Annotated in this window: 56 protein-coding genes and 2 tRNA genes (1 of these 58 only partly in view); 33 read left to right on the top strand and 25 right to left on the bottom strand. The window is 67.7% G+C overall.

The genetic code is table 11. The annotated features are described in order from the left end of the window. A protein-coding gene (orn, locus tag MMB92_RS13900) for an oligoribonuclease (RefSeq protein ID WP_006486828.1) crosses the window boundary here: on the top strand, window positions 1–470 show its 3' portion. The gene continues 151 nt to the left of window position 1, outside the view; 470 of the gene's 621 nt are visible here — the last part of the coding sequence; its start codon lies beyond the left edge, outside the window; it ends in the stop codon at window positions 468–470. Between the two features lie 34 nt (window positions 471–504). On the opposite strand, the gene mog is transcribed toward orn, so the two are convergent. Continuing rightward, entirely contained in the window at window positions 505–1113 is a 609-nt protein-coding gene (gene mog, locus MMB92_RS13895; protein ID WP_077020014.1) for a molybdopterin adenylyltransferase, read from the bottom strand. Further along, the gene (gene yjgA / locus MMB92_RS13890) at window positions 1097–1699 is read right to left on the bottom strand and encodes a ribosome biogenesis factor YjgA (protein WP_276208963.1); all 603 of its coding nucleotides are present in this window, start codon (window positions 1697–1699) and stop codon (window positions 1097–1099) included. Before yjgA ends, mog begins: the two co-directional genes overlap by 17 nt. Before the next feature lie 127 nt (window positions 1700–1826). Between yjgA and pmbA the strand changes: the two genes are divergently transcribed. Beyond that, window positions 1827–3197: a metalloprotease PmbA gene (pmbA, locus tag MMB92_RS13885; protein WP_006493546.1), complete on the top strand. Its 1371-nt coding sequence runs from the start codon at window positions 1827–1829 to the stop codon at window positions 3195–3197. 86 nt (window positions 3198–3283) lie between these two features. On the opposite strand, the gene MMB92_RS13880 is transcribed toward pmbA, so the two are convergent. Next, window positions 3284–3784 carry a dihydrofolate reductase gene (locus MMB92_RS13880; protein WP_006493548.1) on the bottom strand — a complete coding sequence of 167 codons (501 nt, stop codon included), beginning with the start codon at window positions 3782–3784 and terminating at the stop codon, window positions 3284–3286. Between the two features lie 290 nt (window positions 3785–4074). After that, window positions 4075–4401 carry a hypothetical protein gene (locus tag MMB92_RS13875; RefSeq protein WP_006486864.1) on the bottom strand — a complete coding sequence of 109 codons (327 nt, stop codon included), beginning with the start codon at window positions 4399–4401 and terminating at the stop codon, window positions 4075–4077. A 503-nt stretch (window positions 4402–4904) separates the two neighbouring features. On the opposite strand from MMB92_RS13875, the gene MMB92_RS13870 reads away from it, so the two are divergent. Further along, window positions 4905–6302: a sigma-54 dependent transcriptional regulator gene (locus MMB92_RS13870; RefSeq protein ID WP_006486860.1), complete on the top strand. Its 1398-nt coding sequence runs from the start codon at window positions 4905–4907 to the stop codon at window positions 6300–6302. Between the two features lie 41 nt (window positions 6303–6343). Further along, window positions 6344–7315: a thymidylate synthase gene (locus MMB92_RS13865; RefSeq protein ID WP_006486933.1), complete on the top strand. Its 972-nt coding sequence runs from the start codon at window positions 6344–6346 to the stop codon at window positions 7313–7315. A gap of 99 nt (window positions 7316–7414) precedes the next feature. Here MMB92_RS13865 and MMB92_RS13860 read toward each other — a convergent pair whose 3' ends face one another. Next, on the bottom strand, window positions 7415–9970 hold the full coding sequence (locus MMB92_RS13860; protein ID WP_277562731.1) for a DUF6600 domain-containing protein: 2556 nt from the start codon (window positions 9968–9970) through the stop codon (window positions 7415–7417). Between the two features lie 150 nt (window positions 9971–10120). Further along, window positions 10121–10828, bottom strand: coding sequence for a helix-turn-helix transcriptional regulator (locus MMB92_RS13855; protein WP_048985197.1), 708 nt, complete (start codon window positions 10826–10828; stop codon window positions 10121–10123). A gap of 186 nt (window positions 10829–11014) precedes the next feature. Between MMB92_RS13855 and MMB92_RS13850 the strand changes: the two genes are divergently transcribed. Both MMB92_RS13850 and MMB92_RS13845 read left to right on the top strand, forming a co-directional pair. After that, complete coding sequence (locus MMB92_RS13850) at window positions 11015–11155, top strand: hypothetical protein (RefSeq protein WP_006486199.1); 141 nt, start codon at window positions 11015–11017, stop codon at window positions 11153–11155. Window positions 11156–11285: 130 nt separating this feature from the next. Further along, on the top strand, window positions 11286–11798 hold the full coding sequence (locus tag MMB92_RS13845; RefSeq protein WP_006493265.1) for an acyl-CoA thioesterase: 513 nt from the start codon (window positions 11286–11288) through the stop codon (window positions 11796–11798). A gap of 46 nt (window positions 11799–11844) precedes the next feature. Here MMB92_RS13845 and fumC read toward each other — a convergent pair whose 3' ends face one another. The 3 genes from fumC to MMB92_RS13830 all read right to left on the bottom strand — a co-directional run bounded on the left by fumC (window position 11845) and on the right by MMB92_RS13830 (window position 15177). Further along, window positions 11845–13239: a class II fumarate hydratase gene (fumC, locus tag MMB92_RS13840; protein ID WP_006486188.1), complete on the bottom strand. Its 1395-nt coding sequence runs from the start codon at window positions 13237–13239 to the stop codon at window positions 11845–11847. 194 nt (window positions 13240–13433) lie between these two features. Then, a complete protein-coding gene (gene norM, locus MMB92_RS13835; RefSeq protein WP_006496523.1) occupies window positions 13434–14822 on the bottom strand; it encodes a multidrug efflux MATE transporter NorM in 1389 nt (462 codons plus the stop codon). Between the two features lie 136 nt (window positions 14823–14958). Next, the gene (locus tag MMB92_RS13830; protein ID WP_006486208.1) at window positions 14959–15177 is read right to left on the bottom strand and encodes an RNA-binding S4 domain-containing protein; all 219 of its coding nucleotides are present in this window, start codon (window positions 15175–15177) and stop codon (window positions 14959–14961) included. 264 nt (window positions 15178–15441) lie between these two features. On the opposite strand from MMB92_RS13830, the gene MMB92_RS13825 reads away from it, so the two are divergent. Further along, complete coding sequence (locus tag MMB92_RS13825; protein WP_006486212.1) at window positions 15442–15843, top strand: hypothetical protein; 402 nt, start codon at window positions 15442–15444, stop codon at window positions 15841–15843. Between the two features lie 135 nt (window positions 15844–15978). Here MMB92_RS13825 and MMB92_RS13820 read toward each other — a convergent pair whose 3' ends face one another. From MMB92_RS13820 to fdxA, 8 genes are all read right to left on the bottom strand, one after another. Then, window positions 15979–16761 carry a DUF4088 family protein gene (locus MMB92_RS13820; protein WP_006493266.1) on the bottom strand — a complete coding sequence of 261 codons (783 nt, stop codon included), beginning with the start codon at window positions 16759–16761 and terminating at the stop codon, window positions 15979–15981. 160 nt (window positions 16762–16921) lie between these two features. Continuing rightward, window positions 16922–17260 carry an AzlD domain-containing protein gene (locus MMB92_RS13815; protein WP_006486204.1) on the bottom strand — a complete coding sequence of 113 codons (339 nt, stop codon included), beginning with the start codon at window positions 17258–17260 and terminating at the stop codon, window positions 16922–16924. After that, window positions 17257–18024, bottom strand: coding sequence for an AzlC family ABC transporter permease (locus tag MMB92_RS13810; protein ID WP_277562730.1), 768 nt, complete (start codon window positions 18022–18024; stop codon window positions 17257–17259). The genes MMB92_RS13815 and MMB92_RS13810 overlap by 4 nt, the downstream gene beginning before the upstream one ends. 127 nt (window positions 18025–18151) lie before the next feature. Next, window positions 18152–19057: an AraC family transcriptional regulator gene (locus MMB92_RS13805; protein ID WP_006486200.1), complete on the bottom strand. Its 906-nt coding sequence runs from the start codon at window positions 19055–19057 to the stop codon at window positions 18152–18154. Between the two features lie 20 nt (window positions 19058–19077). Beyond that, window positions 19078–19563, bottom strand: a complete 486-nt coding sequence (locus tag MMB92_RS13800; protein WP_058902106.1) for a CreA family protein — start codon at window positions 19561–19563, stop codon at window positions 19078–19080. A 127-nt stretch (window positions 19564–19690) separates the two neighbouring features. Next, window positions 19691–19766: transfer RNA gene (locus tag MMB92_RS13795), tRNA-Asn, on the bottom strand. A gap of 72 nt (window positions 19767–19838) precedes the next feature. Further along, window positions 19839–19914 (bottom strand) — tRNA-Asn (locus MMB92_RS13790). A gap of 102 nt (window positions 19915–20016) precedes the next feature. Beyond that, window positions 20017–20340, bottom strand: a complete 324-nt coding sequence (gene fdxA, locus MMB92_RS13785; protein ID WP_006496521.1) for a ferredoxin FdxA — start codon at window positions 20338–20340, stop codon at window positions 20017–20019. Between the two features lie 290 nt (window positions 20341–20630). Between fdxA and pncB the strand changes: the two genes are divergently transcribed. From pncB to rmuC, 5 genes are all read left to right on the top strand, one after another. Next, window positions 20631–21830, top strand: a complete 1200-nt coding sequence (gene pncB, locus MMB92_RS13780) for a nicotinate phosphoribosyltransferase (RefSeq protein WP_006486197.1) — start codon at window positions 20631–20633, stop codon at window positions 21828–21830. Window positions 21831–21917: 87 nt separating this feature from the next. Then, on the top strand, window positions 21918–22580 hold the full coding sequence (locus MMB92_RS13775; protein ID WP_006486205.1) for a lactate utilization protein C: 663 nt from the start codon (window positions 21918–21920) through the stop codon (window positions 22578–22580). A 43-nt stretch (window positions 22581–22623) separates the two neighbouring features. Beyond that, a complete protein-coding gene (locus tag MMB92_RS13770) occupies window positions 22624–24054 on the top strand; it encodes a sodium:proton antiporter (RefSeq protein ID WP_058902108.1) in 1431 nt (476 codons plus the stop codon). 75 nt (window positions 24055–24129) lie between these two features. Next, window positions 24130–25125 (top strand): D-glycerate dehydrogenase, encoded by a 996-nt coding sequence (locus MMB92_RS13765; RefSeq protein WP_306172193.1) that lies wholly within the window; start codon window positions 24130–24132, stop codon window positions 25123–25125. Further along, complete coding sequence (rmuC, locus tag MMB92_RS13760) at window positions 25122–26597, top strand: DNA recombination protein RmuC (protein WP_006486198.1); 1476 nt, start codon at window positions 25122–25124, stop codon at window positions 26595–26597. The genes MMB92_RS13765 and rmuC overlap by 4 nt, the downstream gene beginning before the upstream one ends. Before the next feature lie 90 nt (window positions 26598–26687). On the opposite strand, the gene MMB92_RS13755 is transcribed toward rmuC, so the two are convergent. From MMB92_RS13755 to MMB92_RS13730, 6 genes are all read right to left on the bottom strand, one after another. Further along, window positions 26688–27173, bottom strand: coding sequence for a GNAT family N-acetyltransferase (locus tag MMB92_RS13755; protein ID WP_048987069.1), 486 nt, complete (start codon window positions 27171–27173; stop codon window positions 26688–26690). Beyond that, a complete protein-coding gene (locus MMB92_RS13750; RefSeq protein WP_006476519.1) occupies window positions 27170–27445 on the bottom strand; it encodes a hypothetical protein in 276 nt (91 codons plus the stop codon). Before MMB92_RS13750 ends, MMB92_RS13755 begins: the two co-directional genes overlap by 4 nt. Window positions 27446–27484: 39 nt before the next feature. Beyond that, complete coding sequence (glp, locus tag MMB92_RS13745) at window positions 27485–28783, bottom strand: gephyrin-like molybdotransferase Glp (RefSeq protein ID WP_080331969.1); 1299 nt, start codon at window positions 28781–28783, stop codon at window positions 27485–27487. A gap of 111 nt (window positions 28784–28894) precedes the next feature. Continuing rightward, window positions 28895–29512, bottom strand: coding sequence for a molybdenum cofactor guanylyltransferase MobA (gene mobA / locus MMB92_RS13740; RefSeq protein ID WP_059721528.1), 618 nt, complete (start codon window positions 29510–29512; stop codon window positions 28895–28897). 22 nt (window positions 29513–29534) lie between these two features. Further along, window positions 29535–30647 carry a GTP 3',8-cyclase MoaA gene (gene moaA / locus MMB92_RS13735; protein WP_080331970.1) on the bottom strand — a complete coding sequence of 371 codons (1113 nt, stop codon included), beginning with the start codon at window positions 30645–30647 and terminating at the stop codon, window positions 29535–29537. Between the two features lie 131 nt (window positions 30648–30778). Further along, window positions 30779–33916, bottom strand: coding sequence for an Rne/Rng family ribonuclease (locus MMB92_RS13730; protein WP_080331971.1), 3138 nt, complete (start codon window positions 33914–33916; stop codon window positions 30779–30781). A 719-nt stretch (window positions 33917–34635) separates the two neighbouring features. On the opposite strand from MMB92_RS13730, the gene MMB92_RS13725 reads away from it, so the two are divergent. Genes MMB92_RS13725 through MMB92_RS13710 form a run of 4 tightly spaced genes read left to right on the top strand, consistent with a single transcriptional unit; the run spans window position 34636 to window position 37708 of the window. Next, window positions 34636–35640, top strand: a complete 1005-nt coding sequence (locus MMB92_RS13725) for an RluA family pseudouridine synthase (RefSeq protein WP_043205423.1) — start codon at window positions 34636–34638, stop codon at window positions 35638–35640. A gap of 5 nt (window positions 35641–35645) precedes the next feature. Continuing rightward, window positions 35646–36305, top strand: coding sequence for an HAD-IA family hydrolase (locus MMB92_RS13720; protein WP_006493743.1), 660 nt, complete (start codon window positions 35646–35648; stop codon window positions 36303–36305). Beyond that, on the top strand, window positions 36302–36703 hold the full coding sequence (locus MMB92_RS13715; protein ID WP_006493745.1) for a Rieske 2Fe-2S domain-containing protein: 402 nt from the start codon (window positions 36302–36304) through the stop codon (window positions 36701–36703). Before MMB92_RS13720 ends, MMB92_RS13715 begins: the two co-directional genes overlap by 4 nt. A 12-nt stretch (window positions 36704–36715) precedes the next feature. Continuing rightward, a complete protein-coding gene (locus tag MMB92_RS13710; RefSeq protein ID WP_006489694.1) occupies window positions 36716–37708 on the top strand; it encodes a S49 family peptidase in 993 nt (330 codons plus the stop codon). A 74-nt stretch (window positions 37709–37782) separates the two neighbouring features. On the opposite strand, the gene MMB92_RS13705 is transcribed toward MMB92_RS13710, so the two are convergent. Together MMB92_RS13705 and MMB92_RS13700 are read right to left on the bottom strand one after the other, a co-directional pair. Continuing rightward, window positions 37783–38505 (bottom strand): SAM-dependent methyltransferase, encoded by a 723-nt coding sequence (locus tag MMB92_RS13705; protein ID WP_006489699.1) that lies wholly within the window; start codon window positions 38503–38505, stop codon window positions 37783–37785. Continuing rightward, the gene (locus MMB92_RS13700; protein WP_080331972.1) at window positions 38502–39134 is read right to left on the bottom strand and encodes a Maf-like protein; all 633 of its coding nucleotides are present in this window, start codon (window positions 39132–39134) and stop codon (window positions 38502–38504) included. The genes MMB92_RS13705 and MMB92_RS13700 overlap by 4 nt, the downstream gene beginning before the upstream one ends. Before the next feature lie 229 nt (window positions 39135–39363). Between MMB92_RS13700 and MMB92_RS13695 the strand changes: the two genes are divergently transcribed. The 17 genes from MMB92_RS13695 to rnc all read left to right on the top strand — a co-directional run. Next, window positions 39364–39999 carry a DUF177 domain-containing protein gene (locus MMB92_RS13695; RefSeq protein ID WP_006489698.1) on the top strand — a complete coding sequence of 212 codons (636 nt, stop codon included), beginning with the start codon at window positions 39364–39366 and terminating at the stop codon, window positions 39997–39999. A gap of 98 nt (window positions 40000–40097) precedes the next feature. Then, window positions 40098–40277 carry a 50S ribosomal protein L32 gene (rpmF, locus tag MMB92_RS13690; protein ID WP_006051932.1) on the top strand — a complete coding sequence of 60 codons (180 nt, stop codon included), beginning with the start codon at window positions 40098–40100 and terminating at the stop codon, window positions 40275–40277. Between the two features lie 129 nt (window positions 40278–40406). Beyond that, on the top strand, window positions 40407–41513 hold the full coding sequence (gene plsX, locus MMB92_RS13685; RefSeq protein WP_006489700.1) for a phosphate acyltransferase PlsX: 1107 nt from the start codon (window positions 40407–40409) through the stop codon (window positions 41511–41513). Continuing rightward, on the top strand, window positions 41514–42503 hold the full coding sequence (locus MMB92_RS13680; protein WP_080331973.1) for a beta-ketoacyl-ACP synthase III: 990 nt from the start codon (window positions 41514–41516) through the stop codon (window positions 42501–42503). An 84-nt stretch (window positions 42504–42587) separates the two neighbouring features. After that, window positions 42588–43520: an ACP S-malonyltransferase gene (gene fabD, locus MMB92_RS13675; protein ID WP_058902116.1), complete on the top strand. Its 933-nt coding sequence runs from the start codon at window positions 42588–42590 to the stop codon at window positions 43518–43520. Window positions 43521–43556: 36 nt separating this feature from the next. Continuing rightward, window positions 43557–44306 (top strand): 3-oxoacyl-ACP reductase FabG, encoded by a 750-nt coding sequence (fabG, locus tag MMB92_RS13670; protein WP_006476504.1) that lies wholly within the window; start codon window positions 43557–43559, stop codon window positions 44304–44306. Between the two features lie 144 nt (window positions 44307–44450). Further along, entirely contained in the window at window positions 44451–44690 is a 240-nt protein-coding gene (gene acpP, locus MMB92_RS13665; RefSeq protein WP_004197638.1) for an acyl carrier protein, read from the top strand. A gap of 164 nt (window positions 44691–44854) precedes the next feature. Next, the gene (fabF, locus tag MMB92_RS13660) at window positions 44855–46087 is read left to right on the top strand and encodes a beta-ketoacyl-ACP synthase II (protein ID WP_006489692.1); all 1233 of its coding nucleotides are present in this window, start codon (window positions 44855–44857) and stop codon (window positions 46085–46087) included. A gap of 11 nt (window positions 46088–46098) precedes the next feature. After that, entirely contained in the window at window positions 46099–46563 is a 465-nt protein-coding gene (locus tag MMB92_RS13655) for a hypothetical protein (RefSeq protein ID WP_006496509.1), read from the top strand. Window positions 46564–46654: 91 nt separating this feature from the next. Next, window positions 46655–47254 (top strand): RNA polymerase sigma factor RpoE, encoded by a 600-nt coding sequence (rpoE, locus tag MMB92_RS13650; protein ID WP_006490873.1) that lies wholly within the window; start codon window positions 46655–46657, stop codon window positions 47252–47254. An 86-nt stretch (window positions 47255–47340) separates the two neighbouring features. Continuing rightward, complete coding sequence (locus MMB92_RS13645; RefSeq protein ID WP_006490874.1) at window positions 47341–47958, top strand: sigma-E factor negative regulatory protein; 618 nt, start codon at window positions 47341–47343, stop codon at window positions 47956–47958. Between the two features lie 5 nt (window positions 47959–47963). Next, complete coding sequence (locus MMB92_RS13640; RefSeq protein ID WP_012492434.1) at window positions 47964–49016, top strand: MucB/RseB C-terminal domain-containing protein; 1053 nt, start codon at window positions 47964–47966, stop codon at window positions 49014–49016. Window positions 49017–49032: 16 nt separating this feature from the next. Next, window positions 49033–50529 carry a DegQ family serine endoprotease gene (locus MMB92_RS13635; RefSeq protein WP_059721521.1) on the top strand — a complete coding sequence of 499 codons (1497 nt, stop codon included), beginning with the start codon at window positions 49033–49035 and terminating at the stop codon, window positions 50527–50529. Between the two features lie 7 nt (window positions 50530–50536). Beyond that, entirely contained in the window at window positions 50537–50773 is a 237-nt protein-coding gene (locus MMB92_RS13630; RefSeq protein ID WP_006476497.1) for a glutaredoxin family protein, read from the top strand. A 189-nt stretch (window positions 50774–50962) separates the two neighbouring features. Continuing rightward, entirely contained in the window at window positions 50963–52756 is a 1794-nt protein-coding gene (lepA, locus tag MMB92_RS13625; protein ID WP_006490871.1) for a translation elongation factor 4, read from the top strand. A 16-nt stretch (window positions 52757–52772) separates the two neighbouring features. Beyond that, complete coding sequence (gene lepB, locus MMB92_RS13620; RefSeq protein WP_196445951.1) at window positions 52773–53666, top strand: signal peptidase I; 894 nt, start codon at window positions 52773–52775, stop codon at window positions 53664–53666. A gap of 153 nt (window positions 53667–53819) precedes the next feature. Next, the coding region (rnc, locus tag MMB92_RS13615) for a ribonuclease III (protein WP_212066289.1) at window positions 53820–54696 on the top strand (877 nt) is incomplete at its 3' end.

Genomic DNA, 54696 nt, shown 5'->3' with positions numbered 1-54696 from the left:
TTGCCGTCGAGGGCCCGGTGTTCGCGATCCACCAGAGCGACGAGACGCTCGCGAAGATGGACGACTGGAACAAGTCGACGCACGGCCGTTCCGGCCTGATCGACCGCGTGCGCGCATCGACCGTGACCGAGGCGGACGCCGCCGCGCAACTGCAGGCGTTCCTCGCGCAGTACGTGTCGCCCGGCAAGTCGCCGATGTGCGGCAACTCGATTTGCCAGGACCGCCGCTTCATGGCGCGCTGGATGCCGGAATTCGAGCGATTCTTCCACTACCGCAACCTCGACGTCAGCACGCTCAAGGAGCTGTGCCGCCGCTGGCAGCCGGCCATCTACAAGGGTTTCCAGAAGCGGGCGATGCACACTGCGCTCGCGGACATCCACGAATCGATCGACGAGCTGAAGTATTACCGCGAGCATTTCCTGATTCCGGCCGCGTCGGTGTCGGCAGGGGAATCCGCGCCGGCCGCGTGAGCGGGCCGGCACGCGCGCAGCGCCCGGCAAACGCTCAGCGCCGCGCGCTTTTCGGCCGGAACGCCGCGACCACCGCGGCGTCGGTCTCGACATACGGGCCGCCGATCAGGTCGATGCAGTAGGGCACCGCGGCGAAGATGCCGGGCACGGTCGGCTTGCCGTCGGCGTCGCGCAGCCCTTCCAGCGTTTCCCGGATCGACTTGGGCTGGCCGGGCAGGTTGATGATCAGCGCCGCATGGTCGGCCGTTTCTCGGATCACCGCGACCTGCCGCGACAGGATCGCGGTCGGCACGAAATTCAGGCTGATCTGCCGCATCTGCTCGCCGAATCCCGGCATTTCCTTCGTCGCCACGGCCAGCGTGGCTTCCGGCGTCACGTCGCGGCGCGCGGGGCCGGTGCCGCCCGTCGTCAGCACGAGGTCGCAGCCGGCGACGTCGACGAGCTCGGTCAGCGTGGCCGAGATCGTCGGCGCATCGTCCTGGATCAGGCGCGTTTCGGCGCGCCACGGCGAAACCAGCGCGCCGGCGAGCCATTCCTGCAGCGCCGGAATGCCCTTGTCTTCGTAGACGCCCGTACTCGCGCGGTCGCTGATCGACACGAGGCCGACCACGAGTTCGTCCGGGTGGTTATGCTTCGTCGTCATGGTCGTCTCCGGCGTCGTCGGCCGCTTCGTCGTCGCTGTCGGATGCGCCGCCCGCGGCCTTGATCCACTGGAACAGCTCGCGGAAATAGCGCGGCGGCTTGCCTTGCTGCGCTTCCTTGCGCGCGTTGCGGATCAGCGTGCGGCCTTCCTGGATGTCGGCGTCGGGGTGCTGGCGCAGGAATTCGGTCAGTGCGTCGTCGCTCGCGAGCAGCTGCTCGCGCGTGCGCTCGATCCAGTGCAGGCGGGCTGTCGCGGCCTTGTTCACGCCGCGTTGCGCGTCGAGCGCGGTACGCAGCGCGGCCGTTTCGTCGTCGGTCAGCGAGCGCATCACGCGGCCGACGTACTGGAGCTGGCGGCGCTTGCCCTCGTGATCGGTGATCCGGCGCGCCTCGCGCACGGCGTCGGCGAGATCTTCGGGCATCGGCATGCGCTTGAGCGCGTCCTTCGGCAGGTCGACGAGCGCCTGGCCGAGTTCCTGCAGCGCGTGCATTTCGCGCTTCAACTGGGATTTGCTGGGGCGATCGTAGCCATTGTCGTCGTCATCGACGGCATGTTCGATCGGCTGGATTCGGGTTTTGCGTGTCATGGGCCGCATTGTATCGCGGCGCGGACACCCCAAGCTTGTCTGTGTCCGGCCCCGGACCTTGCTATGATCGCGGGATACGCAACATTTTGACCATGCGGGCGCCCGCCCGCCACCGGATACCAAGACGATGGCAGCCAATCTCGACGTACAAGCGCGCTATTTCCCGCACACGCAGGACCAGCTCAAGGAAATCGCATCGGACATCCTTCGCCATGCGAAGGCGCTCGGCGCGACGGACGCCGCGACCGAAATCTCCGAGGGCGACGGCCTGTCGGTGTCGGTGCGCCGCGGCGAAGTCGAAACGATCGAGCACAACCGCGACAAGATGGTCGGCGTGACCGTGTTCATCGGCAAGAAGCGCGGCAACGCGAGCACGTCGGACTTCTCGCCGGCCGCGATCAAGGACACCGTCGCTGCCGCGTACAACATCGCGCGCTTCACGGCCGAGGACGAAGCGGCCGGTCTCGCCGAAACCGAGCTGCTCGAAACCGACCCGCGCGACCTCGATCTGTACCACCCGTGGGCGCTGAGCGCCGACGAAGCCGTCGAGCTCGCTCGCCGCGCGGAAGACGCCGCGTTCGCGGTCAGCCCGCAGATCCGCAATTCGGAAGGCGCGAGCGTGTCGGCGCAGCATTCGCAATTCGTGCTCGCGACGTCGCGCGGCTTCCTCGCCGGCTATCCGTACTCGCGCCACTACATCGCGTGCGCGCCGATCGCGGGCAGCGGCCGCCACATGCAGCGCGACGACTGGTATTCGTCGAAGCGCAGCGCGATCGATCTCGCCGCGCCCGAAGCGGTGGGCCGTTACGCGGCCGAACGCGCGCTCGCGCGGATGGGCGCGCGCCGTCTCGACACGCGCAAGGTGCCCGTGCTGTTCGAGGCGCCGCTCGCGGCCGGCCTGCTCGGCGCCTTCGTGCAGGCAGTGAGCGGCGGCGCGCTGTATCGCAAGACGTCGTTCCTCGTCGACAGCCTCGGCAAGCCGGTGTTCGCGCCGCACGTCCAGGTCGTCGAGGATCCGCACGTGCCGCGCGCGATGGGCAGCGCACCGTTCGACGAGGAAGGCGTGCGCACGCGTGCGCGCAGCGTCGTGAAGGACGGCGTCGTCGAAGGCTATTTCCTGTCGACCTATTCGGCACGCAAGCTCGGCACGCAAACCACCGGCAACGCGGGCGGCTCGCACAACCTCGCGCTGCGCAGCTCGAACACGCAGGCGGGCGACGACTTCGACGCGATGCTGAAGAAACTCGGCACGGGCCTGCTGCTGACCGAACTGATGGGGCAGGGCGTGAACTACGTGACGGGCGACTATTCGCGCGGCGCGGCGGGCTTCTGGGTGGAGAACGGCGTGATCCAGTATCCGGTCGAGGAAATCACCGTCGCCAGCACGCTGCAGGAGATGTTCCGCCATATCGTCGCGATCGGTGCGGATTCGATCGTGCGCGGGACGAAGGAAACCGGCTCGGTGCTGATCGAGCAGATGACGATCGCGGGGCAGTAAGCCGCACGCGGCACCGGCCGCCTGGAAACGAAAAAGCCCGACCGGCGCAAACCGGTCGGGCTTTTTTCATCGTGCGGAAGCAGGCGTCAGCCGCGCTTGCGTGCGTAGACGACGAACGCATAGCCGAACGTGTTCGGCGCGGCTGCCTGATGTGCGTCGCGCGAGATTTCCTGCCAGTGCGCGGCGTCGGGCGCCGGGAACGATGCGTCGCCGTCGAAGTCCGCATCGATCTCGGTGACGACCAGCTTGTCGGCGAGCGTGAGACCTTCCGCATAGAGTTGCGCGCCGCCGATCAGGAATGCCTCGGGTGCGCCGTCGCGCGCGGCGAGCGCCAGCGCATCGGCCAGCGACGTGACCGTGTCGCAGCCTTCGAAACGGCGCGTCGCGTCGCGCGTGACGACGATATTGCGGCGGCCCGGCAGCGGCCGCCCGATTGACTCGTGGGTCTTGCGGCCCATCACGATCGGCGCACCCATCGTCGTGCGCTTGAAGAACGCGAGGTCCTCGGGAAGTTTCCAGGGCAACTGGTTGTCGCGGCCGATGATGCCGTTGCGGGCACGCGCGACGATCAGGGTCAACGTCGTCATGAAGGTCGGGGAAGAGGGAAAACGGAATGGGCCGATTTTACCGGAACGGCGGCACGCTCCGGATTCCGCACGCCGGTAGGGACGTCGGCGTTTCCCGTGCCGTGCGCCGCGACGCGTGATGCTCCGCGTCGCGGCGACCGTCCGAATAAAAAGAGTGCCCGCCGGGGGACGGAGCACAAAAAACGTTTTGTGCCGCGAGATCGGCGATACCGGTTCCGATCGAGGGCAGCGCGTTCGACCGGATCGTCAGTTCAATACGGAATCCTGATCGAATCGAAGCGACGCGAGCATCAAGGATGCGTACTGCCTCGCGCGTTGCCGCCCATCGCGTGCCGCATGTCCGACGGTTGCGGCGCCGGCAGCGGCATCGGCAACTGGGGCGGCGGCGGGATCTCGTCCCAAAGCGTCACGGAGGCCTGGGCGGCCGGCAGCGGTTGCGGCGCCGACACGGTCACGATACTGAAGCCGTCGCCGAGCTGCATGCTCGGCACAGGCTCGGCAACCAGCATGGCGCGATCCGGCCGCATGCCTTCGTCCGCGCATGCCGGTGCGGGCGGGCCGGCTGCCGAGAGCACGAGCGTCATCGGCACGAAAGAAAGTAAAAGATGTTTTCGCATGGCGACTGTCTCCGGTCGTTCCCGTATTCAGCGAAATACATGCCACGGTACCGGGACCATTGCCGCCATTGCGATTCCTGCTCAAGCGTTGCGAATTGTGGCCAAAAACGCCTGAAAATGTTTCAGGCCTGAAACGAGGGGGCTCGGGAATACTGCTGATTCAATCGATACGCTTCAAGGATGAAAATCGGCGCGTGTGTTGATGACGAAACCCTTCCCTGCGCATGGGCTATGTGCAGATGATTGATCTGCATCGACCTCCTGAGCGATTCGGCCGCATCGCCATCGGCACTGAAACGGCTTTGTCGTATTCGGTGCCTATAACCAAGCAGTCTTGATCAAAAATAACTGGACGCGAGATAAGCGCCATCATGCGAGGCTGTGTCGTTGCCGCGCATCGGCATGGCGAATCGAGCCACCTTGGGCTGACCCGATTCGATCCTTTTGCACGTGACCTTGACGTGTGCGGCAATCGTTAGACGGTTGATGAACGGGGTGAGCATATGGGAGCCGATCAGCGGCACGTGATCTACTATTCGCGCGAACCGAACGACGCGTTGCGCGGCCATTTCGACGAATGCGGCTGGCGCGTCGATCTGGCCGAGACCGTGCGCGATGTGCGGCGCGTCGTGCAGCATGGCGTCGCAACCGCCGGCCTGCTCGATTTCTCGCCGGGCTTCAAGCCGTCGGATCTGCGTGAACTCGAATCCTGCCTGAGCATCCAGCACATCGGCTGGATCGCGGCGACGCGGCGCGGCCAGTTGCAGGACGCGACGCTGCGCCACCTCATTCGCGACTATTGCTTCGACTACGTGACGATGCCGTACGAAACGGCGCGGATCGTCGAGACGGTCGGTCATGCGCACGGCATGGTCGCCCTGACCGATCCCGTTGCGCCGCCCGTCGGCGCCGGACGCAGCGAAGGCGAGATGGTCGGCACCTGCGATGCGATGCTCGGGCTCTTCAGGACGATCCGCCGCGTCGCGGCGACCGACGCACCGGTATTCATCTCCGGCGAATCGGGTACGGGCAAGGAGCTGACGGCGGTCGCGATTCACGAGCGCTCGTCGCGTGCGCAGGCGCCGTTCATTGCGATCAATTGCGGCGCGATACCGTCGACGCTGCTGCAGGCCGAACTGTTCGGCTATGAACGCGGCGCGTTCACCGGTGCGAACCAGCGCAAGATCGGTCGCGTCGAGGCCGCCAACGGCGGCACGCTGTTTCTCGACGAGATTGGCGATCTGCCGCTCGAAAGCCAGGCGAGCCTGTTGCGCTTCCTGCAGGAAGGCAAGATCGAGCGGCTCGGCGCGCACGTGTCGGTGCCGGTCGATGTGCGCGTGATCTGCGCGACGCACGTGGACATGGAAGCGGCGCTGCGCGAAGGGCGCTTCCGCGAGGACCTGTTTCATCGGTTGTGCGTGCTGAAGATCGAGGAGCCGCCGCTGCGCGCGCGCGGCAAGGACATCGAGGTGCTCGCGCGCCACATGCTCGAGCGCTTCAAGGGCGATGCGCATCGCCGTCTGCGCGGCTTTTCCCCGGATGCGGTCGCGTCGCTGTACGGCTATTCGTGGCCGGGCAACGTGCGCGAGCTGATCAACCGCGTGCGCCGCGCGATCGTGATGTCGGAAGGCCGGATGATCACGTCGGCCGATCTCGAACTGAACGACTATGCGGCGCTTGCGCCGGTGTCGCTGCTGGAGGCGCGCGAGGCGGCCGAACGGCAGGCGATCGAGCAGGCGCTGCTGCGCCATCGCGGCCGTTTCGCGGATGCCGCGCGCGAACTCGGCGTATCGCGCGTCACGCTCTACCGGCTGATGTGCGCACACGGGATGCGCGATCGCGGCGACACGCTCGGAGGGTTTTCGGCGCCGTTGCCGGAGCTTCCGCGTCACGCTTGTTAAAATTGGCGGGTACGGCCGCCCTCGCGGCCGAAGGAACCCGCATGAAACAGTATCTCGATCTCGTTCGTACCATTCTCGATACCGGCAGCTGGCAGGAGAACCGGACGGGAATCCGCACCATCAGCATGCCGGGCGCGATGCTGCGCTTCGACCTGCAGCAAGGCTTCCCGGCCGTGACGACCAAGAAGCTCGCGTTCAAGTCCGCGATCGGCGAACTGGTTGGTTTCCTGCGCGCGTCGCGCAGCGCGGCCGATTTCCGTGCGCTCGGCTGCAAGGTGTGGGATGCGAACGCGAACGAGAACGCACAGTGGCTCGCGAACCCGTATCGCCAGGGCGTGGACGATCTCGGCGACGTCTACGGCGTGCAATGGCGCCAGTGGCCGGGCTACAAGGTGCTGGATGCCGGCGCGGACGCGCAGATCGCCGATGCGACCCGCCGCGGCTTCCGGATCGTCACGCGTTTCGACGAAGACGGCGCGCCGAAGGTGCTGCTGTACAAGGCGATCGATCAGTTGCGCCAGTGCCTGGACACGATCATGGAGAACCCGTCCGATCGCCGCATCCTGTTTCACGCATGGAATCCGGCCGTGCTCGACCAGATCGCGCTGCCCGCGTGCCATCTGCTGTACCAGTTCCTGCCGAACGCGACGAAGCGAGAGATCTCGCTGTGCCTGTACATCCGCAGCAACGACGTCGGCCTCGGCACGCCGTTCAACCTGACGGAAGGGGCCGCGCTGCTGTCGCTCGTCGGCCGGCTGACGGGCTACACGCCGCGCTGGTTCACGTATTTCATCGGCGACGCCCACATCTACGAGAACCAGCTCGACATGCTGCAGCAGCAACTCACCCGCGAGCCGTACGAAAGCCCGCGGCTGGAAATTGCCGAGCGCGTGCCCGACTACGCGAAGACGGGCGTCTATGCGCCGGAATGGCTGGAGCAGGTCGAGCCGTCCGATTTCTCGCTCGTCGGCTATCGGCACCATGAGCCGCTGACCGCGCCGATGGCGGTCTGATCGCGCGGCCGGGGCCGCGCGGGTCCATCGCTCCGCACCCTGCAAAAAGGCTCGACCGGCTGATACCGGTCGAGCCTTTTTGTTTCAGGTTTGCTGCACTTACTGGCGATGCCGCTCCTCGTGGCCGCCTTGCGGCGGCGGGTTGCTCGGGCGCGGCGCCTCGACGTGCGGCGCCGGCTGCGGCCGCGGTTCCATCCGCGGAGCGGGCATTGCCGGGCGCGGCTCCATGCGGGGCGCCTGCGGCTCCATCCGCGGCGCCTGCGGCTGCGGACGCGGCACGTCGTGCACGGCGGGCGCCGGCGGACGGTACTCGTTCACGCGCGGCGGCGCGACTTCGCGATGGGGCGCCGGTTGAGCGAAGTCCGGGCGCGGCTGCGGCGCGGGGGCGGCCCGTTCCGGTTGCGGCTGCGCATGCCGGGCCGGCGTCGGGAAATCGGGGCGCGGACGCGGCTGCGGAATCTGCGCGGTATGGTCGGGCTGCGGTTGCGGCAGCGCGCGCGGCGCTTCGTTGCGGCCGCCGGGCTGGATGCCCTGCGGGGCCGGCACGCCGTCCGGGTGCGGCACCGCGGCGCTGCGCACGGGCGGCAGCGCGTTCTGGCCGGCCGCGTGCAGCGCAGTGGGCGGAGCAGGGCGCTGACGTTCCATCGGCGTGTGCGGCTGCCTCCACGTGGGCGATGACGGCGCGTCGGCTGCCCGCGCCTGACCGATGCCCGACCGAGCGTTGTTCGCTTCCGGCGGATGCGGGACGCCGTTGCCGGTCGCGAATCCCTGATGCGGGATCGGGTTGCCGGACGCCTGCGGCGTGCCGCCATTGGCGAAACGCGATGCGTTCGGGATTTCGCCGTTTGCAGGCCGTGCGACATTCGGCATGCCCAGCGTCGGCGCCTCCGGCCGTCCGGCCTGCACGCCGGCCGGCTGGCCTTCGCGCGGCGCGCGGGTCGGCTCCACGACGGGGCCGTGCGGATTCACGAGCTGCACGTTGTGCATCGCCCAGGCGCCGCCGCCCGGCTTGCCCGGCACGCGGACCGGACGAGCCGTATAGTCGGCCGGCACGTTGGTCTTCACGACCGGTGCGCCGGCGCCCGGTACGCGCCCGCCTTGCTGCGCGAGGTGGGCGGCGGCCTGGTCGCGATATGCGGCCGGCACGGCCGGATTGCGGGTCGCGACGTACGGGTGCTGCGCGATCGCCGCCGGCGGACGGTAGCTGGCATTGCGCAACCCGCCGGTGAAGCTCTGGCGCACGGGCGCGATGCCGGGCGTGCCCGGCGTGACATGCGCGTTGCGCCATTGCTGCGGATCGACGTGCTGCGAGAAGTGCGCGACCGGCTGGCCGTGCACGAACGCGGAGGCCGGTACGGCCGTGATCGCGTGCGGCGCGCGGAAGTTCACGTACGTCTTGTTGATGTTGGTGATATTGGTGATGTTCGTCACGTTCACGGTCTTGTTCACGTTGACGTTGTTCACCACGATGTTGCGGTTGACGCGCTCGTAGTAGTGCGGACTCCAGCCGCCCCAGCCCGGATGCCACGGCTCGCCCGGGCCGAGCGCGAACCATGCGCAGCCGGCCGCGGCGACGCCGCCGACCGTCAGCGCCACATTCCAGTCGGAACCGCCGCCACCGCCGCCGCCCACGAAGGCGACGAGCGCCGGCGCATAGACGGGCGGCTGGCTGACGACCATCGGGCCGGGCACCCAGGCCCAGCTGTCGTCCACGTACGCCCAGCGGCCGTAGTGATACGGCGCGAAGCCCCACGGCGCGTCGTCGACCCAGGTCCAGCCCCACGGCGCCTGCCAGATCCAGTGGCCGTCGTGATACGGCGCCCAGTCGGCCGGCGTGTCGTTCGGCACCCAGACCGCGCCGTAGTTCGGCGTTTCGCGCCACGTGCCGTTCGCATCGAGATCCTGGTAGCCGGGGATGTCGCGGGACACGTAGCGGGCCGACACCGAGCGCGCTTCGGCCGCGTCGCGGCTGGCCGCCCACTGGTCGAGCGCATCGGGGCCCGGTGCGGCCGATTGTTGCGCGACCTGCAGGTCGGTGCCGGTGAACACGACCTGCTGCCCGGGCGACAGCGGGTACTGCCCGTTGCTGCCGTAGACCGTCGCGCTGCCGCTGCGCACCGTCACCGTCGTGCTCGCGCCGTTCGGCGCGACATCGACGCGATAGTCGCCGGGGCCCGTGATGCCGAGCGCGAGGTTCGGCGTGTCGATTTCATATGATCCGCCGGCCGGCAAATCGCGCACGTGCGTCGACACGGTGCCGAGGCCCACTTTCAACTGCGTCGTCGTGTCGTCGAGATTCAGCACCGACAGGCTCGTCGATTCGCCGAGCCGCACCGCGGTCGAGCCGATGTGCAGTTCCGAGCGCGCGCCGGCATCGTTCCAGAGCTGGTCGCCGGTCGTCAGCGGCCGGTTCACCGCCGCATACGACCACGCATCGGTGCCGGCCGGTTCGGTCGTCACGGCGCCCGACAGGTAATTGAGCCGCGCGACGCGGCCGGGCGGATCGCCGCCCGGTTGCCGTGCCGCGGCCATATTCGGCGGCGCATCGGCCGATTGCGCGAAGGCGGGCGGCAGCGCCGCAAGCGCGACGAACGCAAGCAGCGTGTAGCGGGCGGTGCGCTTGAGCGTGAACAGGGTGGCCATGGTGAGCGTCATTGTCGTGATCGCGGCGCGTCGATTCGTGCCGTCGAGTTCACAATATCCGCTTGGCCTGTTTCAAGGCACGGTGTTTTGTAAGTCGAATGGCATGCGATGTAACAAAACCTGTCCATCGCGCGCCGTTGTCGTGCGGCTGCAATGCCGGCGTCAAGCGGACGTAAGCCACGCATCGAAAACCTGCCGGCCGGGCGCCGTGACGCGCAGCACGCGCGGCCGGGCAGCGCGCTCGATCCAGCCGTGTGCGCAGAAGCTTTCGAGCAGCGCCGCGCCGAGCGCGCCGCCGAGATGCGAGCGCCGCTCGCTCCAGTCGAGGCAACCGCACGCGAAGCGGCGTCGGCGCGCGCGCTGTTGCGCGACGTCGATGCCCCATCGTCCGAGCGCCTGCGTGCCGAGCTCGGTGGTCTCGATCGCGTCGCCGTTCGCGAGCAGCCAGCCGCGCGCGGTGAGGCCGTCGAAGATGCGCACCGCGAGCTCGCCTGCCATGTGGTCGTAGCAGGTGCGGGCGTAGCGCAGTTCGGCCGGGACCGCGCGCGACGGCGGCGGAACCGGACGGTGCGGCGCGGCCGCGCGGGCGACGTTCGCCAGCGCTTCGAGCGAGGCCGCGATGTCGGCCGACGCGATGCGGTAGTAGCGATGCCGGCCGCGCACGTCGAGCGCCAGCAGGCCGCCCTCGGTCAGGCGGGCGAGGTGCGCGCTGGCCGCGGACGGCGACAGCCCCGCGATCATCGTCAGTTCGCCGGCCGGCCGCGCGCTGCCGTCCATCAGCACCCACAGCATCGCGGCGCGGCCGGGATCGGCGATCAGTGCGCCGATGCGGCTCAGGCCCGGAAAATGGTGGTCGTCTTGATCGGTCATCGTCGTGCCTCGTCGAGCGGGATGAAGGCAGTGTAGTCGGTGCGCGCATTCGATGTTTCGCTTCCGGATGAAATGTCGGATGCGGCCGCGACGCCCCTGCGGGGACGGGCTGCGGCCGGTTGCAGGGCACGCGTAGAATGGCCGGACGCGGCGGCAGCGGGCCGCCGCATGTGACGCGATGCAACGATGAAGACGATTTTCTGTGTGTTGACCGCCGCGCTCGTATGCGCGGCGTGTGCGCAGGGCGGCGCGGGCGCGACCGGCGAGCGCGGCGGCAGTATCGAGATGTACGGGACGATCGACCAGGGCATCACGGTGCGCCGCTGACCGGCGCCGCTCCCCGCGCGCGTCGGCATGACCGCCGCAGCCCCGCCACGCGGGGCTTGCCGCGACGCGTTGCCGCAGTGCAACGTATAATGGCCCGATCACAGCGCCCCTGTCGCCCGGAGCCAGAACAATGTCCCAACCGTCCCCCGTGCCGGCCGCCCTCGACCGCACCGAAACCGTATTCCGCTTCCTCGCCGAGCCTTCGTCCGTGAACTTCGGCGGCAAGGTGCATGGCGGCGCGCTGATGAAGTGGATCGACGAGGTCGCGTATGCGTGCGCGGCGGTCTGGTCGAGCCGCTATTGCGTGACGGTCAGCGTCGGCAACATCCGTTTCCAGCGTCCGATCCTGGTCGGCAATCTGGTCGAGCTGAAGGCGCGCGTCGTCGCGACGGGGCGTACCAGCATGCACATCCACGTGTCGGTGCACGCCGGCGATCCGAAGGGCGGTGTGCTGCGCCAGACGACCGATTGCCTCGTCGTGTTCGTCGCGGTCGACGAGAACGGCAACCCGGTGCCGGTGCCGCCGTTCGTGCCCGAAACCGACGAGCAGCGCGTGCTCGCGAAATATGCGGCCGACGTGCGGGCCGCGCTCGACAAGATCGTCGAGATGAAGCCGGAAGAAGTCGCGAAGGGCACCGTCTGAGTGCCGTGGGCGCCGCGCTCGTCGCGCCGCGCCCGCCGTCCTGCCGTTACCGCGTCCCGATCATCTGCTCGGGGCGCACCCAGGCATCGAATTCCGCCTCGGTCAGGTAGCCGAGCGCGAGCGCGGCCGCCTTCAGCGTCGTGCCTTCCTTGTGCGCCTTCTTCGCGATCTGCGCGGACTTGTCGTAGCCGATGTGCGGATTGAGCGCCGTCACGAGCATCAGCGATTCGTTCAGCAACAGGTCGATCCGCGAGCGGTTCGGCTCGATGCCCACCGCGCAGTGATCGTTGAAGCTCTGCGCGCCGTCGGCGAGCAGGCGCACCGATTGCAGCACGTTGTGCGCGATCATCGGCCGGAACACGTTCAGCTCGAAATTGCCGCTCGCGCCGCCGACGTTGACCGCGACATCGTTGCCGAACACCTGGCAGCACAGCATCGTCACCGCTTCCGACTGCGTCGGGTTCACCTTGCCCGGCATGATCGAGCTGCCCGGCTCGTTTTCCGGAATCGACAGCTCGCCGAGCCCGCAGCGCGGCCCGCTCGCGAGCCAGCGCACGTCGTTCGCGATCTTCATCAGGCTGGCCGCGACCGTCTTCAGCGCGCCGTGCGCGAAGACCAGCGCATCGGCGGCCGCCATCACCTCGAACTTGCTCGGCGCCGTCACGAACGGCAGCTTCGTGAGCCGGCCGATCTCGTCGGCCACGCGCACCGCGAATTCCGGGTGCGCGTTCAGCCCCGTGCCGACCGCGGTGCCGCCGAGCGCGAGCTCGTACAGATGCGGCAGCGCCGATTCGACGTGACGGATGCCCTGGTCGAGCTGCGCGACATAGCCGGAGAATTCCTGGCCGAGCGTGAGCGGCGTGGCGTCCTGCAGGTGCGTGCGGCCGATCTTCACGATGTCGGCGAACGCCTTCGACTTCGCGTCGAGCGTCGCGCGCAGCGTGCGCAGCGCCGGCAGCAGGTGATTGACGATCGCATACGCGGCCGCCACGTGCATCGCGGTCGGGAACACGTCGTTCGACGACTGGCCGCGGTTCACGTCGTCGTTCGGATGCACCTTGCGCGCTTCGCCGCGCTCGCCGCCCATCAGTTCGCTCGCGCGGTTCGCGATCACCTCGTTGAGGTTCATGTTGGTCTGCGTGCCGGAGCCCGTCTGCCACACTGCGAGCGGGAATTCGCGCGGATGCTTGCCGGCGATGATCTCGTCGGCGGCTGCGATGATCGCGTGCGCCTTGTCGTCGGCGAGCACGCCGAGCGACTGGTTGACGGCCGCCGCGGCGCGCTTGACGATCGCGAGCGCGTGGATCAGCTCGGGCGACTGCTTCTCCGTCGAGATCCGGAAATTCTGCAGCGAGCGCTCGGTCTGCGCGCCCCAGAGCCGATCGGCCGGCACGGCGATCTCGCCGAACGTGTCGCGTTCCATCCGAACTGCTTCATTCATGATGCACTCCTCCTGGAAAGGGGAAAGGCCGCGCGTCGTCGCGCGGCGTCAGGCGTAATCAGACGTATCGTGAGGCAGTCGCGCCGCTGGCGCGGCGTCTCGAGGTGTTCAACCGACAAGCATAGCGCCGGCCGCGATTTTGCGTCGTGTCGCGCCTGGGGCCGGCGCAAGCCCGCGACGAGCGGGAACCGGCCCTAGCGCGCCGTCGCGATGAGCGAGAGGGTCTTGCGGTGAAAGCGCCAGGCCATCAGCGCGGCGACGCTCGCGAGCCCGGCCGCGAGCCCCCACCACAGGCCGCGCGCGCCCAGGCCCGCGTGGAACGCGAACCAGTAGCCGGTCGGGAAGCCGATGCCCCAGTAGCCGAAGGTCGCGGCGAGCATCGGGATGCGCGTGTCCTTCAGGCCGCGCAGCGCACCTGACGCCACGGTCTGCATCCCGTCGACGATCTGGAACACCGCGGCGATGCCGAGCAGTGACGCGGCGAGCGACACCGTGGCCGCGTTGGCCGGGTCGTCGAGGTGCAGGTACAGGCCGACGATCGTGTGCGGCGCGACGATCATCACGAGGCCCGACAGCGACATGAAGCCGACGCCGAGCGCGAGCGCGACGAAACCCGCGTGCCGCGCGGCGACGGGCGAGCCCGCGCCGACCCAGTAGCCGACGCGCACGTTGGCCGCCTGGCCGATCGCGAGCGGCACCATGAACGATACCGACGCGACGTTCAGCGCGATCTGGTGCGCGGCGAGCGACGTCGCGCCCAGCACGCCGACCGTGAGGCCGGTGGCGAGGAACAGCGTCGATTCGACCCCGTACGTGATCGCGACCGGCCAGCCGATGCCGATCAGCTCGCCCATCACGGGCAGCTTCGGGCGCGCCGCGGTCACGAAATGGCGGAAGCGCTGCCGGCCGTGCAGCAGCCAGATCAGCGCGAGCGCGGTGAGCCAGATCGTGATCGTTGTCGCGACGGCCGAACCGAGAAAACCGAGGCGCGGCAACCCGAATGCGCCGTGGATCAGCCCGTAGTTCAGCACGCCGTTGACGCCGACGCCCCCGATCGACACCCACAAGAGCCGCCGCGCGGCGCCGATCGCCGGCAGGAACGCGCGCATCAGCCCGACGCCGATCAGGCTGCCGAGCGCCGCGTAGCGCAGGATGCCCGTGTATTCGCCGACGTGATGCGCGAGCAGCGGCGGCTCGTGGAACATCAGCAGGATCGGCTCGGCGAGCGACAGCGCGACGATCGCCGGAATCGCGAGCAGCACGGACAGCGCGAAGCCCGTCCAGTAGATGTGCGGCACGCGGTCCTCGGCCTGCGCGCCGCGCGCATGCGCGACGCTCACGCTGACCGACGACAGCACCCCTTGCAGGATCGTCACGATCACGAAGAAGAAGTTCGCGCCGAGCCCGCCCGCCGCGAGCGAATCGGGGCCGAGCGAGCCGAGCAGCACCGTGTCGGTGACGCTCATCGCCATCTGGGAAAGTTGCGCGATCGCGAGCGGCGCGGCGAGGCGCGCGGTATCGGCGGCATGACTGGACAGGGACGGCGGCGCGGCGGCCGTCCGCGTGAAACCGGAATGCGACATGGAATGGGCGCTCGCGCGGGTGCGGGCCCGCGCTATATGTATTTATTTTGAGAGACGGTTAGCTTACGGCTTTATTCGTACCGTGTCGAACGCGTGCATCGATGGCCATGTCGCAGGCAGGGGGAACGCGGCGGGGCTAGGCCTCGCGCACCGCGATGCGCGTGTCGCCGAGCAGCACGACCTGGCCCGCGCGGATCTTGCAGGTCTTGCGCAGCTCGACCGCGCCGTCGACTTTCACGGCGCCGGACGCGACGATCAGCTTCGCGGTGCCGCCGCTGTCCGCGAGGCCGGTGATCTTGAGAAGGTTGTGCAGCTCGACGTATTCGCCGGTCAGCGTGAAATCCAGATTGGGCATGACGAGGAAGGTGCGCGACGCGCGGGAGGAAACGCCCCGCATCATACGGCACCGCGGGCCGGCACGCGAGCGCGGCCGGCTGCCGGCGGATGTAAAGGACTGTGAGCGATTCGTCAGCAAATGAAACGGTGGGTAACAGTCTGAGAGATTGGCGAACCGGCCGCGCGGGCCGCCGGTCTTCTGTCGTACCTGCTGCGTGTTGCGGTGGGGACGCGACGGACCGCAACGGCGGCCCGGGCGGACAACTTCTTGAGGAGAATTGCCATGTCCAAGATTCGTACGATGCTGATCGGTGCCGCGCTGACGGCGTTCGCCACTTCGGCCGCATTCGCCCAGACGGGCACGACGGCGCAAGGCGCAGCCGGTGCCGGCGTGCAGGCGCAGACGCCGGCGGCCGGTGTCGGTGCAGGCGCGCAGGGCGGGGCCGGCGCGAACGCGTCGGGCAATGCGACGGGTGCTGCGACCGATGCGGTCGGCGCGGCAGCCGATGGCGCGAAGGATACGACGTCGTCGGCCGTCCATTCGACCAAGAAGCACACGAAGCATGCGGCGAAGTCGGCCAAGAGCCATGCCGGTTCGGCCAAGGCGAAGGCCGATGAGGCGACCGAGGGCGGCGCATCGGTCGGCGCGCAGGGCGGTGCATCGGCCCAGGGCGCCACGCAGTAAGCGATGCCCGGCGCTTGTCGCGACGCTCGCCTTCGGGCGGTGCGTCGCGACCGGCGATCGTCCGGCGGCCCGGTTCGCTTGACGCGAGCCGGGCCTTTTTCATGAGGTAAAAGGTTCAGCGGGACGGGCGAGCCGTCACGGCCGGCGCGGGCCTTGCCCTTGTCCCTGCCCCTGGGCCGGCCGCACGGCGGCCGGTGTGAACACGCTGCGCAGCCACGCGGCGAGCCGCGCGAAGACGTCGTACGGTTCCTCGACGAAGATCTCCGGCTTCAGCAGCCGCAGGTATTCCATGATCTGCTGGGCTTCCTGCTTCTGGAACGAGCCGTGCGCGAGCCCGAGCCGCAGCAGCCCGCGCAGTTCGCCGAGCTTGTCGCGCGCGGTGCTGCCGACGCTCATCTCGCACGCGAGCTTGGCTTCGTAGATCCGTTGCCGCAGCGATTCCGCGAGCCGCCACGCCGGCGTCTGCATCGATTCCTCGAGCGTCTGGATGTCCTGCGCCGCGCCCTTGATCTGCGACGCGAGCGGATCGATCAGCGACGCGTCGCCCTGCGCTTCGGCGACGATCGCCTTCGCCCAGTCGCGGCAGGCCTTCGCGAGTTCGTCGGGCGTCCACTCGGAGCGCGACGCGAAGCCGAAGCCGAATTCGCCGGCCTGCCGCATCAGGATCGCGACGACGTCCGGGAATTCCTTGTCGAGCGTGCGCTTCGCCCATGCGTACTGGCCGCCCTGCAGCATCCGCTGCACGGCGTGCTCGGTCAGCGGCACCATGTTGTCGAGCAGCTTGGCGCGCAGGAAATCCTCGAACGACGGCGTCGCGAATTGCGGGTCGAGTTTCAGCGACACGCGAACGAACGCATCGTAGTCCTTGCGCAGGGACTCGAGCGTGTCGTCCTTGAGGGAAAGGGTGATCTGGCCCATGAATCGTCTCGATGGCGGCCCGCGCAGGCCGGCGCCGGCACGGCGCACCGGGGCGGGCGCAGCGTCGACTGACCGGTGCGCGCCGAGGCCGGTGGCGGGTCTTCATCTCCTATATCGGCGCACCGGGCGGAAACTTGAGCGGGCGCGATCGAGCATGCGCTCAGGCGGGCAGCCAGTGCGGGAGGACGACCCCTTGCCACAGGAAGAACACCACGAGTCCGGCGGCGATCGTCACGAGCGGGCGGCGGGTCGTGGCCGATACCAGCACGGCGGCGAGCGCGCCGACGAGTTGCGGATTGCGCCAGGTCAGCTCGGCCGTGCCGCCGTGCGGGGAAACGGTCATCGGCACGATGATCGCGGTCAGCACGGTGACCGGCACGAAGCCGAGCGCGGTCCGCACGAGCGGCGGGAACGTCAGCCGCTCGCCGAACAGGAACAACGTCGAGCGGATCGCATACGTGATGACGGCCATGCCGAGGATCAACAGCGCGTAGCTCACGATGCGGCCTCCGAGCGCGAGCCGGCGCGCGTGCGATCGTGCAGCAGCGTGAGCAGGACGCCGATCGCGACGCCGACGGCGACCGCGCCGAGCAGCCCGAGCTTGTACGGCCAGCCCTGCCAGAAGTACGCGAGCGTGCCGGCCGTGGCGGCCGCCGCGAAATAGCGCAGCGTGCCGAGCTGCGGGACGACGATCGCGATGAAGGTCGCCGCCATCGCGAAATCGAGGCCGAGCGACTGCAGGCCCGGGAATGCCGTGCCGAAGCCGATGCCCGCGAGCGTCCAGACCTGCCAGTTCAGGTACATCGCGAGCCCGGAGCCGAAAAAGTAGTGGGGGCCGATCGTGCCGGGCGGGTAGTGCCGGTAGTGCCCGTACGCGACCGCGAACACCTCGTCGGTCATCAACGCGCCGAGCGTCGCGCGCCAGCGCAGCGGCAGGTGCGCGACATAGGGCGCGAGGGTCGCGCTGTACAGCAGGTGGCGCAGGTTCACGATCAGTGTCGTGGCGAGCACGACGACGAAACTCGCGCTACCGGCGATCAGGCCGAGCGCGATGAACTGCGCGGAGCCCGCGAACACGGCGAGCGACATCAGCGCGCCGTGCCAGGCGGCGAGCGGGCCGCCGCCGACGAGCGTGCCGAAAATCACGCCGAACGGTGCGGCGCCGATCATCATCGGAATCGTGTCGCGCGCGCCGTCGAGCCATTCGTTGAGCGGGCGGCGCGGGGGCGATGCGGGTGTCTTGTTCAAGAAGCGCTCCTCCATGAGCGGGAGGATAGCGGGCCGGTGGCGGGCCGGCTTGTATGTTCTTGCGCCCGCCGGAACGGGGCCGGCGCCCGCGTGCCGGCCGGCGCGGGCGGCCGTGCGGCCGACGACGGCGGGAAGCCGCGCGTCAGCTTGCCTGCCAGCGCCCGGGCGGCACGCCGAACATCCGTTTGAAATGCCGCGTGAAGTGGCTCTGGTCGACGAAGCCGCTGGCCGCCGCGACATCGGCGACCGGCACGCCCGCGCGCAGCGGCGCCAGCGCACGCTGCAGCCGCAACTGGTTGCGCCACGCATGCGGCGGCATGCCGGTCGTACGCGTGAACAGGCGCGCCGCGTGAAACGGCGACAGGCCGGCCGCCTGCGCGACCTCGTCGAGCGTCACCGTGGACATCAGGTCGGCGGCGAGCCGCTCGCGCATCGCGTCGACGCGTGGCTCGTCGGCCGCGAGCGGCGCGGGTCGCGGCCGTACGTCGGCGTGGCGCACGATCAGCGTCGACAGCGCGTCGAGCATCGCGGTTTCGGCGGCGAGCGGATCGTAGATGCGCGGCGCGCCGGTGGCCGGATCGCCGGCCGGCTGTCCGGCCGCATCGGCCTGCGACGACAGCGCGCGCTCGCTGCCGGCTTCCAGCATCCGGTGCGCGAGCGTGAGCCGGGCCGCGAGATCGGCGTCGCGGATCACGTCGGGGGCAAACCACGGTGCATCCTGCGGGCGGCCCGCGATCGTACTCGCGAGTTCGTGGATGAATTCGACCGGCATGTAGCTGACGCGATAGCACCAGCCTTCGTCGGCGGCACGCGAGCCCGTGTGCACTTCACCGGGATTGATCACGGGCACGGTGCCCGTTTCGGCGACGTAGCCGGTGCCGCGATAGGTGAAGCGTTCCGCGCCTTCGAGAATCACGGGGATCGTGTACGCGTCGTGCCAGTGGGGCGCGAACGCGTGATCGCGATAGGTGGCCGTGAGCAGATCCGCGTCCGGCACGAGCGGCGTGCGCCAGTAGCGTGCGGAATCGGGGAGGCGGGCGGCGGACATGATCGGGCGCGGGAGCGGGCTTACTTGACCGGAATCGTCGTGCCGGCGGGCATCGGCACCGCGGTCACGGCGTTCTTCGGGCTGCCGCTGACGATACGGTCGCTGTAGGTCAGGTAGACGATCGTGTTGCGCTTCTTGTCGATCACGCGCACGACGTGCAGCGTCTTGAAGATGAACGACATGCGTTCGCTGAACACGTCGGTCTGCTGCTTGAGCGGTTCCTTGAAGCTGATCGGGCCGACCTGCCGGCACGCGATCGACGCTTCGCTCGGATCCTCGGCGACGCCGAGCGTGCCCTTGATCCCGCCGGTGCGGGCGCGCGACACGTAGCAGGTCACGCCACTCACGACCGGATCGTCATAGGCCTCGACGACCACGCGATCGGAGCCCGTGACGCGGAAATGGGTATTGACGCTGCCGACTTCCTCCGCGTGCGCGAACGGTGCGGCGGCGACGGCGGAGAACAGGAGGGCGACGGGGGCGAAACGGAAGAGGCGATGCTTCATCGACGGAACCGGATGCGAATGCGGGACAGAAACTCTAGCATGCGCATGACCGGACCACGAAAAGCGGGAAGAGGGAACGGCGGCCGGAAAAACAAAAGGCCCGTCGAATGACGGGCCTTTCGCTGTTTGGCTCCCCGACCTGGGCTCGAACCAGGGACCTACGGATTAACAGTCCGGCGCTCTACCGACTGAGCTATCGGGGAATAAATCGGTACATCTGCGTGTTGTGTGTTCCAACAAAAAACCCGTCCACTTTCAACGGGCCTTTGCGTTTTTGGCTCCCCGACCTGGGCTCGAACCAGGGACCTACGGATTAACAGTCCGGCGCTCTACCGACTGAGCTATCGGGGAACAAACAAGCAACAGCAGAGAAACGAGATTGTATGGAGTGTTCGCTAACCTGTCAACACCTTGGAGCCGCGCCGCATGAAATTTTTTGCGGCCGCCGCGCGATCAGCGCTCGAGCAGGTGCAGCTTCTCCTGCACGTCCTTCCACTCGTCCGCGTCGGCCGGCGCCGGCTTGGTCTTCGTGATCGACGGCCAATTCTTCGCCAGCTCGGCATTCAGCTCGGTGAACTGCTGCTGGTCGGTCGGAACGTCTTCTTCGGCATAGATCGCATTGGTCGGGCATTCGGCGACGCACACGGCGCAGTCGATGCACTCGTCCGGATCGATGGCGAGAAAGTTGGGACCTTCACGGAAGCAATCCACCGGGCACACATCCACGCAATCCGTGTATTTGCACTTGATGCAGCCTTCGGTCACAACGTGAGTCATTAAAACGCTCCTGCTTGGCGGTATATATGGGGTGGCGTTTGCGCCAAAAGCGGCATTGTAACTGAAGCGCAAAACCCGCATGACGTGGTCGGCTATCCGGCTTATATCGTTTCGTGATTAGTTTATGGCGTGCGCAACGCGGATACCCGCGCACCCGGCGGCGGCGCGACGCGGCCCGGCGGCGAGGGCGGTTTCACGATGGTCCGGCCCGCATTCGGGTAACATGACCGACAGACCGGGCGGCGCGCGGTGCGCCGGGGCCCGGTCATGATATTGGCGGTGCCGTCATCATGATCATCACTTCGCTGCTGGACACGGATCTCTACAAGTTCACGATGATGCAGGTCGTCCTGCATCACTTTCCCGCTGCAAACGTCGAATACCGCTTCCGGTGCCGTACGCCCGGCGTCGATCTCGTGCCGTACATCGACGAGATTCGCGACGAGGTGCGCGGCCTGTGCTCGCTGCGCTTTTCCGACGTCGAACTCGATTACCTGCGGCGGATGCGCTTCATCAAGAGCGACTTCGTCGATTTCCTCGCGCTGTTCCACCTGAACGAGAAGTACATCTCGGTCACGCCGTCGCCGAAGGGCAACGGCGAGATCGACATCGTGATCGAGGGGCCGTGGCTGCATACGATCCTGTTCGAGATCCCGGTGCTCGCGATCGTCAACGAAGTCTATTTCCGCAACACGCAGCGCGAGCCCGACTATCGCGAAGGCCGCGAACGGCTGCGCGAGAAGATCAAGCTGCTCGGCGCGAAGCCCGAGTTCGCCGACTGCAAGATCGCCGATTACGGCACGCGCCGGCGCTTCTCGAAGGTCTGGCACGAGGAAGTCGCGCTCACGCTGCGCGACGGGCTCGGGCCGCAGTTCGCGGGCACGAGCAACGTGCTGTACGCGATGAAGCACGACATCACGCCGCTCGGCACGATGGCGCACGAGTATCTGCAGGCGTGCCAGGCGCTCGGCCCGCGGCTGCGCGATTCGCAGATCTACGGCTTCGAGATGTGGGCGAAGGAATATCGCGGCGACCTCGGGATCGCGCTGTCGGACGTCTACGGCATGGACGCGTTCCTGAACGACTTCGACATGTACTTCTGCAAGCTGTTCGACGGCGCGCGCCACGATTCGGGCGATCCGTTCGAGTGGGGCGAGCGGATGCTGCGCCACTACGAAGCGAACCGGTGCGACCCGCGCACCAAGGTGCTGGTGTTCTCGGACGCGCTCGACATTCCGAAGGTCATGCAGCTGTACGAACGGTTCCGCGGCCGCTGCAAGCTCGCGTTCGGCGTCGGCACCAACCTCACCAACGATCTCGGCTACGTGCCACTGCAGATCGTGATCAAGATGGTTCGCTGCAACGGGCAGCCGGTCGCGAAGCTGTCCGATTCGCCGGGCAAGAGCATGTGCGACGACAAGGCGTATCTCGCGTACCTGCGGCAGGTGTTCGGCATCGCGCAGCCGGTCGAGGAAGACGCGTCGAAGTAGGCGCCGGCCGTTGGGCCGAAGGTGCGTCGCGGCAGGGGCGGTCGGTATAATCCGACGTATTGCCCGCCACCGTCACGAGGACCGTTCATGGACACTTCCGCTGCCCGTCGCCAGATCCTCGCGCGCATTCGCGCGGCGCAGGGGCGCGCGGCCGAACCCGATGCAGCGGAGCGCGACGGCGTCGCCGACTATCTCGCCCGTCATCCGGAGGGGCCGCGCCCGCCGGCGCCGGCCGACCTCGTCGCCGCTTTCGTCGACGAAGCGGCGCGCCTGTCGACCACGGTCGACGAAGTCGCGACGCTGGCCGACGTGCCTGCCGCCGCCGCCCGCTATCTTGCCGCTCACGGCCTGCCGACGCAGGCCATCGCTTGGCGCACGCTCGCCGATCTCGACTGGGCCGGCGCGGGCCTGTCGGTCGAGTGCCGCAAGCCGCGCGACGGCGATCTGGTCGGCCTGACCGGCTGCTTTTGCGCGACCGCCGAAACGGGGTCGCTGGTATTGCTGTCCGGCCCCGACACTTACGCATCGGCCGGCCTGCTGCCGGAAACCCACATCGCGATCGTGCCGGCATCGCGCATCGTCGCCGGTCATGAAGACGCGTTCGCGCTGATTCGCGCGGAGCGCGGCGAGCTGCCGCGCGCGGTCAATTTCGTGTCCGGCCCGTCGCGCACGGGCGACATCGAACAAACGATCATCCTGGGCGCACACGGCCCGTACCGCGTGCACGCGATCGTCGTACGGGGCGCATGACGCGCCCGCTGCATTCACCCCTACTCGAACAAGGAAGTTCTGCATGAAACGACATGCCGCCTGGGCGGGCATGGCGTCGGGAATCGCGCTTGGCGCCGCTCCCGCGCTTGCATCGGCCGCCACGCTCGACGGTGCCACGCTGTCCGCGCTCTGGGGCATCCCGTTCGCCGGGATCCTGCTGTCCATCGCGCTGTTCCCGCTCGTCGCCCCCGTGTTCTGGCATCACCACTTCGGCAAGATCGCCGCCGGCTGGGCGATCGTGTTCCTCGCGCCGTTCGCGGTCGCGTTCGGCATCGGCACCGCGTTCGGCACGCTCGTGCATGCGCTGCTCGAGGAATACATTCCGTTCATCGTGCTGCTCACCGCGCTCTATACGGTCGCGGGCGGCATCTGCGTGAACGGCAACTTGCATGGGTCGCCGAAACTGAATACCGCGATCCTCGCGCTCGGTACGCTGCTCGCGAGCGTGATGGGCACGACGGGCGCCGCGATGCTGCTGATCCGGCCGCTCCTGCGCGCCAACGACAACCGCAAGCATGTCGTGCACGTCGTGATCTTCTTCATCTTCCTCGTCGCGAACGCGGGCGGCTCGCTGTCGCCGCTCGGCGATCCGCCGCTGTTCCTCGGCTTCCTGAACGGCGTGAGCTTCTTCTGGACGACCACGCATCTCGCGCTGCCGATGCTGTTCATCTGCGTGGTGCTGCTGACGCTGTTCTTCGCGCTCGATACGTACTTCTACCGGAAGGGCGGCGAGGAGCGGCCGGCCGCGCTCGATCCGACGCCTGACGGTGCGGCGCTGTCGATCGACGGCAAGGTCAACTTCGTGCTGCTGGCGGCCGTGATCGCGCTCGTGCTGATGAGCGGCGTGTGGAAGCCGGGCATCTCGTTCGACGTGTGGGGCACGCACGTCGCGCTGCAGAATCTCGTGCGCGACGTCGCGCTCGTGGTCGTGACGCTCGTGTCGCTCGCGCTGACGCCGCGTTCCGCGCGCGAAGGCAACGCGTTCAACTGGGCGCCGATCGAGGAAGTCGCGAAGCTGTTCGCGGGCATCTTCGTGACGATCGCGCCGGTGATCGTGATCCTGCGCGCCGGCGCGGATGGCGCGTTCGCGCAGATCGTCCATCTCGTCACGGGGCCCGACGGCAAGCCGATCGACGCGATGTACTTCTGGGCGACCGGCATCCTGTCGTCGTTCCTCGACAACGCGCCGACCTATCTCGTGTTCTTCAACCTCGCGGGCGGCGATGCGCGGACGCTGATGACGACCGGTGCGTCGACACTCGCCGCGATTTCCGCCGGCGCGGTGTTCATGGGCGCGAACAGCTACATCGGCAACGCGCCGAACTTCATGGTGAAGGCGATCGCCGAATCGCGCGGCGTGAAGATGCCGAGCTTCTTCGCGTACCTCGGCTGGGCGCTCGTCGTGCTGATACCGGTATTCCTGCTGACGTCGTGGCTTTTCTTCACGGCGTAAGCTGACGATTTTCAACCCCGAGCGGGCGGTCCCGGCGGCGCATGGTGCGCCGCCATCCGGCCGCGGCATGCGGAGATGGCGATGCAGAAGATCCTGGTCGCGCGTCCGATCTTTCCGGACGTGATCGAACGGCTCAAGCAGTATTTCGAAGTCGACTGGAACGACGGCGACGCGCTCGCGCCCGACGCGCTCGCCGCGCGTCTGGCCGACAAGGACGGCGCGCTGACGGCCGGCGACCCGGTCGGCGCGGCCACGCTCGCGGCGGCGCCGCGTCTGCGCGTCGTGGCGAACATGGCGGTCGGCTACAACAACTTCGACATGGCCGCATTCAACGCGGCGAACGTGCTCGGCACCAATACGCCCGACGTGCTGAACGAATCGACCGCCGATTTCGGCTGGGCGCTGATGATGGCAGCGGCGCGCCGGATCGCCGAATCCGAACACTGGCTGCGCGCCGGCCACTGGCAGAAGTGGGCGTACGACGGCTTTCTCGGCGCCGACATCCATGGCTCGACGCTCGGCGTGATCGGGATGGGTCGCATCGGCCAGGCGCTCGCGCGCCGCGCGCGCGGCTTCGGGATGCAGGTGATCTACCACAACCGGTCGCGGGTCGCGCCCGAGATCGAAGCCGAGCTGAATGCCGAATACGTGTCGAAGGATGCGCTGCTCGCGCGCGCCGATCATGTCGTGCTCGTGCTGCCGTACACGAAAGAGAACCATCACACGATCGGCGCGGCCGAGCTCGCGAAGATGAAACCGACGGCGACGCTGACCAACATCGCGCGCGGCGGGATCGTCGACGATGCGGCGCTGGCCGTCGCACTGCGCGACGGGACGATCGCCGCGGCCGGCCTCGACGTGTACGAGGGCGAGCCGAGCGTGCATCCGGCGCTGCTCGAGGTGCCGAACGTCGTGCTGACGCCGCATATCGCAAGCGCCACCGAAAAGACCCGCCGCGCGATGGCGGATCTCGCCGCCGACAACCTGATCGCCGCGCTGGGCGAGGGGCCGCGGGCGGGGCGGCCGCCGAATCCGATCAACCCTGACGTGATCGGGAAGCCGCGCGCATGACGATGACGTTGTTGCTTGCGGCGGTCGTCGTGCTGGCTGTCGCGCTCGCGGTGGCGATCGTCGCGCTCGTGCGCGGCGGCCGCCACGACGATGCGGCCGTGCTCGGCGACCAGATCGAGGACGCCGCGCATGCGCAGGCGCGCGCGGTCGAGCGGCTCGAGCGCGAACTGCGCGGCGAGATCGTCGAAAATGCGCGCGGCTCGCGTACCGAGCTGGCCGGCAGCTTCGCGCAGTTGCAGCAGACGCTCGCCGCGCAACTGACGAGCGTGGCGACCGTGCAGAACAACCAGATCGAGGGGTTCGCGCAGCAGCTCGGCAAGCTCGTCGCCGGCAACGCGCAGCAGTTCGACGCGATGCGCGAGAGCGTGCAGCGCCAGGCCCAGCAGGCGCGCGAGGAGCAGACGGGCGCGCTGCGGCTGTTCGGCGACACGTTGCACCGGCAGCTCACGCAACTGACCGAGGCGAACGATCGCCGGATCGGTGAAGTGCGTGCGACGCTCGAACAGCGGCTGAAGGAAATCGAGACGAACAACGCGGCGAAGCTCGAGGAGATGCGCCGCACCGTCGACGAGAAACTGCACGCGACGCTCGAGCAGCGGCTCGGCGAATCGTTCAAGCTCGTGTCGGACCGGCTCGAGCAGGTGCATCGCGGGCTCGGCGAGATGCAGACCCTCGCGGCCGGCGTTGGCGACCTGAAGAAGGTGCTGACCAACGTGAAGACGCGCGGCACCTGGGGCGAGGTGCAGCTCGAAGCGCTGCTCGAACAGATGCTCACACCCGAGCAGTACGCGAAGAACGTCGCGACGGTGCCGAAGAGTACCGAGCGCGTCGAATTCGCGATCCGGCTGCCGGGCCGCGATGCCGGCACGCGCGACGCGCCGCCGGTGTGGCTACCGATCGACGCGAAATTTCCGCGCGAAGACTACGAGCGGTTGATCGACGCGCAGGAGCGCGCCGATGCGGTGGCGGTCGAGGAGGCGGCGCGTGCGCTCGAGGCGCGGGTGCGGATGGAAGCGCGCACGATCGCCGAGAAGTACGTCGCGCCGCCGCACACGACCGATTTCGCGCTGCTGTTCCTGCCGACCGAGGGGCTCTATGCGGAGATCCTGCGTCGGCCGGGGCTGACCGACCTGCTGCAACGCGACTATCGCGTGACGGTCGCCGGGCCGACCACGCTCACCGCGCTGCTGAACAGTCTGCAGATGGGGTTCCGCACGCTCGCGATCGAGCAGCGCTCGAGCGAGGTGTGGCAGGTGCTCGGCGCGGTCAAGACCGAGTTCGGCAAGTTCGGCGACGTGCTCGCGCGCACGAAGTCGCAGCTCGAAACGGTCACGCGTTCGATCGAGGCGGCCGAGCAGCGCACGCGCGTGATGAACCGCAAGCTCAAGCAGGTCGAGGCGTTGCCGGGCGATACGGCGGCCGGGCTGCTCGGCGCGGAAGGGGCCGAAGGCGCCGATGCGGACGATGCATGACACGCGTTACCGGCAGCCGCCGGACAGAAAAAACGGGCGCCGCGGCGCCCGTTTTCCTTTGCAGCGATCGCCGGCGTGGCCGGCCCGCGCTCAGTGCGCGGCGAGCGTGTCCAGCGCGCCACCCGTCACGCGTACGATGCGCCACTCCGGCAGCACGGTCGCGCCCATCTTCTCGTAGAAATCGATTGCCGGCTGGTTCCAGTCGAGGACCGACCACTCGAAGCGCGCGCAACGGCGCTCGACGGCGAGTGCCGCGAGATGACGCAGCATCGCGGTGCCGAGGCCCGTACCGCGCTGCGACGGCTGCACGTACAGATCCTCGAGATAGAGTCCGCGGCGGCCGACGAACGTCGAATAGTTGTGGAAGAACAGCGCGTACGCGACGATCGCGCCGTCACGCTCGGCCACCAGCGCTTCGGCCGCGGGGTGCTCGCCGAACAGCGCGTCGGCGAGATCGGCTTCGGTCGCGACGAACAGATCCGTGAGCTTCTCGAACTCGGCCAGCTCGCGCATCAGCGCGAGGATCGCGCCGACGTCGCGCGGGGCGGCCGCGCGGATCAGCGGCGTGCCGCTCACGCTTCCTCCGGCGGATCGGACAGCACGATTTCGATGCCGCCGAAGCGCGACGCGACCCAGTTGTACGCGTGGCACGCAATCCACAGCAGCACGAAACCGAGGATCGCGTTCAGCAGCAGCGCGCTCAGGATCGTGCTCAGTTCGACCATCCCGTAGCGGATGTACGCGACGAGAATGCCGAGCAGCACGATCGGCACGCTGAACGTCAGGTAGACGAGAATCAGCGCCTTCGCGGTCTGTCCCGCGGCGATCGACGAGATTTGTTTCTTCATGTGCGGATTGCCCCCGTAGAGATATACCGATAGTGGAATTCAGATCAGGCCGTCGAGCGGCAGGATGTCGACCGGGGCGCCCGCGTCGACTGCCGCGGTATCGTGGCCCAGGACGATGAAACAGTTGGCGTCTGCGAGGCCGCTCAGCGACGCGGAGCTTTGCGATCCGGCCGGTGCGACGTGCCATTGGCCGTCGGCGGCGCGCGTCGCGATGCCGCGCAGGTATTCGGTGCGACCGGGGCGCGTCTTCAACGGCTGCGTACTGCGCGCCGTGTACATCGCCGGTGGCGGCGTCTGCGCGCCGGCCAGCGTCAGCAGCGCGGGGCGCACGATGGCGTAGAACGTCACGGCGGACGCGACCGGATTGCCGGGCAGCCCGAAGAACAGCGCGTGGCCGGCGCCGTCGGCCGCGCGTGCGAGCGTGCCGCACGCGAGCGGCCGGCCGGGCCGCAGCGCAAGGCTCGCGAACGTCACGTCGCCGAGCCGCGCCATCACGTCGCGCGTGAAGTCGGCTTCGCCGACCGACACGCCGCCCGACGTGATGACCGCATCGGCCTGCGCGGCGAGGGCGTCGCGCAATGCGGCATCGAGCGCGGCCGGGTCGTCGCGGACGATGCCGAGATCGATCGCATCCACGTGCAGGCGTTCGAGCATCGCGATCAGCATCCCGCGATTGCTGTCGTACAGCGCGCCGCGGCCGAGCGGTTCGCCGGGCTCGCGCAGTTCGTCGCCGGTCGAGAACACGGCGACGCGCACGCGCCGGCGCACCATGACGTCGGTGACGCCGAACGACGCGAGCAGGCCGAGATCGGACGGCCGCAGGACGCGGCCCGCGGCGAGCGCACAGGCGCCGCGCGCGAGATCCTCGCCGGCCTTGCGGCAGTTCGCGCCGCGCGCGACGTCGCGCGTGGCGAAGCGGATCGTGTCGCCCTCGACGCGCACGCGTTCCTGCGGGATCACGGTGTCGCATCCGGCCGGCATCGGCGCGCCGGTCATGATCCGCACGCATGCACCGGCTGCCACGGCGCCGTCGAACGGATGGCCGGCGAATGCGGTGCCGGCGACCGGCATCGCGACCTCGCCCTGCGGCGACGCGAGTGCCGCGCTGCCGCCGTCGAACGCATAGCCGTCCATGGCCGAATTGTCGTACGCGGGAATGTCGAACGGCGCGCTCACGTCGACCGCGAGCACGCGGTCGAGCGCATCGCGCAGCGTCACCGTGTCGCACGCGTCGACGGGCACCGCGAAGCGGCACGCGAGCGCCTGCGCGTCGGCGAGCGACAGCGGGACATCGGGGTCGGGTGCGGTTCGGGAGGCGGGCGAGGATTGCGTGATCATCAGTCGGACTGCGCCGCAAGGCGTATCGGGTTCGTGGCCGGTGGCGCGAGGAGGGTGCCTGGGCGCGGGTTTCGCGTGTGGCGGGCGCCGGGCGGGAACGGCACGGGGCCGTCAGCGGCGGGCCAGCGCGGCGAGTTCCTGCCAGGAGTTGGCATTGTAAAACGCACGCTCGTCGCGAAACTCGACTTCGACCGTCTTGTGGCGTGCGTACCACGCACGCACCTTGCGGTCGCCGGCCGCGAGGCGCGCGGCCAGATCGTCGGCCAGCGATGTGCGCAGCAGCGCGAAGGTCGGCTGCGGCGAGCGCAGCTGCTGCGCGTCGACGGTGACCGCCATCGCGATGTCGGCCTGCTGCGCGTCGAGCGCCGCATGCAGTTGCGCGACGAGGTCGGCGGGCAGATACGGTGTATCGCACGGCGAGCATGCGACCAGCGGCGCGCGCGCCGCGCGCATGCCGGCGAGCAGGCCCGCGAGCGGCCCGGGGAAGTCGGGCGTTTCGTCGGCGACGATGCGCGCGTCGAACGGCGCACCGAGCTCGGCATAGCGATCGGCATGGCGGTTCGCGCTGATCAGCGTCTCGTCGACCTGCGGCGACAGCCGGCGCAGCACGTGCAGCGCGAGCGGCGTACCGTCGAGCAGTTGCAGACCCTTGTCGACGCCGTCCATGCGGGTCGCGCGCCCGCCTGCGAGCAGCAGGCCGGCGATCGACGGAGAAGCGGGAGCGGGCATCGTGTGAAGGCGGAAAGAGGCGTCAGCCGCCGATATACGACATTTCGACGCGCTTGCCGGCGCCGTGGGGCGTGGCGTCGGCCGAGGCGCTGCCGCGCAGCTGCGAATAGCGATCGGTGCGCGCCTGCCAGATGCGCGCGATCGCGGTCGCGATCTCGGCATCGCTTGCGCCGCCCCGCACGAGCGCACGGAGGTCGTGGCCGGCCGACGCGAACAGGCACAGGTACAGCTTGCCTTCGGTCGACAGCCGGGCACGCGTGCAATCGCCGCAGAAGGCCTGCGTGACGCTCGAGATCACGCCGATCTCGCCGCTGCCGTCCGCATAGCCCCAGCGCTGCGCGGTTTCGGCCGCCGTGTGAGGCTCGAGCGGCACCAGCGGGAAATGTTCGGCGATACGCGCGACGACGTCCGCCGACGGCAGCACCTCGGTCATGTTCCAGCCGTTCGACGTGCCGACGTCCATGTATTCGATGAAACGCAGGATCACGCCGGTGCCGCGGAACCGCTCGGCCATCGGCAGGATCTCGCTGTCGTTGGTGCCGCGCTTCACGACCATGTTGACCTTGACCGGCGCGAGGCCCGCGGCCTGCGCGGCGAAGATGCCGTCGAGCACGTCGGCGCTCGCGAACTCCGCATCGTTCATGCGCTTGAACAGCGTGTCGTCGAGCGCATCGAGGCTGACCGTGACGCGCGTAAGCCCGGCGTCCTTCAGCGCGCGCGCCTTGCGTGCGAGCAGCGAGCCGTTGGTCGTCAGCGTCAGGTCGAGCGGGCGGCCGGCATGCGTCGTCAGGCGCGCGAGGCGCTCGATCAGGAATTCGAGGTTCTTGCGCAGCAACGGTTCGCCGCCCGTGATACGGATCTTCTCGACGCCGTGTGCGACGAAGAGTCGCGCCACGCGCTCGATTTCCTCGTGCGTGAGCAGCGCGCTGTGCGGCAGGAACGGGTAGTCCTTGTCGAAGACCGCGCGCGGCATGCAGTACACGCAACGGAAATTGCAGCGGTCCGTCACCGAAATGCGCAGGTCGCGCAGCGGCCTGGCGAACGTGTCGGCCAGCGTGCCGTCGGGGGCATGCGCGACGCCGGAGACGTCCGGCATCCCGCTGACGTCGGCGAGAGGAATGATGCGTCGGGACATGTTGGAAGAAGTGCGGACCAGACCTCTATTTTAGCCGCAACCGGCCGGTGGGTCCGGTGGGCGGAAACCCGCAGCGCGGACATGAAAAAGCCCGCCGGAGGCGGGCTTTTCCTGGTCGGGCGATGCGCCGTTCAGTGGTGCGTCGTTTCGACCTGCTGCATCGGCGCCGTATCGGCCGGCGGCAGCACCTTGCGTTCGCGCGGCACGCGGGCCGGGCGCGGGAGTCGCGATGCGGCTTCCTGCGCGGCCGCGAACTTGTCGGCGTCCGTGTTCACCCAGACGAGACCGGCCTGCTCCAGCACGACATCCAGGCTCGCCGAAGCGGGCGCGGCTGCCGGTTGTGCGGGGGCGGGAGCCGGTGCCGGTGCGGCGACGGCCTCGACCGGCGCGGCTGCGACCGGTGCCTCGGCCACCGTCGGCGCGGCTTCGACCACCACCGGAGCGGTCTCGATCGCCACGGCAGCCGGTGCGGCCTGCTCGACCGGTGCGGCTTGCGGCGCCTCGGCAGCGACCGGAGCGGCTGCCGGCACTTCGAACGCATCGGTCGGCGACACCGCGACCGGCGTCGGGCCTGCTTCCGCGACGGCCGGTGCGACCGGTGCCGGTTCGGCTGCCTGGACGGCGACGGGCTCGACCGGGGCGGCCGGAGCCACTTCGGCGGGGGCCGGTGCCGGCTGCGCTTCGACAGCGGCCGGTGCGGCATGCTGCTCGGCGACGGCTTCCACGGCGACCGCGCTTGCCACGGCCGCGACGACTGCCGGCGCGGCCGTGTGAGCCGGTTCGGCAGCGACCGGGGCGGCCGGCGTCACCGCTTGCGCGGCGACTTCGCCTTCGGCGCCTTGTTCGGCCTGCTCGACTGCGCCGTCTTCCTCGCGCTCGCGACGACCGCCGCGGCGGCCGCGACGGCGACGGCGGCGTTCTTCGCCGTCACGTGCGCCGGCTTCCGCATCGGCTGCCAGTTCCGCGCCGGGCAGGGCTTCTGCCGCCACCTTGTCGGTTTCCGGTTCCGGATGGTTTTCACCGCGGGTGACGGTTTCGAGCGTGGCTGCGTGCTGGGTCGGCTTGCGGCGTTCGCCGCGCTCGCGACGCTCGCCGCGTTCCTGACGCTCGCCACGGCCGGTTGCTTCGACGCCTTCCGGCTGTTCGGCACGCTCGCGCGATTCGCGGTTCTCGCGCGGTTCGCGCGGCTCACGGCCTTCACGCGGGCCACGGCCCTCGCGACCCTCACGGTTTTCACGACCTTCACGACCTTCGCGGCCCTCGCGACCTTCACGCAGCTCACGACCCTCGCGCGGCTCACGGCCTTCACGCGATTCGCGCACTTCCTTGCCTTCGCGTTCCTGGCGTTGCGGCTGGCCACGGCCTGCGGCTGCCGGGTCGCGGCCGCCTTGCGCCTGCTGGGCGCCGCCGCGACGGTTGCGATTGCGATCGCCGCCGCGCTGCTCGGTCTTTTCCGTGCGCTCGCGCGCCGGACGGGCTGCCTGCTCCTTCGCCGGTGCCGGCGCGACCGGTGCGGGCGCCGGTGCCGGCGACACGCCGAACAGGCCCTTCAGCCAGCCGATGAAGCCGCCGCTTGCCGCGGCGACGGGCGCCGGGGCGGGGGCGGCAACGGGCTCGACCGGACGCTGCGGAGCCGGGCTCGGTGCCGGACGCTCGGGCGTGATGCCTTTGACCGCGGCTTCCTGCTTCGGCTTCACTTCGGCCGCACGCTTGCTGTAGCCGGTTTCCGACTCGAGCTCGCGGGCCGCTTCCTCGGCCATCTTCCAGGATGCGCGCGGATCGTCGAGGCGCGCATCGTCGTGACGCAGGCGCTCGAGCTTGTAGTGCGGCGTATCGAGGTGCTTGTTCGGGATCAGCACGATGCCGACCTTGAAGCGCGACTCGATCTTGTTGATTTCCTGACGCTTTTCGTTCAGCAGGAAGGCGGTCACCTCGACCGGCACCTGGCAGTGGATCGCCGCGGTGTTTTCCTTCATCGCTTCTTCCTGAATGATCCGCAGGACCTGCAGCGCGGACGATTCGGTATCGCGGATGTGGCCGGTGCCGTTGCAGCGCGGGCACGTCACGTGGCTGCCTTCCGACAGCGCCGGGCGCAGGCGCTGGCGCGACAGTTCCATCAGGCCGAAGCGCGAGATCTTGCCCATCTGCACGCGCGCACGGTCGTGCTTGAGCGCGTCCTTCAGGCGCTGCTCGACTTCACGCTGGCTCTTCGCCGATTCCATGTCGATGAAATCGATCACGATCAGGCCGCCGAGGTCGCGCAGGCGCAGCTGGCGGGCGACTTCGTCGGCCGCTTCGAGGTTCGTGCGGGTGGCCGTTTCCTCGATGTCCGCGCCCTTGGTCGCGCGTGCGGAGTTCACGTCGATCGCGACGAGCGCTTCGGTGTGGTCGATCACGATCGCGCCGCCCGACGGCAGCGGGACCGTGCGCGAGTACGCGGTTTCGATCTGGTGCTCGATCTGGAAGCGGGAGAACAGCGGCACGTCGTCGTGATAGCGCTTCACCTTCGCGACGTTGTCCGGCATCACGATGTCCATGAAGGCACGGGCCTGATCATGGATTTCGTTCGTATCGATCAGGATTTCGCCGATATCCGGCTGGAAATAGTCCCGGATCGCGCGGATCACGAGGCTCGATTCCAGATAGATCAGCATCGGCTGGCCGGCGTTGCCGCTTTGCGAGGCAGCCTCGATCGCGCGCCACAGTTGCAGCAGGTAGTTCAGGTCCCACTGCAGTTCCTCGGCGCTGCGGCCGATGCCCGCGGTACGGGCGATCATGCTCATGCCGTCCGGAATCTGCAGCTGCGCCATCGTTTCGCGCAGTTCCTGGCGCTCGTCGCCTTCGATCCGGCGCGATACGCCGCCGCCGCGCGGGTTGTTCGGCATCAGCACGAGATAGCGGCCGGCGAGCGAGATGAAGGTGGTGAGGGCGGCGCCCTTGTTGCCACGCTCTTCCTTCTCGACCTGGACGATCAGCTCCTGGCCTTCGCGCAGCGCATCCTGAATGCGCGCGGAGCGCATGTCGATGCCTTCCTTGAAGTACTGGCGGGCGACTTCCTTGAACGGCAGGAAGCCGTGGCGGTCTTCGCCGTAGTTGACGAAGCACGCTTCGAGCGACGGCTCGATACGGGTGATGACACCTTTGTAGATATTGCCTTTGCGCTGTTCGCGCCCGGCGGTTTCGATGTCGATGTCGATGAGCTTTTGCCCATCGACGATGGCGACGCGCAGCTCCTCCTGCTGCGTCGCATTGAACAGCATGCGTTTCATGAACGACTCCAGGCGGCTCCGCTGCCGGCGCCTCGCGGTTGTCAGGCGCGAGGGCGGGAACGACGACAGGCCGCACCTTGTTGTGTTGTCACGAGCACGCTGGAGCGGGAATGCTGGCGGGGAGAATTGCCTGAAGAGGCGCTTGGGCCCGAAAGACGGGGCCGGCGGCCATAGGGCACCTGCGAATACGGCTTCAAAGCACGGCGTTCACACACCGCACGCTGCAAAAGCGCGCTAAGCCTGTCCGGGCATTGCCACGGGCGCGCGCAATGCGTCGCGCGCGCCGACGGGCGGCAGATGCTGCGGCTTGGGCCGCAGCGGGGAGTATCGAATCCAGCCCGACTTTCCCGCTTGGGGTGTACTTCCCTGGTTTGACGTCGCCAAGCCCCGCACGCTTCGCGGGGCCAAATCGGGCGCAACGCCGTAATTTTCGCAACCGGCAGCCTGCGGACGCACTGCGCGCCGTCGGCTGCCGATCAAATTCTTTTCAACCAACTTTCCGTTACCGCGGCGCCTTGCCGACCGAATCCGCCTGTGGGCGCGATCCTTGCCGACGGGCGGCGCCGTGCGTGCAACTTGCTGCTTCTCTTTGATTAGGGGCGAGCAGCGGACCCCCGGCGCAAGTAAAATAGCAGTTTGCGCTTGCGCCTTGCCCGATTCAGCCGGGGCCGGCCGGTCAGGCCACCCACAACGTCAGGCTGGGCAAAATTATATTCAGTATGAATGAGTTAGGCAAAATATCCCAGAATTCGGTCGCAAGCGGCCAGGTATCGATGATCGAGATCGACGAAAACTCGGCCGGTCAGCGCATCGACAACTTCCTGTTGCGCGTCTGTAAAGGCGTGCCGAAAAGCCATATTTACCGGATCCTCCGCAGCGGCGAAGTGCGCGTAAACAAGGGCCGGATCGACGCGCAGTACCGCCTGGAGCTCGGCGACCTCGTCCGCGTGCCGCCGGTGCGCGTGGCGGCGGCCGACCTCGCGCGCGCCGACACGCCCGTCGTGCCGCCCGCGAATTTCGACGTGCTGTACGAGGACGACGCGATGCTCGTCATCGACAAGCCGGCCGGGGTCGCGGTCCACGGCGGCAGCGGCGTCGCGTTCGGCGTGATCGAGCAGATGCGCCAGGCGCGTCCGCGCGCGAAATTTCTCGAGCTGGTGCACCGGCTCGACCGCGAGACGTCCGGGATCCTGATGCTCGCGAAGAAACGCACGGCGCTCGTCGGCCTGCACGAGCAGATCCGCGAGAACCGGATGGACAAGCGCTACTTCGCGTGCGCGCACGGCGAATGGCAGCCCGACTGGGGCCGGCGCCGCGCGGTGAAGGCGCCGCTGTTCAAGTATTCGACCCCGGAAGGGGAGCGCCGCGTACGGGTGCAGGAGGACGGGCTCGCGTCGCATACGGTGTTCAATCTCGTCGACCGCTGGCCGGACTACGTGCTCGTCGAAGCGGAACTCAAAACGGGGCGGACCCATCAGATCCGGGTGCACCTCGCGCATCTCGGCCTGCCGATCGCCGGCGACGCCAAGTATGGCGATTTCGCATTGAACAAGGCGCTGGCGCGCGCGAACGCGCAGCCGTCGCTGAAACGGATGTTCCTGCATGCGCACCGCCTCAAGCTCGCTCATCCGCTGACCGGCGAGGCGCTGCAGTTCGATGCGCCGCTGCCGGCCGAGTGCCGGCGCTTCCTCGATCAACTCAGCGCATTGCGCGATACCGCCTGAACCGCATGGCCCGACAGCAATTTGACCTGATCGTCTTCGACTGGGACGGCACGCTGATGGATTCGACTGCGCACATCGCGCACAGCATCCAGGCGGCATGCCGCGATCTCGGCTTGCCCACGCCGTCCGACGAAGCTTCCCGCTACGTGATCGGCCTCGGCCTGCGGGACGCGCTGCAGATCACGGCGCCGACCCTCGATCCGTCCGACTACGCACGGCTGGCCGAGCGCTACCGCTATCACTACCTGCTCGACGACCAGCGCATCGAGCTGTTCGCCGGCGTGCGCGAGCTGCTCGCCGAACTGCGCGATACGGGCTATCTGCTCGCCGTCGCGACCGGCAAGGGTCGGGTCGGGCTGAACCGCGTGCTCGACCAGTCGAAACTGACGAGCTGGTTCGACGCGACGCGCTGCGCGGACGAAACGTTCTCGAAACCGCATCCGGCGATGCTGCACGAGTTGTCGCGGGAATTGGGGCAGGACCTGTCGCGCACCGTGATGATCGGCGATACGACGCACGACCTGCAGATGGCGGCCAGCGCCGGCGCGGCCGGCGTCGGCGTCGCGTATGGCGCGCACACGGCCGATGCACTGGCGGCGCTCACGCCGCGCTTCGTCGCGCCGGACGTCGGTGCGCTGGCCGCATGGCTGCGGGAGCACGCATGAGCGCGGCGCCGGACGCCGTGCGCGTGTGCGCGTCGGATGCGTTGACCGACGGGGGTGCCGGGGTGCGCGTCGACGCGACGCTGCGCGGCGAGCAAGCCGTCGTGTTCTTCGTGCGCTACGACGGCCGCGCTTACGGCTACCTGAACCGCTGCGCGCATGTGCCGATGGAGCTCGACTGGGCCGAAGGGCAATTCTTCGAGTCGTCGGGCCTCTATCTGATGTGCGCGACGCACGGCGCGATCTACGCGCCGGATACCGGCAAGTGCGTCGGTGGCCCGTGCCGCGGCGGCCGCTTGCGGCCGGTCGAGGTCGACGAGCGCGACACGCCCGACGGCCGTGCGGTATTCTGGGTGCCCGATGCGGACCTGCATCCCGCCACGCCCGCCACGACCGACTGACGACACCACTGCATGGCCGACCAACCGAATTCCCCGGATTCCTCCTCCCGTCCCGACAGCCGTGAACCGGCCTGGGAGCGCGCAGCGCTCGAGCGGATCGCGCTCGCGGCCGTCAAGGAGCAGCGCGCCGCGCGGCGCTGGAAGATCTTCTTCCGCTTCGCGTTTCTCGCCGTGTTCGTGCTGCTCGCGTTCGCGCTGATCGATTTCTCGAGCGATTCGAAGTTCTCGTCGAGCGGGCGGCATACGGCGCTCGTGACGATCGACGGCGAGATCGCGGCAGGCGTCAACGCGAACGCCGACGACATCAACACCGCGCTCGACGCCGCGTTCGACGACGACGGCACGGTCGGCGTCGTGCTGCGGATCAACAGCCCGGGCGGCAGTCCGGTGCAGGCCGGCATGGTCTACGACGAGATCCGGCGGCTGCGCAAGAAGTATCCGGACAAGCCGCTGTACGTCGTCGTGACCGACATGTGCGCATCAGGCGGGTATTACATCGCGTCGGCCGCCGACAAGATCTTCGTCGACAAGGCGAGCATCGTCGGCTCGATCGGCGTGCTGATGGACGGCTTCGGCTTCACCGGGCTGATGGGCAAGCTCGGGGTCGAGCGGCGCCTGCATACGTCGGGCGAAAACAAGGGCTTCTACGATCCGTTCTCGCCGGAAACGCCGAAGATGGACGCGCACGCGCAGGAGCTGCTCGACCAGGTGCATGCGCAGTTCATCAAGGCCGTGAAGGACGGCCGCGGCAAGCGGCTGCACGAGACGCCGGACATGTTCTCCGGCCTGTTCTGGACCGGCGAGAAGAGCGTCGAGCTCGGGCTCGCCGACGGCTACGGCACCACCGACACGGTCGCGCGCGACGTGCTGAAGGCGCCGGATCTGGTCGACTATACGGTGAAGGAAAGCCTGACGAACCGTGTCGCGCGCAAGTTCGGCGCGGCCGTCGGGGGCGCCGCGATGAAGGCGCTGACGGCGGGCGGCGCGTCGGTCAGCCTGCGCTGACGGCCGGCGGCGATCGGCGGGCCGCGATGGCCCGCCTTTCACTTTGATCGGTTAGCCGATTGCCGTTCGCGGCATCAGTTCGCGAGCAGCAGGAAGATCGCGGGGCGCTTGTGCAGATTCGGCGCAGGCGCCTTTTTCCAGTCCGCCGCCGTGCGGCTCGCGATCGTCTCGGTCGCGAGGGTCAGATCGGCCGCGACGCAGATCTGCGTCGACGGCGCGCAGGTCGCGACCAGCGTGTCGAGCATCGCGTGATTCCGGTACGGCGTTTCGATGAAGATCTGCGTCTGGCGCGCCTTGCGCGACAGTTGCTCGAGTTCGCGCAGGCGTTTCGCGCGCGCGGCCGCATCGACCGGCAGATAGCCGTTGAACGCGAAGCTCTGGCCGTTCAGGCCCGACGCCATCAGCGCGAGCAGGATCGAACTCGGTCCGACGAGCGGCACGACCTTCACGCCGCGCTCGTGCGCGCGGCGCACCAGCAACGCGCCGGGATCGGCGACGGCCGGGCAGCCGGCCTCCGACACGAGGCCGGCATCCGCGCCGGCCAGCACCGGTGCGAGCAGCCGGTCGATCGCGCCGGCCGGCGTATTGACGTTCAGCTCGCTGATCTCGATTTCCTGGATCGGCCGCGTCGTACCGATCTTCTTCAGAAACGCGCGGGTCGTTTTCGCGTTCTCGCCGATGTAATAGCCGAGCGTGCCGGCGCGCGCCTGCACGGCGGCGGGCAGCACGGCGGCGAGCATCGATTCGTCGCCTTCGCCGAGCGTGTTCGGAACGAGATAAAGCGTGCCGGCGGTCATGCGCGGTCTCCACGAGTGGTTGCAAACAACGGGTAGCCGGCGGCGCGCAGCATCCGCGTGAGGGCGATCAGCGGCAGGCCGACGAGTGCGGTGGGGTCGTCCGAGTCGATCGCGTCGAGCAGGGCGATGCCGAGCCCTTCGGATTTCGCGCTGCCGGCCACGTCGTACGGCGTTTCCGCGCGCAGGTAGGCGTCGAGTTCGGCCTCGGGCAGCGAGCGAAAGCGCACGTGCGTGACGATGTCCTCGACCTGCGCTTCGTCCGTACGGCTGTCGTACAGGCAGAGCGCGCTGTGGAATTCGACTTCGCGGCCCTGCATCGACACGAGTTGCGCGAGCGCGCGCTCGTGCGTACCGGGCTTGCCGATCTGGTGGCCGTCGAAGGTCGCGACCTGATCCGACCCGATCACGAGCACGCCGTCCGGCGCGTCGATCGTCGCGGCCACCGCGCGTGCTTTCGCGGCGGCGAGGCGCAGCGCGGTCGCGGCCGGCGTTTCGCCGGCGAGCGGGGTTTCGTCGAGGTCGGGCGACACGACGTCGAACGGCACGCCGAGGCGCTCGAGGAGCGCTCGGCGGTAACGGGAACTGGAAGCAAGAATCAGCAGCGGCGGGCGGCAAACGGTATCCGGCATGGTCGGTTGGATCGGTGAGTCGTCAGGTGTGGCGCGGCGTTGCGCGGACGCAAGCTTAAGTGATTGACCGCAAAAGGTAAAACAGGTATGCTTTCCCGCTTTTCGTCGGCAGGCTTTCGTGTGGTGGCGCCTGCCGGGTCTTCGGAAGTAAAGTACGTCATCTTCGATGAGCCGTACGCGAGCGGTGCCAAGCCGGATCCCGCACGTCAGCCTGTAGGCAGGAGCGCACATGAACACTTCTTCTGGCAAACCTGCGGCGGCGCTCGATCCGCACGCGGTCGACCTGTTCGAGTTTGCCCGCAGCGGGCGGCAGGCAGCCGGCGCGGTGCACCTCTCGCAACTGCCGCGCATGTTAAACGAAGTGCCGACGGACGCGCCAGATCGCGACACGGTCTTCACGTGGCAGGCGGAAGGGTTCACGCAAAAGGAGTTGCAGGACGACGGCACCGACGGGCAGCAGCCGTATCTGCGCCTCGCGGTGCACGGCCATGCGTGGCTCACGTGCCAGCGCTGCATGACGCCGTACGACCAGACGTTCGACGTCGACATGACGTACCGGATCGTCGCGACCGAAGAAGAAGCTGAAGAATTTCCGCTCGACGACGATGAAGCCGATGTGATCGTGGGCTCACGCCAGTTCGATCTCGTCGACTTGATCGAAGAGGAATTGCTGCTTTCGTTGCCGCTCGTGCCCAAGCACGAGGTTTGCCCGGCAGTTCACGAAAGCCTCGTGTCGGGCGCGAGCGGTCCCACGGAAGAGACGGACGAGGCGTCCGACGAAGCCGGGGACGAAGGCAAACGGCCGAATCCGTTCGCAGCGCTGGAAGCGTTGAAGAAGGACGGTGACGGCACCAAGAAACACTAAGCAGTTGTGGCGCGGGAAGGCGTAAGGGCTTTGGGCCAGGGTAGTTAAGCGCCGGATCGGGCTGTGTTAGAATCCGGAAAATTATTTAGGAGTTAGTCATGGCAGTCCAGCAAAACAAGAAGTCGCCGTCGAAGCGCGGCATGCATCGTTCGCACGATTTCCTGACGGCAGCGCCGCTGGCAGTCGAGCCGAGCACGGGTGAAGTGCACCTGCGTCACCACGTCAGCCCGAACGGCTACTATCGCGGCAAGAAAGTCGTCAAGACGAAGAACGACTAAGCGTCAAGTCACGCGTTGCGCGCTACGCTCGCCGTTCGCGTGACAACTGGTTCGCTTGACACTTTCCTGGCTCAACAAAAAGGCGGCATTCAACTGCCGCTTTTTTGTGCCTGAAATTCGTCGCATTCCATGACCGTAAAGCTCACAATCGATTGCATGGGAGGCGACCACGGCCCGTCCGTGACCGTTCCCGCGGCAGTCAAGTTCGTCCGCGCGCATCCCGATGCGCACCTGATGCTCGTCGGCATCGAAAGCGCGATTCGCGCTCAGCTGAAGAAGCTGAAAGCCCTCGACGATCCCGCGTTGACCATCGTGCCCGCCACCGAAGTCGTGGCGATGGACGATCCTGTCGAAGTGGCGCTGCGCAAGAAGAAGGATTCTTCGATGCGCGTTGCGCTCAACCACGTCAAGGACGGCGCGGCGCAGGCCTGCATCTCCGCCGGCAATACCGGCGCGCTGATGGCCGTTTCCCGTTACGTACTCAAGACGCTGCCCGGCATCGAGCGGCCCGCGATCGCGTTCGCGCTGCCGAACCCGACCGGCTACACGATGATGCTGGACCTCGGCGCGAACGTCGACTGCGAGCCGCAGCACCTGCTGCAGTTCGCGGAGATGGGGCACGCGCTCGTGGCCGCGCTCGAAGGCAAGGAGCGCCCGACGATCGGCCTGCTGAACATCGGCGAAGAGGTCATCAAGGGCAACGAGACGATCAAGCGCGCAGGCGAGCTGCTGCGCGCCAGCACGCTCAATTTCCGCGGCAACGTGGAAGGCAACGACATCTACAAGGGCACCGTCGACGTGATCGTGTGCGACGGCTTTGTCGGCAACGTCGCGCTGAAGACGTCCGAGGGGCTCGCGCAGATGCTGTCGGACATCATCCGTGAGGAGTTCGGCCGCTCGCTGATGTCGAAGCTGATGGCGCTGCTCGCGCTGCCTGTGCTGATGCGCTTCAAGAAGCGCGTCGACCACCGCCAGTACAACGGCGCGGCGCTGCTGGGGCTGAAGAGCCTCGTGATCAAGAGCCACGGTTCGGCCGACGCCTACGCGTTTGAGTGGGCGATCAAACGCGGGTATGATGCCGTCAAAAACGGGGTGCTGGAGCGCCTCGCGCGCGCGATGGCGGATAATTCAGTGTCGCTCGGCGACGGCGAACACGACGCGGGCGGCGCGGGCCATGCAAGCCCGGCCGCAGGCCATCACGCCGAACCTTCCGCTGCGCAATCCTCTAAAGCATAAATGGCCCAATCGACTCTCTATTCCCGCGTGCTCGGCACGGGCAGCTACCTGCCGCCCGACCGCGTCACGAACCAGCAGTTGACCGATCGTCTTGCGAAGGAAGGCATCGAGACGAGCGATGAATGGATCGTGGCGCGCACGGGCATCCATGCGCGCCATTTCGCCGCACCGGACGTCACGACGAGCGATCTCGCGCTCGAGGCGTCGCGTCGTGCGATCGAAGCGGCCGGTGTCGATCCGCAGTCGATCGACCTGATCATCGTCGCGACTTCGACCCCCGATTTCGTGTTCCCGAGCACCGCGTGCCTGCTGCAGAACAAGCTCGGCATCAAGAACGGCGGCGCGGCATTCGACGTGCAGGCCGTGTGTTCGGGCTTCGCGTACGCGATGGCGACGGCCGACAGCTTCATCCGCAGCGGCCAGCACCGTACGGCGCTCGTGGTCGGCGCGGAGACGTTCTCGCGCATTCTCGACTTCAAGGACCGCACGACCTGCGTGCTGTTCGGCGACGGTGCCGGCGCGGTGATCCTGTCCGCGTCGGAAGAGCCGGGCGTGCTCGGCAGCGCGCTGCATGCGGACGGCAGCTACTCGAACATCCTGTGTACGCCGGGCAACGTCAACCGCGGCGTGATCGACGGCAGCGCGTTCCTGCACATGGACGGGCAAGCCGTGTTCAAGCTCGCGGTCAACGTGCTCGAAAAGGTCGCGATCGAAGCGCTCGCGAAGGCGAATCTCGCGCCCGAGCAAATCGACTGGCTGATTCCGCACCAGGCCAACATCCGCATCATGACCAGCACCTGCCGCAAGCTCGGCCTGCCGCGGGAGCGCATGGTCGTGACGGTCGACCAGCACGGCAATACGTCGGCCGCGTCGATCCCGCTGGCGCTCGACGCCGCGGTGCGCGACGGTCGCATCCAGCGTGGCCAGCACGTGCTGATCGAAGGCGTCGGCGGCGGCTTCACCTGGGGCGCGTCGGTCTTCCGCTTCTGATCCGCGGCGCGCGACAAGCCGCGCGCGGATCCCATCGGCGCGCCGTTCGTGCGCGCCGTCCGAATCGATTCAATTGGGGACGATATGAAATTTGCATTCGTTTTTCCGGGGCAGGGCTCGCAGGCGATCGGCATGCTCAACGCATTCGCCGATCTGGCCGTCGTGCGCGAGACGCTCCAGGAAGCATCCGATGCACTCAATCAGGATCTCGGCAAACTGATCGCCGAAGGCCCGGCCGAAGAGCTGAACCTGACCACCAACACGCAGCCCGTGATGCTGACCGCGGCGTACGCGTGCTACCGCGCGTGGCAGCAGGCGGGCGGCCCGGCGCCGTCGATCGTCGCCGGCCACAGCCTCGGTGAATACACGGCGCTCGTCGCGGCCGGCGCACTTGCGTTCAAGGATGCGGTGCCGCTCGTGCGCTTTCGTGCACAGGCGATGCAGACGGCCGTGCCGGTCGGCCAGGGCGGCATGGCCGCGATCCTGGGCCTCGACGACGACACGGTGCGCGCGGTATGCGCGGAAGCCGCGGAGGCGGGCGTCGTCGAAGCGGTGAACTTCAATGCTCCGGCGCAGGTCGTGATCGCGGGCAGCAAGGCCGCGGTCGAAAAGGCATGCGAGATCGCTAAGGCGAAGGGCGCGAAGCGCGCGCTGCCGCTGCCGGTGTCGGCGCCGTTCCATTCGTCGCTGCTCAAGCCGGCGTCGGACCAGCTGCGCGACTACCTCGCGAACGTCGACGTGAAGGCGCCGCAGATTCCGGTCGTCAACAACATCGACGTTGCCGTGGTCAGCGATCCGGCCGCGATCAAGGATGCGCTGGTGCGCCAGGCCGCGGGCCCGGTGCGCTGGGTCGAGTGCGTGCGGCATATCGCCGGCACGGGCGTCACGCACGTGATCGAATGCGGTCCGGGCAAGGTGCTGGCCGGCCTGACGAAGCGCATCGACGGCAACCTGACGGGTGCGTCGGTGTTCGATCCGGCTTCGCTCGACGAAGCGCTCAAGCTCGTGACCGCCTGACGCGGCGCCTTTTCCCAAGCAACGGACATTCGATTCATGGACAAGACTCTCGATAAACAGGTTGCGATCGTGACCGGCGCGTCGCGCGGCATCGGCCGTTCGATCGCGCTCGAACTCGCGCGCCTGGGCGCGACGGTGATCGGCACGGCGACGAGCGAATCGGGCGCCGCCGCGATCACCGCGGCGTTCGCGGAAGCGGGCGTCACGGGCCGCGGCGCGGTGCTGAACGTCAACGACGCGGCAGCCGCCGAGGCACTGATCGATGCGACCGTGAAGGAATTCGGCGCGCTGAACGTGCTCGTCAACAACGCGGGCATCACGCAGGATCAGCTCGCGATGCGGATGAAGGACGAGGACTGGGACGCGGTGATCGACACCAATCTGAAGTCGGTGTTCCGCCTGTCGCGCGCGGTGCTGCGCCCGATGATGAAGGCGCGCGGCGGCCGTATCATCAACATCACGTCGGTGGTCGGCTCGGCCGGCAATCCGGGTCAGGTCAACTACGCGGCCGCGAAGGCCGGCGTCGCGGGCATGACGCGTGCGCTCGCGCGCGAAATCGGCAGCCGCGGCATCACGGTGAACTGTGTGGCGCCGGGCTTCATCGACACCGACATGACGAAGACGCTGCCGGAAGAACAGCAGGCCGCGCTCAAGACCCAGATTCCGCTCGGCCGCCTCGGCAGCCCGGAGGACATCGCCCATGCCGTCGCGTTCCTCGCATCGCCGCAGGCCGGTTACATCACCGGCACGACGCTGCACGTGAACGGCGGCATGTACATGTCGTAACGGTTTTCGTTTACCATCCGCGCCGTATCCCGTTTTTCAGGCGGATCGGCGCTTGATCGACCATCAAGCCAACGCGCGTTTTGGCGTCAGCAAACCTGATAAAATGCGCGCACTTGTAAATCTGAACTTTCCCTCGGAGGGGTAATGGACAACATCGAACAACGTGTCAAGAAGATCGTCGCTGAACAACTGGGCGTCGCGGAAGCCGAGATCAAGAACGAAGCTTCGTTCGTGAACGACCTGGGCGCGGACTCGCTCGACACGGTCGAACTGGTGATGGCTCTCGAAGACGAGTTCGGCATGGAAATCCCGGACGAAGAAGCAGAGAAGATCACGACCGTTCAGCAAGCGATCGACTACGCTCGCGCAAACGTCAAGGCGTAAGCGCCTTTCGCGCTTGTCCGCCACGTCGCCGCGATCTTCGCGATTGACGCGCCATCCTGCCGGCTTCGCGCCGGACGGACTAACAGCCACAGGGCTCGCAGGGCTGGTTCCTGTGGCCACTGTGGCTTTTGTTTTTGTCATCCAATAATGGAAAAGAGGTTACCGTGAGCCGCCGTCGTGTTGTCGTTACAGGCCTGGGGCTGATTTCGCCTGTTGGCAATAATGTTGCCGACGGCTGGGCCAATCTCGTCGCCGGCAAGTCCGGTATCGCCACCGTCACGAAGTTCGATGCGTCGAACCTCGCCTGCCATTTCGCGGGCGAAGTGAAGGGCTTCAGCGCCGAGGAGTACATCCCGGCGAAGGAAGCCCGGAACATGGATACGTTCATCCATTACGGCATCGCCGCCGGCGTCCAGGCCATCAAGGACAGCGGGCTGGAAGTGACCGAAGCCAACGCGGAGCGCATCGGCGTGCTGGTCGGTTCCGGCATCGGCGGCCTGCCGATGATCGAAGACACGCACCAGACCTACGTCGATCGTGGCGCGCGCCGGATTTCGCCGTTCTTCGTGCCGGGCTCGATCATCAACATGATCTCGGGTCACCTGAGCATCATGTTCGGCCTGAAGGGCCCGAACCTCGCGGCCGTCACGGCCTGCACGACCGGCCTGCACAGCATCGGCCTCGCCGCGCGCCTGATCCAGGCCGGCGACGCCGACGTGATGGTCGCGGGCGGCGCCGAATCGACGGTGTCGCCGCTCGGCATCGGCGGGTTCGCCGCCGCGCGCGCGCTGTCGACCCGCAACGACGATCCGGCCACCGCGTCGCGTCCGTGGGACAAGGACCGCGACGGCTTCGTGCTGGGCGAGGGCTCGGGCGTGATGGTGCTCGAGGAGTACGAGGCGGCGAAGGCGCGCGGCGCGAAGATCTACGCGGAAGTCGTGGGCTTCGGCATGACGGGTGACGCGTACCACATGACCGCGCCGAACATGGACGGCCCGCGCCGCTGCATGGTCGCGGCGCTGCGCGACGCCGGCCTGAATGCCGACGAGGTGCAGTACCTGAACGCGCATGGCACGTCGACGCCGCTGGGCGACAAGAACGAGTCCGACGCGGTGAAGGCGGCCTTCGGCGAGCACGCGTACAAGATGGTGGTCAACTCGACGAAGTCGATGACGGGCCACCTGCTGGGTGGCGCGGGCGGCCTCGAATCGGTGTTCACGGTGCTGGCACTGCACAACAACGTGTCGCCGCCGACCATCAACATCTTCAACCAGGACCCCGAGTGCGATCTCGATTACTGCGCGAACACCGCGCGTGACATGAAGATCGACGTTGCCGTGAAGAACAACTTCGGCTTCGGCGGGACCAACGGCACGCTGGTGTTCAAGCGCGTCTGACGTCGAATCGCTTGACGAGTCCATTCGATGCTCCGGCCGGGCGTCCGCAGCGCTTTGCGTTGCGGGCCTCGGCCGTGTCGTATCTCGTGCTGGCCGCGTTCGTCGCATCGGCTGCCGCGTCGGCGTACCTGTTCTGCGCGCCGCGCGCGGGCGCTGTCGCCGGCGCCGGCGTGTCGGCCGCGACGGCGGCACTGCTGGCCGTATGGGCGGCGCGGGCCTGCGCCCGCCGGCTGCCGGCCGAGCTGCGGATCGATGCGTTCGGGGAGATTGCGGCGTTTGGCCGCACCGGGCGATTGCTGGCCCGCGGTCGCGTGACCGGCCATGCGCACTGGAGCAGCCTGCTGCTGGTGCTGTCGATCGGGCAGGGCGCCCGGCGCGCGCGGCCGCTGCTGATTCCGGCCGACGCGCTCGACGCCGCGTCGTTCAGCGCGCTGTCGGTGCTGGCGAGAACGGCCGGGGCGGCGGGGCAGGCATGACGGCGGCGCGGTTACCGACCGTAACCAGCGGCCGGCGCCGGAACGCTACAATAACGCTCCGCGTTGCATCCCTAGTTAACGGATTTGTCAGGTGAGTGAAAAAGAAATCGATCAGGCTCTGGTCGAGCGCGTACAGAAGGGCGACAAGGCGGCGTTCGAACTCCTGGTCTCCAAATACCACCGCAAGATCATCCGGCTGATCTCGCGCCTCGTGCGGGATCCCGCCGAGGTCGAGGATGTGGCCCAGGACGCGTTCATCAAGGCGTATCGTGCGCTGCCGCAATTCCGCGGCGAATCGGCGTTCTATACGTGGTTGTACCGAATTGCCGTCAACACGGCGAAGAACTACCTTGCGACGCAAGGCCGCCGGGCGCCGACCTCGACCGAGGCCGATGCGGAGGAAGCGGAAACTTTCTCGGACGCAGACCAACTAAGGGATATCAACACGCCTGAGTCGATGTTGATGAGCAAGCAGATTGCCGAGACGGTCAACGCTGCGATGGCTCTGCTGCCCGAAGAACTGCGCCAGGCAATCACGCTGCGCGAGATCGAGGGCCTGAGCTACGAAGAGATCGCGGAAATGATGGGCTGTCCGATCGGGACGGTCCGCTCGCGGATCTTCCGTGCGCGCGAGGCAATCGCTGCCAAATTGCGTCCGCTGCTCGATACGCCCGAAGGCAAGCGCTGGTAAGCGCGACGGGCGGAACGACGCGGGTCGGGGTCTAGTTACGGATAGAGTCGTGAAGTCACGACGGGGTGTGCAAGATGGGGAGCATCATGGGGTCGGTCAATACGCAATCGCAAGCGTGCTCGCGCGGCGAGCGCCTTTCCGCGCTGGTCGACGGCGAAATGTTCGATGGCCCGGATCACGGGCAGTTTCTGGCTGAGCTCGACCGCGCGGATCGCGCTGCGTGGGCCCATTACCACCTGATCGGCGATGCGCTGCGCTCGGACGAGCTCGCGCTGCCGCCCGCGCTGAGCGTCGCGTTTACCGCACGCATGTCGGCCGCGCTCGAAAGCGAGCCGCACCTGCTGGCTCCGGCGGCCGCGCCGGCCGCGCGCAAGCTGCTGTCGCTGCGTCGGCGCGTCGTGCCCGCGTTCGCGGTGGCCGCCGCGGCGGCCACGCTGACCTGGGTCGTCGTCCCGCAAATGCAGACGGCCGGTACGCCGGGCGCCGTCCAGGTCGCCTCGATCGGCGCGCAGCAGGGCGGCAACCTGCAGCGCGTGACGGTTGCGCAGGCATCGGCCCAGCCCGGCCTGCAGGACGTCAACATCATTCGCGACGCCAGCCTCGACCAATACCTTGAAGCGCACCAGCAATTCGCCCAGCAGCCCGTCGTCACGGGTTCGATGCCGCTGATCCGCGCTGCCGTGACCACCACGCCAGGCCAATAAACCCGATGCGGACATTGCAGTTGAATCACGCCATCTCCGGATGGAAGCGGCTGCCGGCCCTCCTGCTTTGCGCAGCCGCCCTGTTGTCCGTTCAATCCCTTCCCGCCAGCGCCCAGCAACCGGACGATCCCGTCGCGACCCGCAAGGGCGCGGCGGACTGGCTCGACCGCGTCCAGCAGGCGGCGCAGCAGCAGAGCTACGAAGGTACGTTCGTCTACCAGCGCGGCGGGTACGTGCAGTCGTCGCGCATCGCGCACGTCGCGTCGCGCGACGGCGAGTTCGAACGGATCGAGACGCTCGACGGCAAGCCGCGCAAGCTGCTGCGGCACAACGACGAGCTGTACACGTTCGTGCCCGAGCGCAAGCTGTGCGTGGTCGAGCGCCGTCAGACGCGCGACTCGTTTCCCGCGCTGCTCGGCGCGAGCGGCGAACACGTGATGTCCGTCTACGATGCGAAGTCGCTCGGCAAGGACCGCGTGGCCGGGATCGACGCGCAGGTCGTCGAGCTCGTGCCGAAGGATGCGTACCGTTTCACGTACAAGCTGTGGGCCGACGCGCGCACCGGGCTGCTGCTGCGTTCGCAGACGCTCGACGCGAACGATCACGTGCTCGAGCAGATCGCGTTCTCGCAATTGCAGACGGGCGGCGCAAGCGGCGACAAGGCCGCGATCGCAGCCGGCATGCGCAACCTGAGCGGCTGGACGGTCGTGCGCCCGCCGGTCGCGACGGTCGACATGGAAGCGCAGGGCTGGCAGCTCGCGCCGAGCGTCGCCGGCTTCCAGAAGATTCGTGAAGTGCGCCGGCCGATGGCCGCGCGCGATGCCGGCGATCCGCCGATCCCGGTCGATCAGGCGGTCTTCACGGACGGCCTCGCGACGATCTCGGTTTTCATCGAGCCGGCCGAAAAGAATACGCGCAAGGAAGGCGCGGGCAGCACCGGGGCGACGCACGTTCTCGTGAAGCGCCGCGGCGACTACTGGATCACCGTGCTCGGCGAAGTGCCGCCGGCGACGTTGCAGCAGTTCGCGTCTGCCATAGAATACAAGGCTTCCAAGTAACGCTACGGCTTCCGACATGACGAAACTCACGCTGCGCAAAGTGCTCGCGGCGGCGGCGCTGTGTGCCTGCCTGCCGCTCGTCCCGCAAACCGCGGTCGCGGTCACGCCTCCCGCCGCAAGCCTGCCCGACTTTGCCGATCTGGTCGAAAAGGTCGGGCCGGCCGTCGTGAACATCCGGACCACCGCCAACGTGCCGACGAGCGGCCCGCGCGGCATGCTCCCGCCCGGCTTCGACAACGGCGACATGTCGGAATTCTTCCGGCGCTTCTTCGGCATCCCGCTGCCGCAGGCGCCCGGCAACGGTGGCGGCAACGGCAGCAACCCGAAGAACGCGCCGGCGCCGGACAATCCGCCCGATACCGAGCAGAACCGTGGCGTCGGCTCGGGCTTCATCGTGTCGGCCGACGGTTACGTGATGACCAATGCGCACGTCGTCGACGATGCGGACACCATCTACGTGACGCTGACCGACAAGCGCGAATTCAAGGCGAAGCTGATCGGCGTCGACGACCGCACGGACGTCGCGGTCGTCAAGATCCAGGCGTCGAACCTGCCGGTCGTCGCGATCGGCGATTCGAACAAGGTGCGCGTCGGCGAGTGGGTCGTCGCGATCGGTTCGCCGTTCGGCCTCGACAACACGGTCACGGCCGGCATCGTCAGCTCGAAGAGCCGCAACACGGGCGACTACCTGCCGTTCATCCAGACCGACGTGGCCGTGAACCCCGGCAACTCGGGAGGCCCGCTGATCAACATGCAGGGCGAGGTGATCGGCATCAACTCGCAGATCTACAGCCGCACCGGTGGCTTCATGGGCATTTCGTTCGCGATTCCGATCGACGAGGCGATGCGCGTGGCCGACCAGCTGAAGGCGACCGGCAAGGTCACGCGCGGCCGGATCGCGGTGGCGATCGGCGAGGTGACGAAGGACGTGGCCGATTCGATCGGGCTGCCGAAGGCCGAAGGCGCGCTCGTCAGCAGCGTCGAGCCGGGCGGCCCGGCCGACAAGGCAGGCATCCAGCCGGGCGACATTATCCTGAAGTTCAATGGCCGTCCGGTCGATGCGGCGTCGGACCTGCCGCGCATGGTCGGCGACACGAAGCCCGGCACGAAGGCGACGGTCAGCGTATGGCGCAAGGGTCAGGCACGCGATCTGCCGATCACGATCGCCGAGACGCCGGCCGAGTCGACGGCGAAGGCCGAGCAGCGCAAGAACGCGCCGCAGAAGCCGCGCCAGACCAATTCGCTCGGGCTGACGGTCAGCGACCTGACGGCGGAGCAGATGAAGACGCTGAAGCTGAAGAACGGCGTGCAGATCGACGGCGTCGACGGCCCGGCCGCCCGGGCGGGCCTGCAGCGCGGCGACATCGTGCTGCGCGTCGGCGACACCGACATCACGAGCGCGAAGCAGTTCGCCGACGTGACCGCGCAGCTCGATCCGCAGAAGGCGGTCGCGGTGCTCGTGCGGCGTGGCGACAACACGCAGTTCGTGCCCGTGCGGCCGCGCCAGAAGTAACGCGTCGATGTTCACGCTCTACGGCCGCGGCTGGTGCCACCTGTGCGACGACATGCGCGACGCACTGGCGCCGGTGGCGGCCGAATTCGGTGTCGCGGTCGACTACATCGACATCGACACCGATGCAGCGCTGGTCGCGCGTTACGACGAGGACGTGCCCGTGCTGCTGCTGGACGGCGCGGAAGTGTGTCGCCACCGGTTCGACGACGCGCGGGTGCGCGACGCGCTGGCGGCCCGGCGCTGAATCCGGCCCGCCGCCGGCCGACGCCGTTTTCGCGCGGGGTTCGATCCGGCGGGCGCCCGCCCCGCGTGGCAGGGCGTCCGAAATCCCGCCCGGCAAAAGCCTTTTCGGCTAAAATAAGCCGTTTTTTCACCGACTTACAAGGCGTGCTCCGCAGTCGTGAGCGCGCCTTTTTCGCTTGATCGGCACTGAATGGATCATATTCGCAATTTCTCGATCATCGCCCACATCGACCATGGCAAGTCGACACTCGCGGATCGCATCATCCAGGTATGCGGCGGCCTCGCCGACCGTGAAATGGAAGCGCAGGTGCTCGACTCGATGGACATCGAGCGCGAGCGCGGCATCACGATCAAGGCGCAAACAGCCGCGCTGACCTATCGCGCACGCGACGGCAAGGTCTACAACCTGAACCTGATCGACACGCCGGGGCACGTCGACTTCTCGTACGAGGTCAGCCGTTCGCTGTCCGCGTGCGAAGGCGCGCTGCTGGTCGTCGACGCCAGCCAGGGCGTCGAGGCGCAGACGGTCGCGAACTGCTACACGGCGATCGAGCTCGGCGTCGAGGTCGTGCCCGTGCTGAACAAGATCGACCTGCCGGCCGCGAACCCCGAGAACGCGATCGAGGAGATCGAGGACGTGATCGGCATCGACGCGACCGACGCGACGCGCTGCAGCGCGAAGACCGGCCTCGGCGTCGAAGACGTGCTCGAGTCGCTGATCGCGAAGGTGCCGCCGCCGAAGGGCGATCCGACCGCGCCGCTGCAGGCGCTGATCATCGATTCGTGGTTCGACAACTACGTCGGCGTCGTGATGCTCGTGCGTATCGTCAACGGCACGCTGCGCCCGAAGGACAAGATCAAGATGATGGCGACCGGCGCGCAGTATCCGGTCGAGCACGTCGGCGTGTTCACGCCGAAGTCGCGCAATCTCGAGTCGCTGTCGGCCGGGCAGGTGGGCTTCATCATCGCCGGCATCAAGGAACTGACGGCCGCGAAGGTCGGCGATACCGTCACGCACGCGGCCAAGGCCGCTGCCGAGCCGCTGCCGGGCTTCAAGGAAGTGAAGCCGCAGGTGTTCGCGGGGCTGTATCCGGTCGAGGCGAACCAGTACGACGCGCTGCGCGAATCGCTCGAGAAGCTGAAGCTGAACGACGCATCGCTGCAGTACGAGCCGGAAGTGTCGCAGGCGCTCGGCTTCGGTTTCCGCTGCGGCTTCCTCGGGCTGCTGCACATGGAAATCGTGCAGGAGCGGCTCGAGCGCGAATTCGACATGGATCTCATCACGACCGCGCCGACGGTCGTCTACGAGGTCGTGCAGAGCGACGGCTCGACGATCATGGTCGAGAACCCGGCGAAGATGCCGGAGCCCGGCCGCATCGCCGAAGTCCGCGAACCGATCGTCACCGTGAACCTGTACATGCCGCAGGATTACGTCGGCTCGGTGATCACGCTGTGCGAGCAGAAGCGCGGCTCGCAGATCAACATGCAGTATCACGGCCGCCAGGTGCAGCTCACGTACGAGATCCCGATGGCCGAGATCGTGCTCGACTTCTTCGATCGCCTGAAGTCGGTGTCGCGCGGCTATGCGTCGATGGACTACGAGTTCAAGGAATACCGTTCGTCGGACGTCGTGAAGGTCGACATGCTGATCAACGGCGACAAGGTCGATGCGCTGTCGATCATCGTGCACCGATCGCAGTCGCAATACCGCGGCCGCGAAGTCGCCGCGAAGATGCGCGAGATCATTCCGCGCCAGATGTACGACGTGGCGATCCAGGCCGCGATCGGCGCGCACATCGTCGCGCGCGAGAACATCAAGGCGCTGCGCAAGAACGTGCTCGCGAAGTGCTACGGCGGCGACATCACGCGAAAGAAGAAGCTGCTCGAGAAGCAGAAAGAAGGTAAGAAACGCATGAAGCAGGTGGGTTCGGTCGAGATCCCGCAGGAGGCGTTCCTCGCGATCTTGCGCGTCGAAGACAAATAACAGGACTGATCCTTTTATGAATTTTGCGCTGATTCTTTTTGTGCTCGTCGTCGTGACGGGCGTAGCGTGGGTGCTGGACAAACTGGTGTTCCTGCCGCGGCGTCGCAAGGCGGCCGACTCGGCGATCGAGGAGTTCGATCGCCAGCAGTCGCGCATCGACAAGCGTTTCGCGGACGAAAACGCCGCGCAGACGCGTTCGAAGCTGCGTGACGAAAAGCTGCGCCAGCCGTGGTGGCTCGAGTACACCGCGAGCTTCTTCCCGGTGATTCTGGCCGTGTTCGTCGTGCGTTCGTTCGTCGTCGAGCCGTTCAAGATTCCGTCGGGCTCGATGGTGCCGACGCTGCTCGTCGGCGACTTCATCCTCGTCAACAAGTTCGAGTACGGGCTGCGCCTGCCGGTCACCAACACGAAGATCACGCAGGGCAGCCCGCTGTCGCGCGGCGAAGTCGTCGTGTTCCGCTATCCGAAGGACGAGTCGGTCGACTACATCAAGCGCGTGATCGGCCTGCCGGGCGACACGGTCGCGTACCAGGACAAGCAGCTCACGATCAACGGCCAGCCGGTGCCCGAAACGCCGCTGCCCGATTTCTTCGACGACGAGCGCCAGAATTACGCGAAGCAGTTCGAGGAAACGATCGGCAACAAGAAGAACGCGATCCTCAACAACCCGGCCGTGCCGCCGTTCGTGATGGGCGCATACGACTATCCGTATCGCGACAACTGCACGTACAACAGCCGCGGCGTGATCTGCAAGGTGCCGCCCGGCCACTACTTCATGATGGGCGACAACCGCGACAACAGCGCGGACAGCCGCTACTGGGGTTTCGTGCCGGACCAGAACATCGTCGGCCGCGCGTTCTTCATCTGGATGAACTTCAGCGACCTGAAGCGCATCGGTTCCTTCAACTGATCGCATTCGACTCACACGCAATACGCGACGCACGGGCCGCGTCGCGTATTGCCGAACTACTTTAAGAACCGGCGGTAACACCGCCTCGTCACGCCTTTTCGGGTCCGGCCGTGCCGTTTCGGCCCGACCGGCGCCCGCGTTATACTCCTGCACATGCCCCTATCCCAGTTGGAAAGCCGGCTGCGCTACGAATTTCGCAATGCGGAATTGCTGCGCCAGGCTTTGACCCATCGCAGTCACAGTGCCACGCACAATGAACGGCTCGAGTTTCTCGGCGATTCCGTTCTGAATTGCGCGGTGGCCGCTCTTTTGTTTCAGCGTTTCGGCAAGCTGGACGAAGGTGACCTGTCGCGCGTACGCGCCAACCTCGTCAAACAGCAGTCGCTGTACGAAATTGCTCAGGCCCTGAATATCTCGGACGGCCTGCGGCTGGGCGAGGGCGAACTGCGCAGCGGCGGGTTCCGTCGCCCGTCGATCCTCGCGGACGCGTTCGAAGCCATCATCGGGGCCGTGTTCCTCGATGGGGGCTTCGAAGCCGCCCAAGGGGTCATCAAGCGGCTCTATATCCCGATTCTCGACCACATCGATCCGCGCACGCTCGGCAAGGACGCGAAGACGCTGCTGCAGGAATACCTGCAGGGGCACAAGATCGCGCTGCCGACCTATACGGTCGTCGCGACCCATGGTGCGGCGCACAATCAGCAGTTCGAGGTCGAGTGCACGGTGCCGAAGCTGGACGTGAAGGTATCGGGCTCCGGCGCGAGCCGGCGCGCGGCCGAGCAGGCCGCCGCGAAGAAGGCGCTCGACGAGGTGATGGCGGCCGCACCGATGTTGGCCGCGAAGCCGAAGCGCTCGAAAAACGCGCGCGGCTCCAAGCATGTCGAACCCGAGATCGTGCCGGGCGTGAAGGGCGTGCAGGAAGCGCTCGACCTGCGCTCGCCCGAGCGGAAGGAACGTGCGGCGGCGCGCGAGGCCAGGGCGGCCGGCGCGGCGCCGGGGGCCGCCGCGGCGGCTGCAGCGGCGGGCGCTG

This window comes from Burkholderia sp. IO2, assembly GCF_029522185.1.
In the GTDB taxonomy this organism is placed as follows: domain Bacteria; phylum Pseudomonadota; class Gammaproteobacteria; order Burkholderiales; family Burkholderiaceae; genus Burkholderia; species Burkholderia cenocepacia.
Note: the sequence above shows the minus strand (reverse complement) of the source record. Positions and strands in the feature narration are given on the sequence as shown.

What these genes read in the sequence shown, in the direction of transcription:
- MMB92_RS13825 (WP_006486212.1), top strand. Translation starts at nt 15,442, where the DNA reads ATGTCCAAGATTCGTACGATGCTGATCGGTGCCGCGCTGACGGCGTTC.
- glp (WP_080331969.1), bottom strand. Translation starts at nt 28,783, where the DNA reads ATGATCACGCAATCCTCGCCCGCCTCCCGAACCGCACCCGACCCCGAT.
- MMB92_RS13725 (WP_043205423.1), top strand. Translation starts at nt 34,636, where the DNA reads ATGAATGAGTTAGGCAAAATATCCCAGAATTCGGTCGCAAGCGGCCAG.
- MMB92_RS13820 (WP_006493266.1), bottom strand. Translation starts at nt 16,761, where the DNA reads ATGGGCCAGATCACCCTTTCCCTCAAGGACGACACGCTCGAGTCCCTG.
- MMB92_RS13635 (WP_059721521.1), top strand. Translation starts at nt 49,033, where the DNA reads ATGACGAAACTCACGCTGCGCAAAGTGCTCGCGGCGGCGGCGCTGTGT.
- MMB92_RS13775 (WP_006486205.1), top strand. Translation starts at nt 21,918, where the DNA reads ATGGACACTTCCGCTGCCCGTCGCCAGATCCTCGCGCGCATTCGCGCG.
- MMB92_RS13750 (WP_006476519.1), bottom strand. Translation starts at nt 27,445, where the DNA reads ATGAAGAAACAAATCTCGTCGATCGCCGCGGGACAGACCGCGAAGGCG.
- MMB92_RS13810 (WP_277562730.1), bottom strand. Translation starts at nt 18,024, where the DNA reads ATGGAGGAGCGCTTCTTGAACAAGACACCCGCATCGCCCCCGCGCCGC.
- MMB92_RS13830 (WP_006486208.1), bottom strand. Translation starts at nt 15,177, where the DNA reads ATGCCCAATCTGGATTTCACGCTGACCGGCGAATACGTCGAGCTGCAC.
- MMB92_RS13860 (WP_277562731.1), bottom strand. Translation starts at nt 9,970, where the DNA reads ATGACGCTCACCATGGCCACCCTGTTCACGCTCAAGCGCACCGCCCGC.
- pmbA (WP_006493546.1), top strand. Translation starts at nt 1,827, where the DNA reads ATGGCAGCCAATCTCGACGTACAAGCGCGCTATTTCCCGCACACGCAG.
- MMB92_RS13865 (WP_006486933.1), top strand. Translation starts at nt 6,344, where the DNA reads ATGAAACAGTATCTCGATCTCGTTCGTACCATTCTCGATACCGGCAGC.
- MMB92_RS13855 (WP_048985197.1), bottom strand. Translation starts at nt 10,828, where the DNA reads ATGACCGATCAAGACGACCACCATTTTCCGGGCCTGAGCCGCATCGGC.
- norM (WP_006496523.1), bottom strand. Translation starts at nt 14,822, where the DNA reads ATGTCGCATTCCGGTTTCACGCGGACGGCCGCCGCGCCGCCGTCCCTG.
- lepA (WP_006490871.1), top strand. Translation starts at nt 50,963, where the DNA reads ATGGATCATATTCGCAATTTCTCGATCATCGCCCACATCGACCATGGC.
- MMB92_RS13715 (WP_006493745.1), top strand. Translation starts at nt 36,302, where the DNA reads ATGAGCGCGGCGCCGGACGCCGTGCGCGTGTGCGCGTCGGATGCGTTG.
- fabD (WP_058902116.1), top strand. Translation starts at nt 42,588, where the DNA reads ATGAAATTTGCATTCGTTTTTCCGGGGCAGGGCTCGCAGGCGATCGGC.
- MMB92_RS13720 (WP_006493743.1), top strand. Translation starts at nt 35,646, where the DNA reads ATGGCCCGACAGCAATTTGACCTGATCGTCTTCGACTGGGACGGCACG.
- MMB92_RS13870 (WP_006486860.1), top strand. Translation starts at nt 4,905, where the DNA reads ATGGGAGCCGATCAGCGGCACGTGATCTACTATTCGCGCGAACCGAAC.
- fabG (WP_006476504.1), top strand. Translation starts at nt 43,557, where the DNA reads ATGGACAAGACTCTCGATAAACAGGTTGCGATCGTGACCGGCGCGTCG.
- MMB92_RS13640 (WP_012492434.1), top strand. Translation starts at nt 47,964, where the DNA reads ATGCGGACATTGCAGTTGAATCACGCCATCTCCGGATGGAAGCGGCTG.
- fdxA (WP_006496521.1), bottom strand. Translation starts at nt 20,340, where the DNA reads ATGACTCACGTTGTGACCGAAGGCTGCATCAAGTGCAAATACACGGAT.
- MMB92_RS13695 (WP_006489698.1), top strand. Translation starts at nt 39,364, where the DNA reads ATGAACACTTCTTCTGGCAAACCTGCGGCGGCGCTCGATCCGCACGCG.
- mobA (WP_059721528.1), bottom strand. Translation starts at nt 29,512, where the DNA reads ATGCCCGCTCCCGCTTCTCCGTCGATCGCCGGCCTGCTGCTCGCAGGC.
- MMB92_RS13630 (WP_006476497.1), top strand. Translation starts at nt 50,537, where the DNA reads ATGTTCACGCTCTACGGCCGCGGCTGGTGCCACCTGTGCGACGACATG.
- MMB92_RS13710 (WP_006489694.1), top strand. Translation starts at nt 36,716, where the DNA reads ATGGCCGACCAACCGAATTCCCCGGATTCCTCCTCCCGTCCCGACAGC.
- MMB92_RS13800 (WP_058902106.1), bottom strand. Translation starts at nt 19,563, where the DNA reads ATGAAGCATCGCCTCTTCCGTTTCGCCCCCGTCGCCCTCCTGTTCTCC.
- MMB92_RS13845 (WP_006493265.1), top strand. Translation starts at nt 11,286, where the DNA reads ATGTCCCAACCGTCCCCCGTGCCGGCCGCCCTCGACCGCACCGAAACC.
- MMB92_RS13765 (WP_306172193.1), top strand. Translation starts at nt 24,130, where the DNA reads ATGGCGATGCAGAAGATCCTGGTCGCGCGTCCGATCTTTCCGGACGTG.
- MMB92_RS13850 (WP_006486199.1), top strand. Translation starts at nt 11,015, where the DNA reads ATGAAGACGATTTTCTGTGTGTTGACCGCCGCGCTCGTATGCGCGGCG.
- moaA (WP_080331970.1), bottom strand. Translation starts at nt 30,647, where the DNA reads ATGTCCCGACGCATCATTCCTCTCGCCGACGTCAGCGGGATGCCGGAC.
- MMB92_RS13805 (WP_006486200.1), bottom strand. Translation starts at nt 19,057, where the DNA reads ATGTCCGCCGCCCGCCTCCCCGATTCCGCACGCTACTGGCGCACGCCG.
- pncB (WP_006486197.1), top strand. Translation starts at nt 20,631, where the DNA reads ATGATCATCACTTCGCTGCTGGACACGGATCTCTACAAGTTCACGATG.
- rmuC (WP_006486198.1), top strand. Translation starts at nt 25,122, where the DNA reads ATGACGATGACGTTGTTGCTTGCGGCGGTCGTCGTGCTGGCTGTCGCG.
- fumC (WP_006486188.1), bottom strand. Translation starts at nt 13,239, where the DNA reads ATGAATGAAGCAGTTCGGATGGAACGCGACACGTTCGGCGAGATCGCC.
- MMB92_RS13700 (WP_080331972.1), bottom strand. Translation starts at nt 39,134, where the DNA reads ATGCCGGATACCGTTTGCCGCCCGCCGCTGCTGATTCTTGCTTCCAGT.
- MMB92_RS13880 (WP_006493548.1), bottom strand. Translation starts at nt 3,784, where the DNA reads ATGACGACGTTGACCCTGATCGTCGCGCGTGCCCGCAACGGCATCATC.
- MMB92_RS13645 (WP_006490874.1), top strand. Translation starts at nt 47,341, where the DNA reads ATGGGGTCGGTCAATACGCAATCGCAAGCGTGCTCGCGCGGCGAGCGC.
- acpP (WP_004197638.1), top strand. Translation starts at nt 44,451, where the DNA reads ATGGACAACATCGAACAACGTGTCAAGAAGATCGTCGCTGAACAACTG.
- mog (WP_077020014.1), bottom strand. Translation starts at nt 1,113, where the DNA reads ATGACGACGAAGCATAACCACCCGGACGAACTCGTGGTCGGCCTCGTG.
- plsX (WP_006489700.1), top strand. Translation starts at nt 40,407, where the DNA reads ATGACCGTAAAGCTCACAATCGATTGCATGGGAGGCGACCACGGCCCG.
- MMB92_RS13680 (WP_080331973.1), top strand. Translation starts at nt 41,514, where the DNA reads ATGGCCCAATCGACTCTCTATTCCCGCGTGCTCGGCACGGGCAGCTAC.
- rpmF (WP_006051932.1), top strand. Translation starts at nt 40,098, where the DNA reads ATGGCAGTCCAGCAAAACAAGAAGTCGCCGTCGAAGCGCGGCATGCAT.
- MMB92_RS13730 (WP_080331971.1), bottom strand. Translation starts at nt 33,916, where the DNA reads ATGAAACGCATGCTGTTCAATGCGACGCAGCAGGAGGAGCTGCGCGTC.
- MMB92_RS13770 (WP_058902108.1), top strand. Translation starts at nt 22,624, where the DNA reads ATGAAACGACATGCCGCCTGGGCGGGCATGGCGTCGGGAATCGCGCTT.
- lepB (WP_196445951.1), top strand. Translation starts at nt 52,773, where the DNA reads ATGAATTTTGCGCTGATTCTTTTTGTGCTCGTCGTCGTGACGGGCGTA.
- MMB92_RS13705 (WP_006489699.1), bottom strand. Translation starts at nt 38,505, where the DNA reads ATGACCGCCGGCACGCTTTATCTCGTTCCGAACACGCTCGGCGAAGGC.
- MMB92_RS13875 (WP_006486864.1), bottom strand. Translation starts at nt 4,401, where the DNA reads ATGCGAAAACATCTTTTACTTTCTTTCGTGCCGATGACGCTCGTGCTC.
- yjgA (WP_276208963.1), bottom strand. Translation starts at nt 1,699, where the DNA reads ATGACACGCAAAACCCGAATCCAGCCGATCGAACATGCCGTCGATGAC.